Below are 53689 nucleotides of genomic sequence, written 5' to 3'. Positions count from 1 at the left end.
CCATGGGAATATTTAATGAAGAATGAACAAACCGAAACCTCTAATTATGGGCGCAACTAATTAGGGGAGGTTTACATTGGTGCCATGGAACATCAAAGGCTTAAAATCAGCTAAATAGTAAAGAAACGGAAGGCTAATCACCTTCCGTTTTTTTAATTATTTTGATTGAGATTTGAAAAGGTGTTACGGATACGTTTTAAGGAAGAGGTTGCACTGTCACCCATCAAGGCGGTGACTCTAAAGAACAAAATATCAAACAGCATCATTTGAGATAATTGAGGAGTGATCATGCCTAATTCGTGGTGGCGCTCTTGGTAAGCAAATGGCAGCACAAGATCCGCCATTTTGGTTGTTGGTGTTTTTCCATAACGAGTAATCGCAGACACCGTGCAACCTGATTGTTGAGCAATTTCGAGTGACTGAAGGACTTCTTTAGTTTGCCCTCGGGTGGTAAAAGCCAGAGCAAGATCTTTTTCCGTCAACATACTCGCGTAGGCACGTTGAACATGCGTGTCTGAGTTAAAAAGTACGTTTTTATTAATTCGAATGAGCTTTTGACAAGCATCAGATGCCACGACACCGGATGAGCCGACGCCAAATAGCGCAATTTTTTCAGCGTTGACGATAGCATTTGCAAGCTGTTCTAACACTTCAGGTTCAACAACTTTAATGGAGTTTTCAACATTCTTGCTAAATAGATATCCTGCTTTTTGGATCACCTCAGAAGGGGAGTCATCTAAGCGGACGTCGCTGTATAGAATTTCTCCTACATCGTGTTTTTGAATCGCTAAATATTCCAGCTTGAATTCGGAGTATCCTTTGTATCCAAGATGTTGTGCGAAGCGGATGACAGACGCATTACTCACACCACACTGTTTCCCTAGAGCGATGGCGCTAAGTGTAGAGATGTTGTTTTTTTTATCGTTCAGAAGAAATCCAGAAATTTTCTTTTCTGCTTCACTACCATGTACCGATAGTGTTTCCAACCTAGGAATAAGATCTGACATATAGACGCCTGAAATATATGTTGAAGTTTAAAGAATGTTGCTTAACATCATAATCAATATGCTTACACATATCACGCTTAACGTCGTTAAATACAACTTGGTTTCAGAGAGTTGTTTAAGCAACAACGTTGAAAGTGGAACACCAAGCAAAGACCCAACAACCAAGGTAAACGCAGTAGGGATATCACTTTGGCCTCCTTTCGCGTAAATGAAAGAGGTACTGGCCGATAAAGCCAATGCAATAACAATAGACGAGCCAACGGCTTTTTTTATCCCAATACCTAAGTAAGAATTAAGTACTGGAAGAAGCAATACGCCGCCACCAATGCCAGTCGTTCCTATGATAAGCCCACAAAAAGCCCCCAAACTTGAAGCGCGACGATAAGACCAATTTGATGTAGCGGATAACGCCATTGTTTGCTGCTGAGGGTGTTGGCTTTTCATATATTTGCGCATGAGTGAAAAAAGGGCATAAAACATCATCAACACAATGAGAACTTGTGTGATGGTGGAAATCAGTTGGTTATAGTCTTGATGTTGATGCAAATACACGACCGTTGAAGCACTTAACATTCCAATAGGAATCGCCCCAAGCAGAATGCCTTTAACACTGCGCCAGTCAACATTGGCGGCTTTGATATGGCAAAAACTCGCATTCACTTTTACTAATGATGCGATCAGGCTTGCGGTTCCGACCGCAAGCACTGGTTCCATATGAAATACGAACTGAAGAAGTGGGATGATAAGAATTCCACCGCCCACACCGGTTAACCCCATTGCTAGCCCAAGCACCAATCCCATCGCAAGCTGAAGTAATATGCTATAGCTGGTGGCGTTACTGAGTAAGAGTGAAATGAATTCCATGCGTCCAACCTCAGTCGTTAGATACCATCTTCTGATGAATTATCTTGGCGTGAGGCTTCTAGTGCGTCGGCTAATCGTGTCAGTCCGTTATGCCCACTGACTACTGCTGTCTTGGCAAATTCAATTAGATCTAAATCTTCTCGTTCTAACAACATCTCGACACACAGTTGTAAGTTGGTGCCTGAAATCACTTCGACATCATCTCTCTGCAGGGCGATTTGTGAGGCCACTCGGAATGGGCTGCCACCTAATAAGTCGGTGAAGAAAACTACGCCGTCTGTGGTGTCTAGTTTGTCGACTTCTTTCAGCATCAGGGTTTCGAGTTCAGGAACAGAAATGCCTTCAACAAAATCAATGGTTGAGAAATTAGGTTGGGCACCAATAATTTGGTGAATTGCTTGGCCTAAACCTGAGCCAAAATGACCGTGACCAACGAGAATTACAGCTATCATATTTCGTCCTATGAATGAATTAGGTTAAGAATGCGGGCAAAGCCCGCATTAGAGGCCACAAGAGCCGTTATAAAATGCCGATGTAATGACCACCGATACCGAACAAAATCATCAGGAATATGATCTTCGTTGGAGAGAGGCCTTTCATAAGTAGGCGGTAAGTCAGGAGTACGAACAGTACTGGTAGAATGTTCGGGACAATTTTATCCAGTAAGTCGGTTTGGATATTAAAGGTCGTGTCCGCATAACCAATGGTGGCTGTAGTCTTTAGTTTTACAAACTGGGCAGACATAGCACCAATTACCATAATACCGACGATGGTTGCAGAGCGAGCCATCGCAACGGTGTGGTCTTTCAGCTTGTCCAGTGCTTTCAAGCCGGACTCGTATCCATACTTGAACAACGGAATTTGTATGCTTAGTCGGGTGACGTTCAGTAGCAACAGATAGAAAATGGGCGCTAATGCCACATTATCCAGTGCTAAAGAAGCCGCAATGGCTGCACTAATTGGTTTTAGCGTAAGGTTAAACATTGCATCGCCAATTCCTGCAATGGGGCCCATTGCCGCCACTTTAAACGCACGAATGGTTTCTACTTTTTGTTTACTCTGCTCCATTGCAAGGACAAGGCCCAGAATAAACGTCACCAAATAAGTGTGTGAGTTAAAGAAGTCCATGTGAGCCCGCATTGACTCGCCTAAACGTTCTTTTTGCTTGTGGATATGCTTTAAACCCGGCGAAATCGCCCAGAGAAAGCCACACGCTTGCATCCGCTCGTAGTTAAATGAAGCCTGAATAAAGAGTTGTCGCCACAATATTTTCCTAACCACACTCTTGGGCAGTGCATTTGAGCTTGTCTTATTTTGTTCGGCAACAGATGCTTGTTGAGTTAGTTGTTCTGACATCTTAAATACCTCCGCCTTGGTTTTGGTTTGATGTAACAGCTGGCTTATTTTCTTCTATTCGTTGTCGCGTCATGTAGTCAATGACGGCGATACATGTAGCGAAAATAGCGATAGCAAGTACCGGAAGATTCAAATATGTCATGGCTGCAAACCCGGCAACAAAGTAGGGGATGAATGCCTTTTTAAACATGATCTTAAGTAGCATCGCAAAGCCAAGTGCTGGCATTAAACCCCCCGCTATTTTAAGACCAGTGATGATGCCTTCAGGAACGTAGGTAATAATGGTGTTAGCAACTTCTTCGCCAAAGTAAACAGGCAGTACAGCGGTGATAAAATAAAGACACCCTAAAGAGAGCATGCCTAAATGATTGATACGGGCGATCCCTTTATCATCACCTTGTTGTGCTAAGTCGTCAGCTTTGTGCATTAAGCCTGAGAACACGGTAAATTGAAGTACGATCAGTTGTTGCATCAAGATAGCGAACGGTAGTGCAATACCCACCACGACTTCTGGAGCAAAACCGCCTTGAATTGCGAATGCTGTACCTACCACAGCACCGATGGTGACATTGGGTGGCTGCGCACCAGCAATGGGCACTAAGCCAAGCCATGCAAGCTCAAGTGCCGCACCTACTGCAAGGCCCGTTTGGTAATCACCTAAGATCAAACCAACAACAGGGCCGGTTACGATAGGGCGTCCAAAATAAAACTGCCCGCTATAAAAGTCGACGCCTGCAAAGGCCGCCCACAGTCCGATTAATAGTATTTCAAACATATCTATCCCTTATATGCGTCGTAGAGTTCAAAAATATCCAGCTTGTCTTCTTCAGGCATACGCTGGATGGCAAAACGTACTCCGAGTTCTTTAAGGCGCTTGAACGCTTGCATGTCGTTGTCATCAACCGATACGGTGACATGAATCTGTTTTTTTCCCTCGGAGAAGTGCATGTTGCCAATGTTGATGTCATTGAGTGGCACCCCACCTTCAACTAAGCGAACCACGTCTTGAGGCGTTCTTACGATAAGAATAATATGCTGCTCTGGTGAGGCGTTGTGGATGACATCGATGGTTTTTTGAATGGAGAAAAATCGTACGCCCATGTTTCCTGCTGACATAGTCATCAGGTTTTGTTGTACTGAATCTTGTGCAACATCATCATTGGCGATGACGATCAGATTGGCACCGGAGTGATGGCTCCATGCCACTGCAACTTGACCGTGGAGCAAACGATTGTCAACTCGAGTTAGGTTGATACCCATAGTGTTCTCTCTTTCTAATGTTATTTTAGTTACTGGTGTGGCGCTGTTTAGCGGTAATAAGTTGTTCTTCTAGTGTTTGGAATTCGTTCTCAATGCACTTAAGTGCTTGCTCATAGGAGACTTTTCCTAGGCACATAAGCGCTGCAATTCGAGGTTTATATTGAGCCTTTTCGAGAAATTGTTTGGCTTTCTCCACTGGGATTTGGCAGATGGAGGCGACCATATTCTCTGCGCGATAAATCAGCTTTTCGTTGTTAGCAACAAGATCGATCATCTGGTTGTTATAAACTTTGCCTAAACGGGTCATAACGGTGGTACTGATCATGCCCAGCAGCATTTTTTGTGCAGTACCACTTTTCATTCTCGAAGAGCCGCTTAGCACTTCAGGGCCAACGTCAGGTGCGATTGCAATTTTAGCTTCTTGTTCCATTGGGGATGTGCCACGAGTACAAATGGCAATAGTTAAGCAACCCATTTCATTGGCGTATTTCAGCGCTGAAAGTGCAAACGGGGTTCGTCCACTGGCAGAAATACCGATGACCACGTCGACAGGCTTGAGGTTTCGATATTCTAATGCGCTGATCGATAAGGTATCGCTGTCTTCCACATCTTCGACAGCGGCTAGCATGGCATCTAACCCACCAGCGATGATCGACTGAACCAGTTCTGGACTGGTACCGAAGGTAGGGGGACATTCAGCACTATCCAGAACGGCCAGACGACCACTCGTTCCGGCGCCGACATAAAATATCCGACCACCGTTGAGTAGTTGCATGCAAATCGCATCCACGGCTTTTTCTACAGCAGGAAGTTGTTTTTCAATGGCGCTAGCTACCGTTTTATCGTGTGTATTGATGGTTTGTAGGATTTCAAACGTACTCATTTTTGAAAGCCCTAATGTTTTTGAATTCATTTCATTTTCAATCAATGCATCAATCTTGGTGTCTCGCATAAATTCAAATCCTTATTTATAAACTTATCTGGAGTTTCATTACCGTAGCTTCTTTTTAGTGTGTAATGAAAGTACATTTGTGATTTTATAAATAGATGTGTGAGTTATGTCATAAGAGTACAATTATTAAGTACACTTATGAATTAATGTTACATACTGATGCTGTTGATTATGGGAAAGGTTTTTTTGTAGTCAGCATTTAGATTCTCGCAGGTAACAGGTAGGGGGCTATTTAGGGTTCGTGTTCGAGAATAGTGTTCAAACATTTAATCCTTACTTGATAGAAGGAATTGGTGACAAACATGAAAAAAATGATAGTACTTAAACTAAGCGCTCTTACGGTGAGTTTGGGGCTTTTAGTGATGCCTATAGCAATCGCGACGCCTTTAAATACAACGTTTTCCGCTACTGCCTCAGTTCAGAATGACGCAGATATTCGCGATGGTGTAGCACAGCAAATGGCAGCGTATATCGATGCCACAAAGCCTAGTGTGACTGACGTAGGCAATTGGATTGTTCCGATATCGGAAGGCGGAGAGTTTAATCCAGAGACCGGTCAATGGTCGGATATTGACTATGTATCCTCAACCGCAGCAGCTTTTCCTGTGACCGAGCATTTAGATCGCTTGGTGGCTTTAGCGCGTTGTTACACCAACACTCAATGTAACGAAAGTACATCTCCAGTATTGCTTACAACCATTTCAGCGGGAATGAGACACTTTGCAGAAGCTCAATATACTCATACAGGCTGGTGGTTCAATTACATTGGTATTCCCCACAAGGTAGGTGAATTGGTGGTGTATGTCAGAGCGAATCAAATCCCGGTCAATGCGGTAGATTACCAAGCGTTAGTTGACGCGAAATACCTGAATGCTCGAAGCCACTGGAGTTATGGTCGAGGAGCCAATGCGATTGATATTGCCATAGCGAACATGTATAGCGGCGTGGTAAGAGACAACTCAGAAAGGTTGAGCTATTACAGTAATGAAGCACTGAATGAAGTTGGTCGTAATGATATTGGGATCAATGCAGATAAGAGTTTCTTTGCTCATGGTCCGATGCTTAATACTAACTCTTATGGGTGGGTTTTGGTCATGCGGACACTTCAGGTTGAAGCGTTTACGCGCGGTTATTACTCGATGAGCACCAATAGCCAAAACTCGTTAGAAGGTTTTATGGATCAAGGCATGTATCCCACATTCCGTGGTCGCTATCATGACTATCTAACGGGTGGACGAGGTGGTGTTTCAAGAGAAAACAACCTTGGTCGCGGGTTCTCTACGGATGCATTACAACGACTCAATCCTGATAGAGCTGAACACTTTGAACTGGTTAATAAAGTGACCAGTGGACAAGTATCTGCAGCTCAAATGCCGTACCGGGGCGTGAAAGGGTATTGGAATGGCGATTATTTGCTTAAAAATGAACAGGCTTATCAATATTCTGCACTCACTCATTCCAATCGAACCATGGCGATTGAACAGGGCAATGGTGAAAACTTACTAGGCGCTTTGATGTCTATGGGATCGCATTCCATCCGTTTGTCAGGAGATGAGTACTACAACATATTTCCTTTGTGGGACTGGTTGAAAATCCCCGGCGTGACTGGAAGAGAAGGCCAGTCGATGAACGTAGGCTGGAATAGCAAAGGTATTGCATTCTCTGGTGTTATGTCGGCTGCAAACAACGCCATCATGGTACATAGCCAAAATAAATTTGGGGTCAAGGTTAAGAAAGCGAACTTCGTTTTCTCCGACGCTATTGTTGCGATGGCCTCAGAGGTCACTTCCAGTCAAGCTGGTCTGGTTACTACATCCCTTGAGCAAAATTGGTTTCGCGATAATGTGACCATTGGGCTTAGCGATGGGAGTACAGACTCTTTAACTTTGGGTGAAAATAGCTATAGCGGCGAAGAGCTGGCCTACCTGCTGCATAATGGTACGGCTTATGTGCCGCTCGACAACAATACCTATAAGGTCAGTGTTGAAGAGCGTACCGGCAAGTGGACACGAGTAAATAGCTCGGAAAGTGACCGTGATATTACGGGTACGGTGTTTACTAGCTGGATTGATCATGGTGCTTACCCTACAAACACAACCTTCAGTTACGCTATCTACCCGGGAGTTACTGCTAATTCTGTAGCAAATTTAAATCCTCGTAACCGGTTTGTGACCTATCAAGAAGGGAGCAAATTGGCGGTATATGACAAGCGCGATGACGTTTTACAACTTGTACTGCGTGAAGCGGGCCAATGGAGTAATACAGAGCTGACGTTGGTGTCTGATCAAGCTGGCATGTTTGTGGTCACCGGTGTCAGTTCGCAGCAACCAACACTGTATTTTGCTGATCCGGATCAGGCGTATACCACTGCAACGGTGAGCTTATACAATACGCACGGTGGAGCATCATCCCAATTGAGTGCGCCGAATTACCAGCAAACCAATGTTTCATCGGACCCCTTGGCTATGGGTGACATTCAGCTCACTCCCGATCTCGTGTTGCAAGCCGCATCAGATACCTTTGTCCGTTACGGAGGCTACTCTGATGACAACTACGGTACCTCTGAAAAAATCGCGGTTAAAGCAGATTCTAATTCCGCATACCGACGTCATGCTTACCTTCAATTTCCAATTGATCAGGTAAATGCCTCTGCGTTAAATACCGCTAAGCTTGAGTTATCCGTTTTCAATGTCGGCGCAGCTCAGCCCGTTGTTGCCTATTTGGTGAATGATAACTCGTGGGGTGAGTCTGCAATAACTGCGAATACTGCACCTGCAACCGGCGTGCAAGTGGCTACGGCAACGAATAACAATGGTGTATTCCAATGGGATATCACGGATGCTGTACGTACTGGTGCCCAACAAGGCTTAAACGCGATTAGCCTTAAACTTGAAGTTGCCAATAATGGTTCAAATAACTGGGTGACGTTTAACAGTAAAGAAAATGCAGCTGCCGGCCCTGTGATTAACATCGATTATAACCCGATAGAAGAGCAGATTAATGCTGTTGAAGATGCATTTGTTCAAGGTGGCACTTCTGCTGATGGGAATTTTGGTCATGATTCACGCTTGATCGTAAAACTGGATCCCAATTCATCAAGTTTAACACGTGAAAGTGTGCTTAAGTTCCCGATTGGGTATTTAAGAGCGGATGCGTTAAATCGTGCTGAAGTTTTACTTGAGGTGAAATCAATTGGCCAAGCCATGACGTTCAATATTGCAGAAATTGACTCCAATTGGACTGAAAGTAATGTGACCTTTAATTCACTCTCGAGAGGGAATAGCACGCCGATTACGGTTACAGTAAATACTACGGATCAGACGGTAGCGATTGACGTGACTGGATTAGTGAAATCTGCATTAGAGCAGGGTAAACAACAGATCTCATTGCGATTGTACAGTGGTGATTCTGGAGGGCAAAAATACGCCACTTTTTATAGTAAAGACAGTGACTTTACGGCGCCTTCGTTAAGCACCTCAAGTTATTAATACACTTAATATGCCACTTTTACTCTTTCGCAGTAAAAAGTGTCATCTGCTAATAAAGTCTCTACTTAGGTAGAGACTTTTTACATACACGCCATAAAGAAGGTATACCTCAATGAAACTAGATCTGACAGGTTGCCCAAAATGAGCTCGCTGAATAACACTGTGGCTTTCATCATCACAATTTTGGCCGACCTTTGCTAATCCGAGCCTTATAAATTTCGGTGTAAGCTCAAACTAGCCCATAACCCAGATATAAGAGGCTATCGCTAACCTCTTATTCGGTAACGCGGGTGATTTTAGTTAAAGTAACTTGGTTACACTCGATTGATTAGTACTATCGTTAACTTCATATCCCAAAGCTCGAATTTGCTCTCGGATTGTATCTGCTTCAACATATCGCCCCTGTTGTTTCAAACATTGACGTTGTTCTACGAGCTGGTGAACTTGTTTGGGGATTGTAAACTCTTCCACCTTATCAAGGTTAAGGCCAAATACTTGATCAAAATAAAGTAGTGTCGCTTTTTTATTGGCAGGCTCTATGGAACTATCAGTGACCTCCCATAATAAGGCGAGTGCTTGCGGCATGTTCAAATCGCGGCTGATACGTGTAAGAAATTCAGCTTTGAACTGGTTGTCAACGTTACCACCGTTAGGCATATCAGTGATTTTCTTTCTTAATCTACGCAGTGCCTTTTGTGCGCCATTCAACCCTTCCCAAGTAAAACTGAGCTGGCTACGATAGTGACTGGTTAAGGTTAAATAACGATAAGCTAGAGGATCATAACCTTTGTCGATTAGGCTTTCTAAACGCAGTGTAGAACCTGACTTAGATATTTTCTCATTGTTAATATTTAAGAAGTAACCATGCAACCAAAAGTTTGCTTGTACATGTCCGTTTTTAGCTTGGCATTGTGCAATTTCATTGGTGTGGTGGACAGGAATGTGATCTTCACCACCGATATGTATATCGAAGGTCTCTCCCAAGTACTTCTCTGCCATTGCTGAACATTCAATATGCCACCCTGGGAAGCCATTTCCCCATGGACTTGTCCACTCCATTTGCCGTTTTTGTTCGCCAGTGAATTTCCAAAGTGCAAAATCTGTAGGATGCTTTTTCTCCGCCATATCAACGCGAATGCCAGCTTCCAAACCTTGCTTATCTAATCGCGCAAGCTTTCCGTAGTCGGGTAATTTCTCTGTATCAAAATAAATACCATCACTCGTTCGATAGGTATAGCCTTTAACTTCGAGTGACTGAATAAACGAAATCTGTTCTTGAATATGATCGGTTGCTCGGCAAGTGATAGAAGGTTTGAGAATGTTAAGCCTTTCAAGATCAGTAAAAAATGCGTTTTCAAAAAAAGTAGCAATATCCCAAGCTGATTTTTCTTGTTTGCGTGCACCTTTCTCCATCTTGTCTTCACCAGTGTCACCATCTGATACTAGATGTCCGACGTCGGTTATGTTCATGACATGATTAACTTGATACCCATTGATCTGTAGTACGCGTTTTAGAACGTCAACGAACAAATAGGTACGTAGATTACCGACATGTGCATAGTCATAAACGGTTGGGCCACATGCATAAAGGCCAACCTTACGGGGTTGAATCGTATAAAACGGACTCAGTGTTCTATTAAGGGTATTAAAGAGCTGGAGTATAGGTTGGGTCATAAATCATATCCTTATAAATACAAAAAGGCCGTGGATGAAAACATCAACGGCCTAGGTCACAGTGCGATAGGTTTGCTACGTAATAGCTACACGAAAACGGCCGTAAATAAGGTATTTACAGCAACAAAATAGAGTTTGAGTGGAAGTAGTTATCAGCATCATTTTTTTAAATTAAAATAGATGATTAACAAAAGCAATACATTTATTCGATGACTATTTTGAGAGTCATCGTTGGTAGTAATGGACGTCACCCGTACTATCAAAACGGGCGCATTAAACTTAGCTACTTCCCATACTATGAGTCTTCCATGAATTGCTAATTTAGAGAAAGCTGTAGATCATTTCTGTCCATACTAGTGTCAGGCCGCACTGTTCTGGCACATTTATGCCCCATTCCTTCTCAGCGTGAAAGTTGACTCACAATCTGTGATTGTACGTTTGCCTTACCTGTAGTTATCCGAGGGAGTCTCGAATTAAGCTTTTTAAATTATGCGTATTTTTGCAATCTAATACCCAATGCCTCTTATTAAACTATTGATTTTAAATTGAACTGTGATTGGAAAGGCTGCATGATAGGTGTATGAAAAGCGGCTAAAAGACGTATAAAAAGCGTTATACAAAATGAGGAAGTATGCAATACAAAAGTAAAGCGGTCACTGGCGACGCTGGCGAGTACTTTTTTGCCTATAAAGCCACTTCTATGTTTAAGTGGGCAGTTCGCTTACTCGATGTCGACCTAGGGGTGGATGCTGAAATAGAAGTAGTTGAAAATGGGAAAAGTGACTTACGGCTAATAAAAGTGCAAATCAAGTCGTCAGTGAATGTAACTGGTAATAGCCATTCAATTTATGTTACTCCCGAACACATAGAATACTGGAAAAATACAAACCTTCCGGTTCTGGTTTGCCTTGTGGACTTAAATAATGAAAAAGTTTACTGGAAGCACATTAGAAATGAGCTGAGTTATAAATCATCTGGTGAAAGTTCAAAGGTTACTTTCGACTTACGGTTTGATGAGCTTACAGAAAGGTCTAAATCAGAGTTACTTAAAATAGCGATACCTAATGAGTTTAAGCATTTTGACAAGTTGAAAACGGAACTAAATCAGTTGTTGTCAAAATTGCCACACCCAGTAGTACATCAGTATGTACCGCATACTGATAGTGAACTAAACGAACTGTTTAACAATATAGATAAGTCATTAGAGATCCTAAATAAAATGCGTGAGCTTATACTTATCCACCCCAATATTGGAAATAACGGTATCAATAGTCATATTTCAGGTGTGCACCAGTATCTAATGCAATGTAACCAGTTTGCGGAAATGTGCAACCGAGCGGAAAGAGGGTGGGATTAAATTTTGTATAACAAGCAATTTAAGAGGGATTCACAACGCTTGGCGATTTCAGCGCAATTTCAGTTCCGTGTTTATGGCACAATATTTAAGTTGGGTGGTATCGCGTTATCGCCCGTTAGTAAGGCGTTACTTTCCCATACGTCAGCTAATCCGTTATGTTCTAATTTAGTAATATAACTGGCACGGTTTTGTCCAACAATGAGCTAGCTTTCGTAGCTGGCTTTTTCCGCCCCTTTATTGGTTCCAGTAAAAACCAAATGGGTAAATAGTCGAATTTTCCTCAATTGTCGATTATGTGACCTTTTGTCTAGGGTTTGTCCGTTGAGTTTGTTGACAATAAATCAATTGCTTATTCTTGCGAGTACGTCGAACGTTTCTTCATGTTGGTAAGCACATGTCTAACAATGCCGTCACCGTTGGAACGCCAACTAGTTTCAATTGCCAAGCAGTTTGGTGATATGGGCGTTAAAGCGGATTTGGTTGAGAGCAAAGGCAAAACCTTTGTGGCGTTTAACGGCACAGATCAGAATGGAAGAGTGCTCAAATATGCGTTTGTGAATGGTACTCGTATCAACATGAACGGAAAAAAATACCCGCTCAACTCATTTAAAGCAATGCAAGCTGGCTTTAGCCCAAAATCAAGAGCCGAGAATTTTAAAGGGGCAGGAGTCTTAACGTTTGTCGTGTCGGCGAGTATTGCAACTAGTGATTTAGTTTTTACTGATGACTACCACCTAGTTAATTGGTTTGGTAATGTTGGTTCCGATATGTTTAAGGCGCTATTGCAGTACGGTGTTGGAGAGGCTGCTTTGTTCGCGGTTGTAACTATGACGGGCTCATTATTAGCTGGAGGGGTTATGTGTGCGTTCGCTTATTTAGCCATTGAATTTGTGTGGGGTAAGTACAATATTTCAAAGTCAATTGTAGCGGAGCTTGAAAATGCAGTCGAAAACTAGGGTGAGATTGTCTGTAATATTCATGTGGGTACTTGGATTCGGTACTTGGTACTTTATATCTAATGACGTACTTAATAACTATTTAGACTTGTTGAACCATGCACCAGTTGTTACGTTTTCTCCAATAGCTTTACTCCTTCCCATCGGTGGGTTTGGGATGGTTCTATATTTACTCTTTATGACGCCAAAAGCGTTTTACTATGGAAAGACTATCGTTCAAATAGAGTCACAACAAACACGAGCTAAATGGGACAAAATAATATTGTTCTTCATTTTGATTGGCGTGGCGTTTGCTGCTGGTTGGACATACCACACATTTGATCTAATGGATAAATATGGCTACGTATACAGTGATGATTTGAACAAGCATGCGGGGACAAGCATTTACCGCAAATGGGTACGGGTGCTACCGTCTATTTAGAAACAATAAAGGCTCTCTATAGGGTAGCGCATCATAAACCTCGCATTCTCATCGTCTAGCCCGAATAATAAGATCAAACCTCCAACCCAAAGGAGATTTGAAATAGCCAAACGACGCACTAACCAAGAATGGCGAACTCTGTTCGAACACGGGATCTATTAGAGCGCTGAATTGAATAGTTATTCAACGAACGAAGGCTCGAAAACAGTCGAACGATTTCGCCCAGACTCTTTGGATAAGTAGAGCGACTTGTCTGCATGCTCAAGCCAAGCAAGGTGACTTGATTGGAGCGGTGAAATCTCGCACACGCCAAGACTGATAGTATATTTGACATGGTGTTGATCACATTTGACTATCGAGCTCTCAATCCGTTTACGTAACCGTTCAGTGAAATAAAGCGCTTGATTGGCACATGTACCAGGCAGGATAACCGTGAACTCCTCACCGCCGTAGCGTCCACAAATGTCGGTACTGCGTGAGGCACGCTTTAAGGCTTCAGCGGCATGACGGATTACTTCGTCGCCTACAGTATGGCCATATGTGTCATTGACACGTTTAAAATGGTCAATATCAAAAATAACAAGTGATGAGACTTCACCCGTCACCTGACAGTGTTCGTACTCTTTCTGTAGATTCATTTCCCAATGTGCGCGATTGTAAAGCTTAGTGAGTCCGTCTGTTTGGCTCAAGCTGGACAGTTTTTGGTTTGAATCCAACAGATGAATCTTATTTTTAGCAATATCCGTCACGTCATTGATGATCAAACTCACGTGCGACACATCACCATTTACTGAGGTCAGTGGCGAAAACGTAATGTTTTGGCGCATCTCACTTAAGCTGTTGGAGATAGGGCTGAAGTTTTTAAATTTAAACAGGTAAGGGCGGTCTTCCCAGCAAGAAAAGCCTCTACTATTGAGACTAAATGCGGTATTGACCTTTTTTCGCAGCCAAGCTTCAGGTAGATCTCTAACAACACTAAACAGCACTTTTCCAAGGATTTGATCGGCACTGATTCCACTGTACGACTGCATGAATGTGTTCCATGCACATACCTTGTAATCGCGATCGACGACGATCAGCCCAGCATCAAGATCGCCGATAATTTGCATTGCCCAGTGAAGGTCTCCGATTTCACTCGCCGTCATATTAAGCTCTCCAGAATTTGTTGAATGGCATCAAGAGACTCGTTATCCATTAAGAAAATAATGTCACAAGCGACATCCAGATTTTCGGCTTTGTAGACAAATTCGATCGTGAAAATGTCTTGGTCATACTCCTCAAGGAAACCGCTAGAACTCAGCGATGCTTGCAGCGGTTCTTTTTCCAGCACAATCGGCTGGCGCAACGATATCGAGATGTCCAACTGTTTGCTAAAAGAGACCAGAAATGACGAAACCAGCAAGTTTGATATGTCGAGAATGACTTCGTTGGTGGAGTTAACCTGGTCATCCGATGCTACGTTTGTAAGCTGTTCAAACCCTTTGCCATGTAGGCACACCAAGGCTTCCCCATTGATGCCATTGCCGACAAAACGTTGTGAAACCGCGCGGGATTCAGAATTGTTGACGATGTCTTGCACCGTCATTTTTAATTCTGATTGATGCAATGAAGCGACGTTGGGTAATGGCATTTCAATGAACTTGCCCACTTGTTCGGCGATGATAGATGCACTGGCACCTAACGCTATATTGCTCATTTCGCGAATTGCGCCCATAAGATCAATCGCGTTTGGCGTTAGCTCTGGGTGCTGGGTTGTCGTTGCTTTTAGCGGAATCTCAAAACGATTAAAGAGTTCGACGAGATCAGCGGTAACAAAAGGCTTTTCAATAAACTCATTGGCACCAAGTTGAAGACATCGGTTTTTGGCCTGAATCTGAATATCACCAGACACGACGACGATGTGTGTTGGGTAGTAGCTTACAGGCAGAGACGCGAGGACTTCGAAACCGTCCATAACAGGCATAGTTAGATCAAGAAACAACAAGTCGATATTTTGGTTACTCATGATTTCTAACGCGGCTTTTCCGTTTTCTGATTGGAAAATTTGGATAGTATCTGAAGGGTCAATTCGACTAATGATGGATTTGCGAGCGATCAACGAGTCATCGCAAACTAATATGTTCATGACGGTAACTTATACACCTGTAGCAGAGTGCCATTTTTAAGCAGGCACGAATGGCTATGCGTCAGTATTGTGACGATTGTTCAAACATTTGACCATATAGATAACATTTTTGTAGCTCGCACTTCACGCATTTTTTAAATGTAAATCACAAAAGTTGGATGGTCGGCACATAATTATGTACGAATTTTGCACTGTAATGCGCGTGTAACATTAGATGCAGGCTGGATATTTAACGTTTGGCAGATGAATGCGCCGACCCTAGCAACGGCATTGAGATCAACACCGGTTTTAATCCCAAGTCCATGACATAGATAAAGTACGTCTTCTGTCGCGACATTTCCTGACGCCCCTTTCGCATAAGGGCAACCTCCTAAGCCAGCGACGCTTGAATCTATCGTATTGATGCCCATAAGGAGGGACTGATAAATATTGGCCAGTGCTTGTCCATAGGTGTTGTGGAAGTGAACCGCAATGGATGTCGCGGGCGTGTTGGTGAGAATGGCGTCAAGCAACTGCGCAGTTCGATTTGGCGTAGCAGTACCAATCGTATCGCCGAGAGAGACTTGATAGCAGCCCATATCGAGCAACGCTTGGGTCAGTTCAGCAACTTGTACTGGTTGGGTTGGGCCGTCATAAGGACAATCCGCGACACAAGATAAGTACCCTCTAACAGGAATGTTATGCGCATGCGCCAAATCTATCACGTCCTTAAACCGTTGAAGACTTTGAGAAATTGAACAATTAATATTGCGTTGGCAAAATCCTTCCGAAGCGGAGGTAAAGACGGCGACTTGTTGTACGTTATGTTTTAGCGCTTTTTCAAGCCCTTGAACATTAGGCGTTAACGCAGAATAAATCACCCCTTGGTGCCGTTTGATATTGGCAAATACCTGACCGGAGTTAGCCATCTGGGGCACCTTTTTCTCTGAAACAAAAGCCCCTGCTTCAATCTGTTTTAATCCGGTTGCGGACAATTGGTCAATCAAGGCTATTTTTACCTCGACAGGTAATGCCGCTTCATTTTGCAAGCCGTCCCTAGGCCCCACTTCAAAGATGTTGACCTGTTCGAGTTGTATGTCTGGGACGTTCACCTTGTTCGTTTGATTCATACCGCTAATGTTCCTTCTTCATCCAGTCAGGCGCTCTCTTTTGCAAGAATGCGGACAAGCCTTCCTGTCCTTGAGGTGACACTCGTATTTTGGCGATCAATTCACTGGTATAACGCATTAAAGCGTCATCAATCGGTGACTCGCTACAGTGGTGGCAAAGGCGCTTAACTTCAACCATTGCTTGTGGCCCATGATTCAGTATTGGCAGTAGCCATTGGTGCGCATCCTCGGTTATATCTAAGCAAGGAGAGATGTGGTGAATCAGGTTGAGTTCGAGTGCTGTGTGGGCATCGATTCGCTCCGCCGATAGCATATATCGCCTGGCGTTGCGTACGCCCATCGCTCTGATGACGTAAGGAGCGATTGTCGCAGGGATGAGCCCTAGCTTGACCTCACTCAAGCATAATTGACAGTTCTCACTGGCAAACACCATGTCGCAGCAACAAATGAGTCCCAACGCACCGCCAAAGGCGCAACCTTGGACAATTGCTACTGTCGGAAAAGGGAATCGATCAAGCTTATCAAGCAGAGTGGCTAACTGGTACGCATCGAGCTGATTTTCCTGCTCGCTCTTAGTCACCATGGATCGCATCCACTCGATATCTGCACCAGCTGAAAAATGCTTACCTTGGCTATTGAGGATCAGGGCTTTCACCATTGGGTCGGCGGAGAGGTTATCTAAAGCGGTGATCAGTTGAGCAATGACTTCAGCGTTGAAGGCATTGGCTTTTTCAGGGCGGCAAAGAGTGACGGTCGCAATACCATTGTTATCGATATGGTAGACAATGTTTTGGTGGAGATTTCGGTCGATTCTGGTGGCCATAATTTACATCCTGAAGATACCAAACTGGCTATCATTAATCGGGTGACGAAGGGCTAACTTGAGCGCGTGCGCCAGAACTTGTCGCGTATCTTTGGGGTCAATAATGCCGTCGTCCCATAGACGGGCGCTGGCGTAGTAGGGATGTCCTTGATGGTTGTATTGTTCAAGGATCTGTTGGCGAAATTGCTCGGCGTCCTCCTGAGTCCAACTTTCTCCCTGACGCTGCATGACTTGTTGTTTGACCTGAGTTAACACCCCCGCCGCTTGTTCTCCCCCCATCACGGAAATTCGCGCATTGGGCCACATCCACATCAGTGTAGGGTCATAGGCTCTGCCGCACATACCATAGTTGCCCGCACCATAAGATCCTCCAATGATAATGGTAAACTTGGGTACGTCAGCGCACGCGACGGCCATGACCAGTTTGGCGCCATTTTTGGCGATACCGCCTTCTTCAAACTTTTTCCCCACCATAAAGCCGGTGATATTTTGCAGGAACAAAAGCGGTACTTTTCGTTTTGCGCACAACTCAATGAAATGGGCTCCTTTTTGAGCTGATTCGGAAAACAGAATGCCATTGTTGGCGATAATGCCAAGCAAATGGCCTTCAATACGTGCAAAGCCGCAAACCAAAGTTGTACCAAATAAGGCTTTAAACTCGTCGAACTCCGAACCGTCAACGATTCGGGCGATGACTTCACGTACATCGAACGATAAGCGAAGATCCGCATTCACTATGCCATAAAGTTCTTCGATGTTGTAAAGGGGGGATGAGCTCTGTGTCTGATGAACGGATGGGGTAAGCTCACACGATAAGTTAGTGTTAGAGACAGCTTGTCTTGCCAACTGAAGTGCATGCAGTTCATCTTCCGCGTAATAGTCAGCGACGCCTGATTTTCGACAGTGTACATCGGCACCACCGAGCTCTTCTTCGGTCACAATCTCACCGGTTGCGGCTTTAACCAATGGGGGGCCGGCCAAGAATATCGTGCCTTGCTGTTTCACTATGATCGATACATCCGCCATCGCAGGGATATAAGCGCCTCCTGCGGTGCATAACCCGAGGACAACGGCGATTTGTGGGATCCCTTTCGCCGACATTCGGGCTTGGTTGAAAAAGATGCGACCAAAATGCTCGCGGTCAGGAAAGACATCGGCTTGGTGAGGCAAGTTGGCACCACCTGAATCTACCAGATAAATGCAGGGCAGCTGACAACGTTGGGCGATCTCTTGTGCTCGTAAGTGTTTCTTTACCGTCAGAGGGTAGTATGTTCCGCCCTTCACTGAAGGATCATTCGCAATCACCATACATGACTGACCGTTGATTTGTCCCACACCAGCGACAACACCGCCACAAGGAACAGGTTCGTCATACACATTCCACGCGGTGAACTGAGCTATTTCAAGAAATGGAGAGTTGGCATCGAGAAGATGCTCGATGCGTTCACGTACGGGTAGCTTGCCTTTTTTTCGCTGGTGGGCGATTGCTTTTTCGCCGCCTCCCAGTTTGATAGATGCGATGTCATCCTCTAACTGTTTAACCAGCGTGGACATTGCGGCAAGATTTTTCATGTAGAGTGGGGCGTCGGTGTGAATCTTCGACTTAATCACGGCCATAGTCAGCTCCCTTTAACGTGATTCTTCAAACAGTTCCCGACCAATTAGCATGCGTCGGATTTCTGAAGTACCTGCACCAATCTCATACAACTTGGCATCACGTAGTAATCGACCCGCAGGAAATTCGTTTATGTATCCATTACCGCCGAGCAACTGAATGGTATCCAGTGCCATCTGAGTCGCAAGTTCTGCACTGTAAAGGATCACACCCGCGGCATCTTTGCGGCTTGCATGTCCGTTATCACAAGCATTGGCAACCGCGTACACATAGGCTCGGGCTGCATTGGATCGTGTATACATGTCAGCAACTTTGGCTTGAACCAACTGAAACTCACCAATGGAACGTCCAAACTGTTTACGGTCGTGAACATAAGGGATCACCAAATCGAGACACGCTTGCATGATTCCAAGTGGACCTGCGGCGAGTACGACGCGTTCGTAGTCCAATCCACTCATCAATACTTTTACGCCTTGATTCACTTCTCCCAGCATATTTTCAACGGGGACAGGGCAATTATTAAAGACCAGCTCACAGGTGTTGGACCCCCGCATACCAAGCTTGTCCAGTTTTTGAGCATGTTGGAAAGGAGAGACCGCTTTTTCAACGATGAATGCGCTGATACCGTGCGCACCCTGAGTCGCATCCGTTTTCGCGTAGACAACCACCACATCGGCATCTGGGCCGTTGGTAATCCACATCTTGGACCCATTGAGTAGGTAGTGGTCGCCGTTAAGTTCCGCTTTTAATTGCATGCTAACAACGTCTGAACCTGCGTTAGGCTCACTCATCGCAAGCGCTCCTACATGGCTACCATCGATCAGCTTGGGCAGGAATTGTTGCCTTTGCGCTTGGGTCCCATTGCGAAATATTTGATTGACGCAGAGGTTGGAGTGAGCCCCATAGCTGAGCGCTACGGACGCTGAGGCGCGGCTAATCTCTTCCATCGCCACAACATGGGCAAGATAGCCCATCTCAGCTCCGCCATATTGTTCAGAAACGGTCACGCCGAGTAGCCCCATTTCACCGAACAATGGCCATAAATGGTTAGGAAATGAGTTGGAGCGGTCTATATCGCTGGCAAGCGGTGAGATCTGTTGTTGCGCAAACCCGTTGACGTGTTCACGCAACAAATTGATCGATTCATCTTGCCCAAAATTGAGCGGTGTATATTGGCTTATCATGACGCCTCCGACTATCGGCTTATAACGTAGTATTCGAAGACGTTTGAGGACGATAAGTTATTGAGGGTCCACAACTAATGCTTGCTGGCAACGTTCACGCGCTACGTTGAGATCTTCAAGCATATGGTTAATGTCTTCGAGCTGGCGCAGTAGCACCGCTTCCTTTTCATCAATGATCTTCAGCATTTCTGTTAGCTGAGTTTCACCTTGGTGTGTATCGTACAGCTCAAATAATTCGCGGATTTCTGCTAAAGAAAACCCAAGACGCTTCCCACGTAAAATAAGCTTGAGCCGGGTTCTATCACGACGATTGTAGATACGCATACTGCCTTTTCGCTCTGGATGAATCAGTCCTTCATCCTCGTAAAAGCGGATACTGCGCGTCGTCACATCAAATTCTTTAGCGAGTTCGCTGATCTTATATTTTTCCACTGAGCTAAATTTCCTATGTGTTCTTATTTGGGCTATTAGACGGTTGGCACCTATGTTGGCGAGTCAACCTAAACAGATAAAATGTAATTGATTCGTTTCTTTACGTTTACGTAAATGTTAGTGCTATGCTTACGTAAACGTCAAGAAATAATGTCAGCATAAAAGGGGCATCAAATGGAGCAGAAAGAGATATGGATCGTATCAGCGAAACGAACTCCAATGGGCCGTTTTCAAGGTGCGCTGGCTGGTCTTTCTACCCCACAGTTAGGTGGGATCGCCATTCGTGCTGCAATAGAACAGTCAGGCTTATCTGAGCAAATTGTTGAACAAGTTTACATGGGATGTGTACTGCCCGCAGGATGCGGTCAAGCGCCAGCAAGACAAGCGGCACGGGTAGCGAAGTTGCCTCTGCATACTGCTTGTACCACGATCAATAAGGTGTGTGGTTCAGGAATGAAGTCCGTGATGCTGGCGAACGATCTGATTCGCGCAGGTTCGATTCAATGCGCGGTTGCTGGTGGTATGGAGAGCATGAGTAATGCCCCTTATCTGCTGAGAGATGCGCGTAGTGGCATGAGAATCGGGCACAAAACCACTTATGATCATATGTTCCTTGATGGCCTGCAAGACGCTTATGAAGGTGAACTTATGGGCGTCTACGGTCAAAGAACGGCGGATAAATACCATTTCACCCGTGAGCAAATGGACCAATGGGCAACCTTGTCTGTAGAGCGAGCATTAGCTGCGCAAAGCCAAGCCATGTTCGACCAAGAGATGGTTCCAGTCGCAGCTCAAAACGGAGAGCTGCTGAGTTGTGATGAACTTCCACCATCAATCGATTTGTCAAAAATATCACGCCTCAAAGCGGCTTTTTCTGAGGATGGAACGATCACTGCGGCCAATTCGAGTGCCATTTCTGATGGAGCCGCTGCGTTAGTCGTCATTGATAGCGAAACCGCAAAATCTCATGGCGCGAAACCCTTGGCGGTTATCAAAGCGCACGCGAGCCATGCCAGAGAACCCGCTGAATTTACCATTGCCCCCGTGTACGCGATTAAACAGCTACTTTCGCAGCTTGATTGGGAGGTGAGTGACGTTGATCTTTGGGAGATCAATGAAGCCTTTGCGGTTGTGACACAAATTGCTGTTCGCGAACTTAGACTCGACCAAGACAAGGTAAATGTTAAAGGGGGAGCTTGTGCCTTGGGCCACCCAATAGGTGCGAGTGGGGCGAGAATATTAACTACGCTGATCTACAGCCTAAGACAGCTACAGGCAATGGGAGTGGACGGCGATGTTAGCCAGAGAAAAGTCATGAGAGGGGTTGCCGCAATCTGCATTGGTGGAGGAGAGGCTACCGCGATCGGTATCGAGATCCCGCTCTAAACCAACTTCACGATGGAAAAGGAAATCACAATGACACAGTCAGTCAGTTTATTTATTGGTGGCGAGTTTTGTCAGTCCAAAACGAGTGATTGGATAGAAGTGACCAACCCCGCGACGAATGAGATCATCGCAACATTGCCCTGTACGACGGATGCTGAAATCGAACAGGCGATAGAGAGCGCGCTAGAGCAATTCCACGTTTGGAAAGAAGTCGCCGTTTCAGACAGAGCGCGTCTTATGCTCAGATATCAGCATTTGCTCAAAGAGCATCACGACGAGCTGGCACGCTTGCTGTCAAAAGAGACAGGTAAAACCACCGTCGATGCCAAAGGTGACGTGTGGCGAGGTATTGAAGTGGTTGAGCAGGCGGCAAATATCGCCAGCAATATGATGGGCGAAACGGTTGAAAACGTCGCGACAGATATTGATACCTATTCGCTGATTCAACCTCTTGGCGTTTGCTGTGGTATTACTCCCTTTAACTTTCCTGCCATGATACCGCTATGGATGTTTCCGCTTGCCATTGCAGCTGGTAATACCTTTGTCCTCAAGCCTTCAGAGCAAGTCCCTTTAACGGCGATGCGCTTGGCGGAACTGTTCGCCCAAGCAGGAGCCCCAAAAGGAGTGCTGCAAATTGTTCATGGCGGCAAGGATCAAGTGGACTATCTGTTGTCTCACCCCGTGATCAAGGCGGTGTCGTTTGTTGGTTCTGTTGGCGTGGCGAAATACATTTACCAGACGGGAACGGCGCACAATAAGCGAGTGCAGGCCTTTGCGGGAGCAAAAAATCACATGGTAGTGATGCCTGACGCTAACAAAGCTCAAGTGATTAGTAACTTGGTTGGAGCGTCAGTGGGTGCCGCAGGGCAGCGTTGTATGGCGATTTCTGCCGCTGTGTTTGTCGGAGAGTCTAAGCAGTGGATCAGCGATCTGGCGACCGAGATGGCGAAAGTAACACCGGGAGCATGGAATGACGATCAAGCGGGTTACGGACCTCTGATCAGTGAACAGGCGAAAGCCAGGGTCATTGGTTTGATTGAGGAAGGAAAAGCACAGGGGGCGACTTGTGTGCTTGATGGTAGCCAGTGCTGCGTCGATGGATACCCGAACGGCAATTGGCTTGCTCCGACCTTGTTTAGTGGCGTGACTACGGATATGTCCATTTATCAGCAAGAGATATTCGGCCCCGTTTTAGTCTGTCTAGAAGTGGATACCTTAGAGCAAGCGATAGCGTTGATTAACAACAATCCTTATGGCAATGGAACATCCATATTCACCGCCAGTGGCGCTGCAGCGAGAAAGTACCAGCACCAAATTCAGGTAGGACAGGTCGGTATTAATGTGCCAATCCCTGTTCCGCTTCCTTTCTTCTCATTTACCGGTTGGCGAGCAAGTTTCTACGGTGATTTGCATGCTTATGGTAAGCAGGCTGTGCGCTTTTACACGGAAACCAAAACAGTGACAGCGCGCTGGTTTGAAGATGACATTCCCAGTGGGCCAAACATGACCATTCAGTTGCGTTAAGGAGTCACTATGGATTTTGAACTCAACCAAGATCAGAAAGCGTTCGTCGATATGGCGAATCAGTTTGCGAGAGAAAAGCTGATGCCAATGGCGTCGCAGTGGGATGAACAACAGATTTTTCCTAAGGCGATACTGCGCGAAGCGGGTGAATTAGGTTTTCTAAGCTTGTACACACCAGAACAGGCGGGAGGCTTGGGATTATCGCGTCTTGATGCCTCGTTGATATTCGAACAATTAGCGATGGGGTGTACGTCGACCACTGCCTTTATGACCATTCACAATATGGTTACTTGGATGGTTGGCTCCTTTGGCACACAACAGGCGATTGACACTTATTGCCCTAAACTCACCAGCGGTGAGTGGCTGGGTTCCTACTGTTTGACGGAACCCAACGCTGGTTCTGATGCCGCAGCGTTAATTACGTCTGCTACGAAAACGGACAATGGCTACCTTCTCAACGGGGCAAAGGTATTCATCTCAGGTGCAGGGGAGACGGACGTACTGGTTGTGATGGCGAGAACCGGTGAGAAAGGAGCCAAGGGAGTCTCGGCTTTTGTTGTGCCCGCTGATCGAGCAGGGATCAGTTATGGCCGTAAAGAGCCAAAAATGGGTTGGAACAGTCAACCAACGCGCAGCATCAGTTTTGATAACGTGTTCGTTGAAGCAGAAAATCGACTTGGCGAAGAGGGGCAAGGATTTACCTTTGCGATGAAAGGGCTAGATGGAGGACGGATCAACATCGCGACGTGTTCGATAGGAACGGCGCAACAAGCCCTCAATCAATCAACCCAATATCTCAAGGAGCGCAAGCAGTTCGGTCAGTCCTTGGCACAATTTCAGGCGCTTCAATTCAAACTCGCAGACATGGCAACGGAATTGGTTGCCGCTAGGCAGTTAGTAAGACTTGCAGCGAGCAAGCTCGACAACCATCACTCAGAGGCGACTGCCTATTGCGCGATGGCAAAACGTTACGCAACCGACATAGGTTTTGCGGTTTGCGATCAGGCGCTACAGCTTTATGGCGGCTATGGTTATATCAAAGAGTATCCGATGGAACGCTATTTCAGGGATGTACGCGTGCATCAAATCCTTGAAGGCACAAACGAGATTATGCGTGTCATTATCGCAAGACGTTTGCTTCAGGAAGAAGCGCAACTACTTTAGGGGGCAAGTATGCAGCACAATGAAGATGGCGCGATTCAATACCAGATTACTGATCACGTCGCCGTTATCACCATCAGCAATCCACCAGCAAATACTTGGACGCGAGACAGCCTTGTCGCGCTCAAACAGTTGGTGTTGTCGCTTAACGCTATGCCAGACGTGTACGCATTAGTCATCACTGGGCAAGGAGAGAAGTTCTTTTCAGCGGGAGCGGATCTGAATCTTTTTGCATCGGGTGACAAAAGTGTCGCCATCGATATGGCAAGGGTGTTTGGGGAAGCATTTGAGACACTCTCTGCATTTCGAGGTGTATCCATTGCCGCGATCAATGGCTACGCCATGGGGGGTGGACTAGAAGTAGCGCTTGCCTGTGATATACGGATTGCCGAGCAGCAGGCACGAATGGCACTACCTGAAGCGAAAGTCGGACTTCTCCCTTGTGCGGGAGGAACGCAGAACCTCACTGCATTGGTGGGAGAAGGGTGGGCCAAACGGATTATTTTGTGTGGAGAGCAAGTCGATGCAAGCCAAGCAGTAACAATAGGATTGATTGAAGAAGTGGTTCCACAAGGTGAAGCGTTAAGTCGCGCAGTTGCACTTGCGAACAACGTCGCCAATCAGTCACCAACCTCAGTGTCGGCTTGTAAACAGTTAATTCAGAATGCGCGTACAAGCCCGATATCTCATGGTTTGGTCATGGAGAGGGAGCTATTTATTGGCTTATTTAACAGCGAAGATCAGAAAGAAGGCGTCAATGCGTTCTTGAAAAAACGCCCACCACAATGGAAAAACAGATAGGAGGAATCAGCATGAAGGACACAGTTCACTTCACTGAATTAACCTGTAGCGATAACAACCACAAGGTAGGCGTAGCGACATTAGATAACGCATCATCACTCAATGCGCTCACCTATGAGATGTTGGTTGTACTTAAAGAGCAGTTAGAGCGTTGGCACGAAGATGATCAGGTCGTGTGCGTATTGCTAGACGGCAGTGGAGAAAAAGCATTTTGTGCAGGGGGTGATGTTCGTACCATGCATGAGGTTATGCGTGACAAAACGCCACAGCAAGTTCAAGAGTTTTGCAGCCAATTTTTCAGCGTTGAATATCAATGTGACTATCTGATCCATACCTATTGCAAACCGATTATTGCTTGGGGTCAGGGTATTGTCATGGGGGGCGGTATGGGCTTGTATATGGGCTCTAGCCACAAGGTCGTTACCCCAGAATCTCGCTTGGCGATGCCGGAGGTCACGATAGGTCTCTACCCTGATGTAGGAGGAACTTGGTTCCTGAATCGACTGGATCGAGGTATCGGGATGTTTCTTGGTATGACAGGCATCATGGTCAACTCAGCGGATGCGTTGGAGCTTCATCTGGCCGATCATATCGCACTTTCTCAGCATAAATCAGTGCTACTCGAACAACTGCAAGTCGCCGACTGGGAGTGTGTGGATGATGCTTATGAGGTCGTAACCGAAATACTTGAAAGTTTCGAGGCAGAAAGCAGCACTTATAAACCTGACTTACAGATCATGCCTTATTTTCATCAGATACAACAGGCGTGCGATGGCGACAGTGCACTGCAAGTTACCGACAATATTCTTGCCTTAAAGGGCAATCATGCATGGTTAGAGACAGCGAAAGCCAATCTGGTTTCTGGCAGCCCGATTACTGTCCATCTCTGTTATCGACAGATGACCGAGTTTGACCAACTCTCACTAGCGGATTGCTTTCGTCTGGAATTGATTCTCTCGGTACGAAGTGCGTTGATGGGGGAATTTCAGGAAGGGGTACGAGCGCGACTCGTCGATAAGGATGGTCAACCTAAGTGGCGATTCCCCAACGTGGCCGCTGTCGATACCGCTGCAATTGATCAAATGTTTACTTCATTATGGAGTGAAGAGGCACACCCATTGGCACAATTGGGTCATTACTAAAGGAGAAAACCATGGCAAGGATAGCGTTTATTGGACTTGGTAACATGGGTGCGCCAATGGCTCAAAACCTGATCAACGCAGGTTGTCATCTTCAGGTGTTTGATTTGGTGGAAGCGTTGACGCGTCCACTGGTTGAGGCGGGGGCGACACTGTGTCATTCACTAAAAGATGTGGTTACCAATGTAGATGTGGTGATCACTATGCTGCCAGCAGGTGAGCATGTTAGGGCAGTGTATCTCGGTGCGGAAAACAATGAAGGTTTATTGGCTCATGTTACTTCGGGCACTTTACTGATTGATTCGTCGACCATTGATCCGGAGTCGGCGCGCCTTGTTGGCCTAGCTGCACAGAAGCAAGGGATCGAATTCGTTGATGCCCCAGTGTCGGGGGGTGTTGCTGGCGCAGCAGCAGGGACTTTGACTTTTATTGTTGGCGGAAGTGATGTGGCATTCGAACATGCTGAGAAAGTGCTGAAACACATGGGTAAAAACATCTTTCATGCTGGCTCTGTGGGTAGCGGTCAAATGGGCAAAATCTGCAATAACCTGATGCTGGGTATTTTGATGTCAGGAACGTGCGAAGCGCTGACCTTAGGGATGGATAACGGCTTAGATCCAAAGGTGTTATCCAATATCATGCTACAAAGCTCAGGACGCAATTGGGCGTTGGAGCTCTACAACCCATGTCCCGATGTTATGGCAACGTCACCCGCTTCAAAAGGTTATCAGCCTGGTTTTATGAGTAAACTTATGCTCAAAGATCTTGGCCTCGGCATCGAGGCGGCTGCAAAAAGCCAATCTTCGGTGCCTATGGGAGCTTTAGCGCGGAACCTTTATGCTCTTCATAATGCAAAGGGTAATGAGCTACTCGATTTTTCTAGCTTGTTTGAATTCTATCAATCGAAATCCTAACCACGATACGAAGGACTAAGCCATGGAGTTAAGAGAGAGTGTCATTGCAATTACCGGAGCAGGACAGGGGCTAGGTCAGATGATGGCGATTACGCTCGCCCACGCTGGCGCTGAACTGGCTCTGATAGATGTTAATCCACAGGCGTTGAAAAGTACCCAAGACCAGTGCCATATGTTGGGCGTAAAAGCACTGACTTACCGTGTTGATGTAACCGATGAAGCGCAAGTTGAACACGTTTTTAGTGACATTGTCACTGATTTTGGGCAATTGAATGGCTTAATTAATAACGCAGGCATTCTGCGAGATGGATTGCTGGTCAAAGTGAAAGACGGCGTGGTAAGTAAAATGTCGTTGGAGCAATTTAATGCTGTCATTGATGTTAACCTCACGGGAACGTTTTTGTGTGGACGGGAAGCGGCACTCCGCATGATAGAAACGGATAGTCAGGGCGTGATCATCAATATATCGAGTGTCGCTCGGGCAGGAAATATCGGACAAACCAACTATGCCGCGTCTAAGGCTGCCGTCGCGACACTCGCGACAACGTGGGGTAAAGAGTTAGCGCGTTATGGGATACGCGCCGTTGCGATAGCGCCAGGCGTTATTGAAACCCCAATGGCTGCGCAGATGAAGCCCGAGGCAATAGCGCGGCTTGAAGCGATGATTCCTGCTGGACGCATGGGCAAAACATCAGAGATTGCTCATACGGTGAAGTTCATCTTCGAAAACGATTATGTCAACGCAAGAGTCATTGAAGTGGATGGGGGGATTCGGATGTAAGGCCGACCCTTTGTGAGTGCCTGTGTCTTTCATTCTCTCACTCCATATTATAAAGTGTTCCGAAATCAAAGGAGTACACACTGATATGGAACTTAATTCTTTTCTAGACAAACTTGCTCAGGCACCTGAAAGCGTTCAGTTTGAAGAGACGATGGCCGTTATTGATGCGAACTACAGCTTTACCCCAACGGCATTCACTAACGGCAATACCCACAATCAAGCCGATCAAAACAATGGGTCTTGTAAGATCTTTGCATTTGCTCAGTTGAATCAACTGCAACCTGCGGCAACGCTTGCTTGCTTTGGTCGATATTACCGTGATGATGTTTTGGGTAATCCTCAAGGTGAAGATCACGCCAACATTCGTAATTTTATTCAATACGGATGGCAAGGGATTGAATTTTCAGGCAATGCATTAGTCGCTAAGTCTTAGCCAAATAAGGAGCGTCAGGCTCCTTTTTTGTTTTTGGGAGTAATACGATGAACAATACTCAACTTGTCCAGTTTCTAGATGGATTCGTCGGTGCAGAAGCGGACTATCCATTCGGCCCTCAGGCGCTTGTGTACAAAGTTAAAGGTAAGATGTTTGCCATATTGGCGGAAAGGGAAGGAAGGGAGTATGTGACAGTCAAAGTGGTGCCTGAAGATGGTGAGGTGTTGACGAGCCAGTTCAGTGACATCACACCTGGTTATCATACCAACAAACGTCATTGGGTTACGGTTTATTATCCGGGAGATGTGGAAGACGGTATGATTGAAGACTTGTGTGAGCGTTCTTATCAGCTCGTCGTGAAAAAGTTGCCTAAGTTGCAACAGCTTTCACTCGGTAGCTAGCGATTGTGTAAGTACAATCAGTGAACGTATAGATCAAACAAGCGCCATATTGCTTCAAAACTCAGCAATCAAAATAAAATGTGATATTTTTATTTGACTCTCATCGCTCAATCCGTAAAGTATGCAGCGAACGCCGCGGTGGGTAACCTAAAGCGTTGAAAAAAAAGGCGCGTTGGCAGAGTGGCTATGCAGCGGATTGCAAATCCGTGGACCTCGGTTCGACTCCGGGACGCGCCTCCATTTGCGACACTAGCTCAGTTGGTAGAGCGCAACCTTGCCAAGGTTGAGGTCACGAGTTCGAACCTCGTGTGTCGCTCCAGATTATTTTGGTAGCGATTTTTATATCGATATCCTAGATGGTGTCTCCATCACAAGTTTAGATTTGTGTGCCCTGGTGGTGGAATTGGTAGACACAAGGGATTTAAAATCCCTCGACGTTCGCGTTGTGCCGGTTCAAGTCCGGCCCGGGGCACCATCTACAAAATTTGAGGCGCGTTGGCAGAGTGGCTATGCAGCGGATTGCAAATCCGTGGACCTCGGTTCGACTCCGGGACGCGCCTCCATTCGAATAAAAAAAACCAGCTTGTTGCTGGTTTTTTTGTATCTGCTGTTTTTACACTTCTGCCAATGGTTTATTTGAGTCGTCTAACTCAACCAGTGCGAAACCATTTTTGCCGTTTTTCTTAATCTCATACATGGCCTGATCAGCGCGTTGATAGATATCAGCGAATTGATGGTGACTTCCTGCATATAGGCAAGCTCCTATACTTAAACCAATCTCGGCTCTGTTGTTGGTATTGATCGATGGCATCACATTGACCAACAGTGAATCACAAAGGTGTGTGATCTGGTCGCGGGTGGAGTTACCGCAAAGAATGACAAATTCATCGCCACCAAGACGGCCGATTTTAGCGTTTTTAGGCATGTGACGGGTCACACCTTCAGCAATTTCAATCAATAACCTGTCGCCCGCTTGGTGGCCGGATTGGTCATTAACGTTTTTAAAGTTATCGATATCGATAAAGATCAGTGCGCTGGTTTTATGTTGATTGAACGTGAGTTGGTGATCAAAAGCATCCTCAATGGCGATACGATTCAACACACCAGTCAAAGGGTCGCTATTGGCGAGTTTGGCGAGCTGAATTTCATAGCGTTTTTCTTGGGTGATATCGATATGAGTGCCCATCATACGCAGCGGCGAACCATCTTCTGCGTACTCAACAATTCTGCCACGATCGGAAACCCAACTGTCGGTGCCATCTTTATGGGTCATACGATGAATGACCTGATAAAGGTCGGTTTTACCTGCAATATGGTCTTCAAAAGCGCCAACAGCCAAATCATAATCGTCTGGGTGCAGCTTACTTTTCCATGTCTCTACCGTGGCGGTGAGTTCATTGGGTTGGTAGCCGAGCATCTTTCCCCATTCCATGTTAAAAATGGTCAACCTTCCTGATGGTACATGCTGTTCCCATAGGCAAAGCCCGTTGCCATCGAGTGCAACGTTGAGCTTTTCTTGCAAACGCTGGTTGGCACGTTTTAACGCTTCATTCTCATGCTTGAGCTGTTCAATTTGTTGTTTATAGTCGTCCATCACCTTCCCTGCTATAGCGACTAATCAGCCTTGAGCCACTATAACTCATCTGTCTGGTGAATATCTATGGTGGGATAAGCGAAGGTGAAAATCAGACAACAGCGCCAAGTGTTGCTTCGCTTCGCACCGAATCGAACGTTGTTGCACACATCTAGTGCGATAATTCTGTTGGTGTTGGTTTAAGTTGTTGAATTTGCAAGGTGAAAGTGTCTGGCACTCTATTTGCTCTACAATATTAGCCTCCGTAAACGGCGGCCAAAATAGAGATAACAACGTCACAGGCAGCGAAGCCTCTCTCCGTTAGTGAGAGAGGCTTTCGCCGTTTTAAGGAGAGTGTGATGGAAGTGGTTGAAGCGACCAAAGTATGTGACTTGTCACAGTTGCTCCCGTCTCGTTACGGGGCATACAAGTTTTGCTAATGTCACAGGCAAAGATACGCTGGTCAATATCGAGAACGTCATCTTTAAGGACAGAGCCATAACCATCGTCCCTTAGACGGCCAAAATTATTTTATGAAAAATTAACACTTGCATACTGCGTCGATGAATTGTTGAACGTACTGCTGGACAGGGAACTGTCTGATTCTTAGCTGTTTGTGTTGTTTTGTAACCGCTAAGCTGAATTTTTCGGCATTCAAACTCAATTAAGTCTTAATTATATTGACCTTGGCGAACAATCGATTAAAGTACACCTCGTTCGAATGACATGCTCGTTCGGATGATGGTGTACCATCGCAAATTGCGTTGCCCTGGTGGTGAAATTGGTAGACACAAGGGATTTAAAATCCCTCGGCGTTCGCGCTGTGCCGGTTCAAGTCCGGCCCGGGGCACCATCTGAAAATTTGAGGCGCGTTGGCAGAGTGGCTATGCAGCGGATTGCAAATCCGTGGACCTCGGTTCGACTCCGGGACGCGCCTCCATTTCATATATTAACCAGCCAAGGGCTGGTTTTTTTGTATCCACTTAAAACACCCATTCAAAACCATCTTACCATTGCGAGAAAACAGAACTCACGGCACTATAAGCCTCATCGAGTATTTGTTTGGTTAAGGAGGAACTTTGAACACTGGACTCACAATCAGCTTGGTGCAAATCCCAGTCACGAAAGGTGACTTGCCAGCCAATCTTTCACGGCATTTGGAGATGATCGCAATCTCTGCACAAAAGGGCGCCGATGTCGTTGTCTTTCCAGAGTTGTCGCTGATCGGTTACGAGCTCGAAATGGCTGAAGAGCTTGCAATGACGACTCAATCTGACGTGTTTAGCCGTTTGTCAGATTCTGCCGTTGCGCAGAACGCCGCTGTTATTGCTGGCTTTCCTTTAAAAACATCTGCGACGATAAAACCCACGATCGCTGCGGTGATCTGTCTTCCTAACGGAAAGGTGGAATTATATTCGAAACAATATTTGCACCAAGGTGAGGAAATATATTGTTCAGCTGGAAACAAGGATTATCTACTTGAAATCGCCGGTCATAGGATTTCACTAGCAATATGTGCAGATTTTTCAGCACCAGAGCACTCACAAGCCGCGCATCAGCTGAACGCAACCCTTTATTTGGTTAGCGCACTTATTTCTCAGCAAGGCTTTGAAGCCGATGCAAATCTTCTCGCTGACATCGCGACTAAATGCCGTTTCCCAGTACTGCTAAGTAATCACATATCGACAACGGGTGGCTGGAAAGCATGTGGTAAAAATTCGCTATGGAACGCCAAAGGTGAGCAGGTGTTTTGTTCAGAATCGGCACAGAGCGGCATAGTCCTTTGCACTTTTAAAGGCTGCGATATTGACGCTCGTTACGTGCCGATAGATATCAACTAAGCGGAACACGGGCTCACTTTAGTCGCCATTTCACGCTGCCGCATTGGCATCAGGTCGATAATGTGTTTGACGAGTTCCCAGTCCGTTTTTTTGTCCCAGCGACGTTTCTCTCCACCGTCTTTGCCGAGCAATATTATGGTATGTGAATCAGGCTTAACCTTGTAAGCGTCAAATAACGCTGGCAGGTCAAACTCCTCTTTCATCCATGCTGGAGAGGTAAAGCCATCCGCGGTAACGACAAGCGTGACCAAGTCTCGCTCTTCTAGCTCACATTCGTTGATTAAGCTTTCCAGAACAAATTGTTTGACGTGAGAGTCGTTAGTCGGAGCAAAATAGATCAGACTACGGTGAGGCATTGGGTGGCTATAAGCAGGATAGGCCCAAGCCATGGGACCGAACAGCAGGGCAGCGAGTAGAAGGAAAATACGCATCAGTTCTCATCTCCCGTGAATACCTAACAACAATCGACATTGATAGATGTTTTACGTAACTTGGCGATGTTAAGCTCACACCTAAGTAAAATTATAGGAAACAAAATTTATGCATTCACTGATCACTGAGCGACTAAGGTTGAGAATGGTTGAACAAAGCGATGCTCATTTTATTGAGCAGTTGTACAACACACCTGATTTCCTTCAATTTATTGGTGATAAGCAGATACGCTCGCAAGCAGATGCAGTGAAGTATATCGAAGAGAAGATTCTAGCCATGCATCAACAGCATGGTGTTTGTCTTTTGCTGGTAGAGCGACTCGATAGTCACGAGAAGCTTGGCGTATGCGGTTTAATCAAAAGGCCTGAATTGAGTGCATATGACATTGGCTATGGTTTCTTGCCTTCAACGTATGGGCAAGGATTTGGCTATGAAGCAGGTCAGGCAGTGATTAATTACGCCAAACAGAGGTCAAACATAGATGAGCTGGTGGCGATCACAACGAGCGACAACGTTGGAAGCCGAGCTTTATTAACTAAACTAGGTTTTACCTATGTCAAAGTTCAAGAGCCAATAAGTGATACAGTAGATTTACTTTTGTATCAAATGAACCTGACCAGAGCATAAACATGGCCATATCGAGCATTTTACAGGGCGAGTTGCTTACCGAGTTCAAAACAGTTTGTGCCATGATCGTCATTTACTGTCGTGATCATCACAAGACAAACGGGGTACTCTGTGTGGAGTGTCAGGCACTGCGTGATTACGCCGAAACTAAGTTAGATCGTTGCCCGTATGGTAAGGCGAAACCTACTTGTAATCGATGTCCGATTCATTGCTACAAACCTGAACCGAAGCAACAGATGAAACTTGTGATGCGATATGCAGGGCCAAGAATGTTATTGCCACATCCATTGCTATCAATTCGTCACCTACTTCACGAACGCAAAGCGGTACCTGACAAGCCTGAGCCTAATGCTTCCAATCGATTTCAGAGACTCAATAGATAAAGAAAAGGACACAAATCGTGTCCTTATTTGTGGTGGTTATTCGCCAGCGACTGCTTGACGTTTCGTACGGATACTAGCAATCAACATATACAAACACGTTGCCAATAGAGTCGCGAATAAGTAGCCCATTAAGCCTTGTGTACCCGCCATAAACCAGTCAGCGGCAACAGGGCCAGCAACAGAGCCGATGCTATAGCTAAAGAGCATAACTTGAGTGGCAGACACTATGTAGTTCGCCTCTAACTTGTCGCATCCTAAGTTGATTGCGACAGGGTAGAGTGCGAATGTCGCCATACCTAATAAAAACAAGCCAGCGCCTAAAGCTTGCAGGCCATCAACCATGGTTGTGAATGTAATTGCTGCTACACCTAACATGCAAAACAGCGCCATCAACAATGTGCGGCCTAAGAATTTAGATAACCATGGCACGATAGGTTGAACCGCCATTCCGCCAAGGATAATAATCGCCATCAGACCACCAATATCACTATTTTGAATACCGCGAGTCTGCAATTCGATAGGCATAAGACCATAGATGGCACCAAGGGTCAGTCCGGATACCGCACAACCAATCATCGCAGCGTGATTCAGTTTTCCAATCTGTTTTAGAGATAACGGAATACTGTGCGCGCTTTCTGGCTGGTCACTTTCACCGAATAGCAATACCACTACGGCGACAATGAGCAATGTCACTATGGTGATAAAAGGGACACCGCCGGAAATGCCAATGACGCCAATGCCAAGTTGTCCTAGCGCACTACCGCCATACAATGATGCCATGTACAACCCAAGACGCTTAGCACGGGCTTTTTCATCACCATGTAGCAGCCACGACTCGACGATGACAAATACGCCCGCAACGGCCATACCAGCGACAAAACGGGCGATGATCCACGCGGTGGCGTTGGGTAACAAAGGCAGCATCATGATGGTGATGATAAATGCCACTAAGCACCAAACGAACGCTGAGCGATGACCGACTTTCTTGACTAAAGGTTCAACACCAATAGCCCCGATCAGTAGGCCAGCGTAGAACACGCTTGCCAACCAACTTGCTAGAGAACCTTCGAGTCCATATTCAGGCAACATTAAAGGAATTAGGCTCATTAAATAGCCTGAAGCGACTGCATATAGAGCAAGCGCAATGACAGGCACTGAAATGCGAGCTTTAGGAGCAGGGGCTAGGGTATTTTCCAATGTCGTGGCCTCAAAGTACGGATTAAATATGAACAGGATTTGGCGCGACTATCGGACTAAAGTTGGTGAAGGTAAAGCGAAAGGTTTTAATCTTGACGATAAAAAACCATTATCAATAATGGGGCTGAATAATTGCAAAGAAAAGCGGCCAAAATATGCATTTTTAACCGCTGTAATTGAGGGTTTTGATGGTTGGTTATTTTAAAATGGCTTGGCTAAGCCATTGATTAAACTGACTCTTGGGTAAGGCGCCATTCACCATGTCGACTCTTTTGCCGTTTTTAAACACCATTACGGTTGGAATGCTTCTAATTTGATACATTGCTGCGAGGTTTGGCTGGCTTTCAGTATCGACTTTTACAAATCGAACATTATTTGCTCGCTCACTGGCTTCGTCTGCAAATACGGGAGCAAATCCGACACATGGGTTACACCATGGTGCCCAAAAATCGACCACCACGGGTACGCCACTGTTTAAAATTGCAGTGAAGTTTAAATCGGTTCCTTCAATAGGTGCCCCAACGAGTAGGGGTGTTTGGCATTTCCCACAAACTGGAGATTCGGCAATACGTTCGGTCGGCACCCGATTGATACCTGAGCAAGATGGGCATCGAGTATTAAAGGTAGACATAGTTTTTCTCTCGTTATTTTTTCTATAAGATGACAGTCAATGTCATCGATAGTTATACTCTGAAACAATCGAGTGATACAAATAACAAATTCAAAGGCCCTGAATGAAAAATTTCTATGCAGAAATTACTGGTTGGGGGAAATGCCTACCACCAGCTACGCTCTCTAATGCGGATTTAAGCACTTTTCTTGATACATCAGATGAATGGATTAGAACCAGAACTGGTATTGAAAACCGCCGTATTAGTCACGTCAACACCTCTGACATGGCCACCGTTGCCGCAAAGCATGCGTTGGCTTGCGCGGGAAAAAGTGCTGATGAGATTGACCTCATCATTATTGCCACCTGTTCACCAGACTCACTCATTCCGAATATTGCCTCTAAAGTCGCTCAGAATCTTGGCATTAAAGCCGCAACTGCGTTTGATCTTAATGCTGCGTGTACGGGATTTGTCTATGGTTTAGAAACAGCAACACGTCTGATGCAGGCGGGTAATTATCAAAATGCGATAGTGGTTGGTGCTGAACGTTTGTCATTCTTTATTGACTGGACAATGCGTGATACTGCTGTGCTGTTTGGCGATGGCGCGGGCGCAGTTGTGTTAACTCGTACAGAAGAGCAAGTGGGCTTGCAGCAGGCACAACTAGGCTGTGACTCTGCTGGACGTGACATTCTTTCTGTTCCTAAATTTGGCACATCAATGGATCGCTTTGCTGCCGACAATGGCTATTGGGATTTCAACTTTGTAGGTAAAGAGATCTTTAAACGAGCTGTAAAAGGTATGGGTGCCGCAGCGCAAAACGTATTGGCGCGTAGTGGTTTATCCACTGACGACATTGATGTGGTCATCCCGCATCAGGCAAACATTCGCATTATCCAAACCTTATGTGATCTCTCTTCAATCAGCCAAGATAAAGCGTTCGTTAATATTCACAACTATGGCAATACGTCAGCGGCGACGGTACCAATCGCGTTATGTGAATCCCTAGAACAAGGATTCGTTAAGCCAGGAGATAACCTACTATTGGCTGCATTCGGTGCTGGCCTCACTTGGGGCGCTTGCCATATTCGGTGGGGTGACCGAGTAACCCCTGTAGGAGAAAGTAACGCGGCTCTACCTGAATGTAATCAGAGCGCACTTGAGCTGCTGAGCAATGCTATCGAGCATTGTAAAAAGCGCGCTTAACTCCCTTATATACCAGCAAAAGTCGCACTTAAGGTGCGACTTTCACTAGCATTAATATTATTATATTGGCCTAACGATAAGAACAACGCTGGGCTTGTATGAAATTCCTCCACACCTCTGATTGGCATCTTGGCCGCCAGTTTCACAACGTCTCACTTTTAGACGATCAAAAAGTCGTACTTCAGCAAATTATTGAGTATATCGAGACTCATTCTGTTGATGCCTTGGTCATCGCGGGAGATATTTACGATCGTTCCGTACCACCGACAGCAGCCATAGAAGTGCTCAATCAATTTGTGACAAAAGTGTGTGGAGAATTGCAGCTTCCTATCATTATGATCTCGGGAAACCATGATGGCGCAGAGCGACTAGGATTTGGCGCTGAACAGATGAAAAGCTCGGGTTTACACATTCTGTCGAGCTTTCAGGATATGTTGCAACCTGTTGAATTAGAGACTGACATTGGTCGTGTGTCATTTTATGGTATGCCTTACAGTGATCCTGAACAGGTTCGTCACCATTTAGGTCAAGCGGTATCGACTTACGATCAGGCGCACGCACTACTTTGTGAGCAGATTAAGCAGCGCGTCGAGCCAAGTTCTAAGAACATTCTAATCAGTCACTGTTTTGTTGATGGTGCCATTGAGTCTGAGTCAGAACGCCCACTATCTATCGGTGGTTCTGATCGGGTCAGCCATCAGCATTTTGTCGATTTTGACTATGTGGCACTAGGCCATCTCCATCAGCCTCAGTACAAGGGCGAAGAGTTTATCCGCTATTCCGGCTCTTTAATGAAGTACAGCTTCTCTGAGCAACATCAGAAAAAAGGCATGACATTGGTGGAGTTCGATCTCAATGGTTTCAAGTCAGCAACCCATATTGATCTTGTTGCGCCTCATCAAATGAGAATCATCGAAGGCGAGCTTGATGCCATCATATCTGGAGCGAAAACCGATCCGCAGTCTAACGACTATCTGCTGGTTCGTTTAATGGACAAGCACGCTATTCTCAACCCTATGGAAAAATTAAGAGCCGTGTATCCCAACGTGCTGCATTTAGAGAAACCGGGGATGTTGATCGGTGTTGAGCAGCAAATGGCCGCAGCCAAACTTGCTCGAAGCGAGGTGGATATGTTTCGAGATTTCTTCATTGAAGCTCAGGATAGCGAACTGACACCAGAGCAAGATCAAGCGATCACAGATATCGTCAAACAGCTAAACCAGCACTAAGGGTATACGATGAAACCGACTCAACTTACCATGCAAGCATTCGGGCCTTTTGCTGAGCGCGAAATTGTCGATTTTACTAAGTTAGGAAGTAACCCTCTGTTTCTTATCAATGGTCCTACGGGCTCGGGTAAGACATCGATTCTCGACGCTATCTGTTTCGCTTTGTATGGAGAAACAACGGGTAACGAGCGTCAGGGTATCCAGATGCGTTGTGACCAAGCCAAAGAGGAACTGCCGACGGAAATTACGTTGGAGTTTACACTAAATGATCGTCATTACCGCGTTACTCGCTCGCCAGAGCAAGAAGCACCTAAAGCGCGCGGAGAAGGAACGACAACCCGCAAACATACCGCGTCGCTTTATGAGATCACCCATGGTGAGCAACTGATTACCAGTAAGACGGTACAAGTAAAAGCAGAGATAACAAGCTTACTCGGGCTAAATGAAACTCAGTTTCGTCAAGTGATGGTGTTACCTCAGGGTAAGTTTCGTGAATTGCTGCTCGCCAGTTCGAAAGATCGTGAGGCAATCTTTGGGCAACTGTTTCAAACAGATGTCTATAAGAAGATTGAATTTGCCCTTAAAGACAAAGCGAGTGCTATTAGTAAAGCGAAAGATGAATTTGATAACCAAATTCGCGGCGCTTTACAGGTCGCCGAAGTCACTACCGAGCAAGAGTTGGCAGCACGTGAGCTAGCCTTGAGGGCTGAGCTAGAATCTGCGAAAGCCCTAGAACATAGCGCGCATGAAAAGCTTAACCTCGTCAAAAGCGAACTCCTTCGAGCTCAGGCGATTCATGATCAATTCATCAAGCTGGAAGTTAGTCGTAACGCGTTGGCGAATCACCGTGCCAATAGTCATCAGATAGCAGAGATTAACACTAAGCTTCACGCAGCACACATTGCCACTAAGCTTGAGGTGCCATATGCAAATCTTGCGTCCATTAAGAAACAGATCGACGATTTCGCGAGCAGTATTGCCACGTTAAACGGACAGATAGAAGATGCCCGACTGGCTCATAGCAAAAGCCAAATGGAGCTAGAGCTAGCACAAACAAACGCCGATCAAATTACCAAACTGAATGAATGCCAATTTCAGCTTGAACAAGCAAAGATAAAACTTGCAGAAAAGCAGCTGTTAGAGCAGCAAGTGAGTTCACTCATCGCAATGCGTGACGAGTTAGCAAGAAAGCAGGTCCAGTACCTCGGACTGAAAGATAAGTTGGTTAAAGAATCCGATATCGCTGCTAATTCTTTGCAACAGGCTCGTCAGGACATCAGTGAGAAGGCAACGCTAGAAAACAAGATGTTGAGCCACCAGCATCTGTTAACAGACTTGAAGAAATACCATGCGATCAAGATTGAACTCGATCGTCTACTCGGTTTGTCAGGTGAGCACGAACAATCACTGGCGGCAGCAAAAACTACTTTTGAGGAAAGGCGGAACTATGCCGACCAATTGGAGCTTGGGTGGCACAACGCACAGGCATCGATTCTTGCGCAGAAACTGGAACAGGATCAGCCTTGCCCAGTCTGTGGTAGTTGCCAGCATCCTCAACCCGCCAAATTAAGCAGCGAAAGCGTCACCAAGGAACAAGTTCAGAGTGCGCGACAGCAAGAGCGCCATGCGTTAGAGCAGTTCAACCTTGTCAATAACGCGTACAGCCAGCATAACAATACGCTAGAACTGCAACAACGACAGTTAAATGAAGCGGCGAGTCAGTTACAAGATAATGTCACAGCAGATGTTGTTCAGTTTGAGGATCAATTAGTTCAGATCAGGCAGAGAGTCGAGGCGTTATCGACCATTGATTTAGCGAAGATGGAACAGGATGTGGTTGAACTCAATCAGCGTTGTGCCAACGGTGATGAGAAAATCAACCAACTCAAAGCGGAAATCGCGGCAAACGAATCAGCCCTCAAGGTACAACAACAGCAGCTTGACAAAGTTGCATCGGCGATCGATGCCAATTACCCCTCTGTAGAGGCAGTGGAACAGCAGTATGCAAGTAATCAAGCGACTATCGAACAGCTTAAGCAGGCGTTAGAAAGAGCCAAACAGACGAACGAGCAGCTCACTTTACAAGTGACAAACCTACAAAGCCAGTTGGCAACCAATAACCAGCTATGTCATGAAGCGCAGCAAAAACGCGATCAGTGCGAACAGATATGGAATTCAGAGCTAGAGCGTTCGGGCTTCGAATCTGAACACATCTTTTTGCAAAGTCGAGCAGAAGAACCTCAAATCGTATTGTGGCAAAAGACGGCGAATGAGTATCAAGAAACAACGGTTAAGTTGCAACAAACCGTCGCTGACTTAGAACAACACCTGACGAACGGTGAGAAGCCTGATTTAGATAGCAAAAAGTCTCAATTATCACAGGTTGAGCAAGAGTATCAGCAGGTGAGAGCAGCGTTAGACGCCGTGCGTTCTTTGTTTCAAAGGGTCGAAAAAGTACAGCAAGACATTGCGATTCTGCATGAAAAAAATAGACAACTGGAAGCTGAATACCGAGTTTACGGAACACTTTACGATGTCGCCAGCGGTAAAACAGGCAGCCGAGTTAGCTTACACCGCTTTGTGCTAGGTGTATTGCTTGATGATGTGTTGATTCAAGCGTCACAACGATTAAGCATCATGAGTAAAGGTCGTTACCACCTAGTGCGAAAGATGGATGGCTTTAAAGGTTCGGCAGGGCGAGGACTCGATTTGAGTGTAGAGGATGGCTATACCGGAAAAAGCCGTGATGTGGCGACTTTATCGGGTGGTGAATCTTTTATGGCAGCGTTGGCGTTGGCTCTTGGGCTATCAGATGTCGTTCAGTCATACAGTGGTGGTATTCGTCTTGATACGTTGTTTATCGATGAAGGTTTTGGCAGCCTAGATCCAGAGTCATTGGATCTGGCTATTCAGACTCTGGTTGATTTACAGCAAGCAGGGCGGATGATCGGTCTAATCTCTCACGTCAGTGAGCTAAAAGAGCAGATAGCGCAAAGAATTGATGTGCATGCAAGTCGTGTCGGCAGCACAATCAGACTCGTGGTCACATAACGCCAGATCTGTTGTGGCGTTAATTGGTTAGCTGTCGTTATGTGTGCTAAGAATTAGTTAGGTAGAACAATTCTAAACTTTTGTCTTATTGTGTGGTTAGGTGACGTTAAGGCTAACAATGGTCTCGATATCGGAATCGGTTCGTAAAGTTTACCAATATGCAGAACCCAATCTAACGTTAGTTGGTTGGATGGGCTTGCTTGGCTTTCCGACATACTATTATGTATGGAGCTACTTGTTCCCACAGCCGTACGAATCATTGTCAATGCGATTGGCGTGTTCAGCATTGTTTGCAGTTTTAGCGCTACGCAATTATGTCCCTAAGCACCTTGAACGCTATCTACCGCATTACTATTTTTTTGCCATAGGGATATGTTTGCCCTACTTTTTTAGCTACATGATGTTCATGAATCATTGGTCGACAGTTTGGGCAATGTCATTCATGGCGTCTATTTTCCTTCACGTGCTGCTTGTTCACCAGACGAGCTTGATGCTGGTACAGGCGACAGTGGCTATCGTGCTTGCCTATCTTACCGCGTACGGCTTTGATACCGAATACGTACAGCAAGAAGTCGTATGGGCATATATGCCAATATTCCTTTTTACCTATGTGTTCGGAAACCTGTTTTATTTCAGGAATCAGGTGGAACATGAAAGTAAAGTGTCACTGGCGAAGTCTTTCGGTGCAGGAATGGCTCATGAGATGCGTAATCCGCTTAGTGCACTGAAAGCCTCTCTTGATGTACTTAATTCCCTGCTGCCCAATGAGAGCACAAGCCGTCAGTCAGGTTACAAGTTGTCTTCACAGGAGTTGGCGCTAGCACGCGATGTGATTAGCGATGCCGACGAAGTGATTAGAACCGGGAATGAGACCATCGACTTGTTGCTTACCTCGATTGATGAGAATCGCGTTTCACGCACGACATTTAAAAAGCACTCGATAAGAGCAATCACTGAAAACGCGTTAGACAGCTTTGCCTACAAGAGCCTAAAAGATAAGAAAGCGGTAGTGTTAGCTGAAGGCATCGATTTTGAATTTTTTGGTAGCGATGCATTAATAAAATACGCATTGTACAACTTGTTGAAAAACGCGTTCTATTACCAAAACAACCACCAGTTTGAAATCGTTATCGAACTTAGAAGTTATGAATGGCACAACGAACTGACCTTTACCGATAACGGAGTGGGCATCGCTCCCCAAGTTATTGAGCATATTTTCAACGACTTCTATACCTTTGGTAAAACAGGCAGCTATGGATTAGGTCTACCATTTTGCCGCAAAGTGATGAAAGCGCTTGGTGGCAATGTGTCATGCCGCTCTAAACTCGGAGAGTGGACTGAATTCACCTTGATGTTCCCTAAGTACGATTCCTCGGAAGTTAAGCAAATCAAACAGGATCTGATGAAGTCAAAATCGGTGTTATATATTGGTCAGCAAAATGCATTGATGCGACAAATTAACCAAGAGGCGTTCTACAAAGATTTCCGGCTTAGAATACTGGACTTAGATGCTGCGAGTAAAAAAGAAGAGTACGAGTTCGAATTTGATTTGATCTTAATCGACTTGGACAGTGCCGTTGATAAACCACTCTCTTTGATAGAGTTGGAGAGTAAGCTGCATTTTACAGAAGGACGGATAGTCTTCTTATATGATCAAAATAGTCAGTATCATAATGATATTGAGCGTCACTTAGTCGTTTATCCAATTGAAAAACATAGGATGATGCTTAGTGCAAGTAACATTATTGATGAGCTATTCTTCGAGGACATAGAGCCGAACAGAAACGTCTTGCCACGAAAATCGTTTGATTGCGGCAAAACCATTGTTGTGGCCGATGACAACCAGTCGCTACGATTTTATACATCGGTATTACTCGAGCAGCAGGGCTTCACTGTTCTCCAAGCGAGTAATGGCCAGCAGGTACTTGATGAACTGCAGCAAAAAGATGTCGATTTAATCATCATGGATCTCGAAATGCCTCAATTGAATGGACTGGAAACGACCAGTGCTATCCGCGCTTCGCAGCAGCACTATGCTTCCATTCCTATATTGGCGCATACCGGTAATTCGAGTGAAAGCGTGATTGCTCAAATTCAAGAGGCGGGTATGAATGATTACATTATTAAACCGGCGGCAACAGATAAACTTCTCGATAAGATTGCCAATTGGATTTAATTCAGGCCCTATAAAGGGCCTGAAGATTAAAGAATATACATGTCTGATTGCTCAGCTGCTTTGGAGCATACGTAAATAATTTTATCGAGTTGCTTTTCGCTAAGAGAACTGTTTAGAGAGAATCTAATCAAGTTTTTATTTCTTGCTGTTGCCGGCCGACAAAATACGGCACCAAATAGACCATGATGTTCTAAAAAATTGCGTACTTTTTCTGTATTTCGTTCGTCACCAGTTTCAAGTGAAATAATTTGAGAATGGCTACGAATGGTAATGTTCTTTTTAACCAGTTCATGTTTTAAATAATGGCTGATCTCCTCTAATCGACGACGTCGCTCATCGCTCGCTTTTATAACTTGTAAGGTCATATCAAGCCGTTCAACTTCGTAGGGTAAAAGTGCAGAACTAAAAATAGCAGGGTAAGCAACGAATGGGATACACTGATTTGCCTGATTATTACACCATATAGCACCAGCACGATAAGCGAATGTTTTGGCGAGACTTGCGGTCATAAAATCAACCAAATGAGTAAGACCAAGTTGGTGAAGTAGACCGGCTCCTTGTGCGCCAAAAAGACCAAGCGAGTGAGACTCATCGACAACAATCGCACAGCCATATTCTTTAGCGATGGATATCATATCGCTGATTGGGGCAATGGTGCCGATAGTGCTGTATATCGAATCAATGACAACAACACCTGCGCCATGCCGTTTAAGTAGTTTTTCAAGATGACGGACGTTGTTGTGCATAAATGGGTGGACATCGCACCCAGCAATTCTTGCTCCCTCCCATAATGACATATGAGCAAAAAAGTCGACGTAAACCTTCGTGTGTTGGTGACAAATTGTTTGCAGTAGAGCGATGTTCGCTTCCCAACCAGATTGAGAAAGTAAACACGATTGAAACCCAGTGAAGCTCGCTAACTGATGCTCAAGACTCGGTTTACGCTCCTCACTCTGTAGGAATATTCCAGACATTAACGGGCTGGATTGGCAACTCGCTATCGCATTGATATGTTGTTTAACAATCAGATCATGATTAGCAAGGTCAAGATAATCATTGCTCTGAAGAACAATATCATCTTGTTTAGGTGTTAAACCGAGAACAAGATGCCGCGAATTATCATTTTGATTGATAAGATCTTCAATATGATGATTAAGCTTGTCGTGAATAAATTGTGGCAAGGTCGATTGGTTGTGTAATGTATTCATTTTTGAATATCCTTTTTATTACGAGACAACGCCAGCTGACAAAGGATATATGTATCAAATGATGAAGTTATGCGAGTGCGGTATTTAATATTTGTAGTGTTGGCTACAGAGATAAATATTGCCTATATTTATAGCTGCTCTTCCTATATAGGCTTTAGCCATCTTAGGGCGATAAAATAATACCGTCCATTGTGTGTTATTTTAAAAAATCTATCTATTGTCAGACAAGATTTCCGGCCAATACATTTTGAAATAACCCACCGTTACCCAGACCACCAATCCGGTGGCGACGGAAAGTTCAAATAGACCAAATCGATGTAACCAGTACCAGTGAGGATAGTTTTCACCAAAGAAAGAGGTGAGACGGTGCATAGCAATCGCACTAATCACGGAAGGGAAGGTGACTGCTGCGATGGAAGGCTGAAACTTGAGACGCATCAAGCGTATGTAACAGAGATAAATCAGTAGCGTCATAGTAATAGCGATTCCCGCCAGTGCACCTGTCAAAATCGGATCTGGATGAGGAAAGTTAACCAGGTAAGACGCTAATGTAAGGTTGATGGGGGCCGCCATTATGGCAAGTGTAGGTTTGGCACGCTTAGGCAACATTCCTTCAAAAACGAGACGATAGAGAACCAACGGCAGCATAAAGAAGTAAATGCCAATGCAAACCATAACCAGTGATTCAGAAAAAACGTTGTGACCAAATCGAGTGCCAGCTAACGAACTACTGATCAGGCCAACTGGATAGAGAAACCAGCTTGGTACGATGTTGGACATTTTGAAGTTCAACAACTGAAAAGTGAAGAACAAGGTCATCATTGTCAGATGCAATAGTAGGGCTACAAACCAAATTGGGTAAGCGATCACCGGCGAAATAAGGGCGAGATAATCACACAAAATCAACAGTGCCATGCTCATTGGAGCCATAAGACTGCCACTCAACGGGTGACGAATGTCATTAATAAAAGTGGAGTAACTGGTGAGATATTTTACCAAAACCGGAAAAAGCAATAGTGCCCCAAAACCTGCAAGGTAAGGGCGTATTAGCTCACCGATTTCTGGAATGTAGAGTGCCCAAGCATGACCAAGACCGATCATGCCCAGAGCCAAAGCGGCTTGAGACGGAGGGACACTCTGGAATTGAGTAAAACGTCGCCAGTTCAAAAAGATTCATCCTATATGCTGCTAAATCGGCGTGATAAGCAAAGCTATCTTTTGACTGAGACACTCCTTTGCCTTGCTTTAATCTGCGGCGATAATAGCAAGCCAAACGGTTGCGAGGCAAATCTCATTGCGCATTTGTCGGGAGATCTTTCTGTCTTAACTTCTCATTTTTAAGAGTTCGATGCAGCAGTTGGCTGTAGATCGGTTGTCCACCTAGCATTTGTGCAAAAATAACGGCCCCCAAGCTGGTGATGATTAATGGCAGGATTAGGTAGTAGTTGTTGGTCATTTCTATCACCAACAAAATGCCGGTGATAGGAGCCCGAACCGTCGCAGCAAATAGGGCTCCCATACCCGCGATTGCAAACATACCGGGTGTAATCGGTAACTCTGGAAATAGTCCTTGTGCAATGAGACCGAAGGCGTATCCAAACAGCGTCCCAAGTGCCAGCATTGGCGCAAAAATGCCACCTGGTGCCCCTGAACCAAAACAGATCATGGTTGTAGCGATACGTGCGACGAACATCAGCAATAGTATCGACGCGCTGTAGCCACCATTAGTAATATTGGGAATAAGGCTAATACCACCCCCCGTCACTTCAGGGAAGTAGAGCAGCATAATGCCAAAGCAACCACCAATAAGTGAGCCTGTGATCAAGTAACGTTTACGGTCGTTTCTATGCAGTTTAACGAACAGATCCTGTGACAAAGTCACCAACTGGTTAAACACAACCCCAAACATGCCAAACAGGGCACCAAGAAGGAGAAAGAGCCACAAGGTCTCGAGATCTGGCGCTTGATATTGGGGCATGGTGATGACTGCATCTTGGCCATTGATATAGCGGAACACAATGTTGGCGGAAATGGCGGAAATAATCACCGCTCGAATAGAGATTAGCGAGTAACGAAACTGCGGACGCATCTCTTCAACAACGAACATAATCCCCGCAAGAGGCGCGTTAAAAGCAGCCGCTAGGCCGCCGGCCGCACCTGATGCCAGCAAAGAGTGTTTGGTGTCGTCATTGTCGACTTTAAAAATGTCGGTCACCATACGGCCTATCGCTCCACCCATTTGCACCGTTGGGCCTTCGCGTCCCAGCACCATACCAGAGCCTAATGCACCCATGCCACCAAAGAACTTTACTGGGATCACTCGCCACCAGCGCACAGGACGAATTCCATCCATCGCGCCTTCGATTTCAGGGATACCAGAACCGGCAGCCTCTGGAGCGAATCGATGAACTAAAAAATAGCCAATGAAAGCGAGTGACGCGCTAATGATAAATGCCGCTAACCACAATGGAAGTAGGCTGCCAATCTCGCTTTTTAGCCACTCTGTACGGGTTTCTGATACAAAGTGAACTGCAATTTCGAAATAGGTGCCAACGAGCCCAGCTAGCACTCCAACTAGGAGTGAAAGAAACAACACGGAAATCGGAGTCTTGTCCTTGGAGAGAAATTGATTAATTGCATCCTTAGGAACTTTTGCAAGGAAGGAATGCTTCAACTTTTCTCTTTTGGTCATGGACGTGAGGGCTCCGTAATTTGAGGATAGATGAGGTATAGCGCGAATTATACGCCGGTCTTAGACTAACTATAGCGACAAGATTGAAATATTGAATTTCATAATTGATAAAAAGACAACAAGCGAACGGATGGAAAGTGAATAAATACTGAAGCGAGTTCACAATAGTGACGTATAAATGTCTTGCTGAAGCTTGCAAAACTGGGGATTTGAACCATAGTTTAAGTGTAAGGCAATCTGAACCGACCCGCATGGAGGAAATTGTCGCCTTACCTACAATTTGGATGGATTCAACGAAATATTTGAAAGCCTCGTCATTGATCAGGTCGCAACTTATGACTTCCTGATTCGCAAACTCACGATTGAGTAACGAGGGATAGGGCGCACTTATGGTGCGCCTTTTGTCGTTTAATGAGGCCTACTGCTCAAGGTTGGCAATTCTTTTCAAGACGGACTCTAGCTGGTCCCAAGGGAGTAGTTGGCTGTCGATCACCTCGATACGGCTCTCAAAGCCTTGTAGTGACATTTCATTAACGGACACAACGCCATTACTTACGTTGAATGCGTAGCAACCGTTCGTGGTATTTAATACCCCTTTCACGCGTTCCGCTGTGAGATCAGAAAGCATCGAGAATAATAAATCAAAATCAAAAACAACTTCCGCGCCAAATAGCCAGCCACAGCTGAAATAGCCCTGACCTTTGTTTTCCTTACGCACGTAGAGCTGATCGGGAGCCAACGCAAACTGAGGTTCTTGCTCTGCGTGTTCATGATGATGCTGCGCTAGCTCAGAAGATGGAGCATTGTTGCGGCGTTGACTATCAAGTAGCTCAATAGGAAAGCGTCCTTGTTTGACTAGCTGACTGTAGATTTTAGGTGGATTTTGATCGGTGACCCAGTCATTAAAGGTATCAATATCGCTCACATGGCACTGGTCAACTTTGTTACCGATGATAATGTCCGAAATGGCCAGTTGATCGGTAAAGTTGCTATTCTCGGTATATTTGGGGTTCGATAAGTTGCGCGGGTCTACTAAGCCTATTGTTGCACGCAGATCGATATAGTCAGCGAATTGAGCAGATGTTAACGTTGCCAGCACCTTGTGAGCATGGCCTAAACCCGTAGGCTCGACAATTAAACGATCGGGTTTCGTGCGCAGTAGCGCGGTTATCGCGACAGACATTGGTACCCCAGCAGCACAGCACATACATCCACCAGGAACTTCTTTAATTAACGCACCTTGATCTGTCATCATGGCACCATCGATACCTATTTCACCAAACTCGTTGACCAAAACGGCCCACTGCTCGTTTTGTGGCTTTTCTTTAAGCAGGGAGAGAATAGCTGTTGTTTTACCAGTGCCTAGAAAGCCTGTAATGATGTTGGTAGGAATTTTCATCAATCATGTTCCTGTGTGATTTTTGTTATAATATAACAGAAATCTCGGGTGGTGGAGTACAAAAAGGGCAGCGGAGAAGCTGCCCTATAACAATCGCTTAGCGCTTGTTTTTCAGATACCGTTTGCGACGTTCTTCTTTCTTCTTCGCTTTCATTTCTGCTTTATGTGCCGCTTCGATTTCAACTTCGATAAGCTCTTGTGTAATCATCTCAGGTAATTCTAAGGTGATTTGCCCTAACGTGCCGTTACGCAGTTCGTGAAGCAAGATTTCTGAACATTTATGTAGGTCAACTCGCCCGCCAGCACGTAATGCTCCTCGGCGGCGACCGATCTCTTCCATCAGTTCAATGTCACTGTCCGGAAGTTCTTCGATTTGGTAGCGTTCTTTAAGACGTTCAGGGTAGGCCTTAGCTAAGTATTCCACCGTATAGAAGGCAACTTCATCATATTCCATCGCCGTATCCTTAACTGCGCCGGTGGCGGCAAGGCGGAAACCACTATGTGGATTCTCAACTTTTGGCCATAGAATTCCCGGTGTATCAGAGAGAACGATGCCGTTTTGCAGATTGATCCTTTGTTGGCGGCGAGTCACGGCTGGCTGATTGCCTGTAACGGCAACTGCACGCCCCGCAAGCGTGTTAATGATGGTTGACTTACCCACATTCGGAATACCCATGATCATGGTACGAATGTTTTTGCCAATCTCTTCTCTATGAGGTGCGAGCTTACGACATAGCTCAAGGATCTTTGTGACTTCTTGAGTGTTGCTGGTGGTGATGGCCATCGCCTTAACGTTGTTTTCTTTCTCAAAATGGTCAATCCACAACTGAGTTAACTCAGGATCTGCCAAGTCACGTTTGTTGAGAACCTTAACGACAGGCTTGTCGCCACGGAGTTCGGAGATCATCGGGTTCTCGCTACTAAAAGGGATGCGAGCGTCCAACACTTCGATGATGACGTCAACTTGAGGAATTGCTTCTTCGATCTCTTTACGGGCTTTGTGCATGTGCCCAGGAAACCATTGGATAGACATAGGATTAACCTTGAAATTCAAACTTGCGACAATTGTAAGGAGAAATTGCCCATAGTAAAGCGCTAAACGGGAGATGTGTCATGTTTAGGCTCGATTCTATAATGGTTTCGTCCCGTTTCCTTGACCCGATACAGGGCGCGATCTGCGGCTTGAATCATCGCTGAAAGTTCGTCGTAATGATCAATATGGGCGGTTGTAGCACCAACACTGATGGTGATGAACTCTGCTGTTGACGAGGTATGGTGCGGTATGTTTAGTGCATTAACCGAAGCGACTAATTGACTTACATAGGGCTCAAGATCGATGGGCATGTCATTGGCCATGATGATGCAAAACTCTTCGCCACCGTAGCGGGCAACAAGATGTTGATAGGGTGTCTCGACCGCGCTCAGACACTTTGCCACTTCAACGAGGGCGCGATCGCCTTCGATATGACCATAGGTGTCATTGTAAAGCTTGAAGTGGTCTATATCGACAATAACGACAGCGATGTAATGATACTGTTCCAGCTCGATGTAGGTATTTGCGGTATCGTAAAGGTGCCTGCGATTGGCTATGCCGGTTAAGGAATCGATGGTCGATTGCATTTTAAGTAGAGCTCTACTCTCTTCGAGCTCCGAAATGACACTGTTCAGTTGGCGAGCAAAATCGCGAGCCTCTTTAGAAATAAAGGTGTCTTCATTTGGCAGACTGCCTCCTGAATGTTGGAACTGCTTTAAATATCGTTGGGCTTTGGTAAAAGGCTTGATGAAAAAATTCATAACTTGCAGATTAACCACAAACATAATCACGCTAAACAAAGACAAAGCGATCGCCCATTGCCAAGAGAAAAAGGGTGGAAGCTTCTCATTATTCTCCACTTCTATACGGATCGCGCCATTAGACAATATATCGTTTCGAATCAGGATATGTGTATTTTCCTTCACTACAGGGGGATGTTCTGCTGTGAGTATATGAATGCCAACTCCCGTTGCGAGTTCGATTTGCGCGATGAACTCATCTCGAATCTTGCGAATAAAAACCAAGTAACCATGTTTGCATTGAGTGGCATCACTCAAGCAAATTCGCGATGAGGCGATCATCGTTGCAGATTGACCAATTCGAGCATACTCAACAAAGGACTCTATCTCTTGCTCAGATGCCTGATGGGCAACTGACAAAATACTGTTCACTATCGTAGGGTCTGTGACGTCCACTAGGGTACGATCGGTGACATGTTCACCATCAAAGGTACCATTCCAAACAACTTCACCTTGAGGAGAAAAAATAATCACACTATCGATTAGAGCAGAGACAAAAGCATGCGGACCGATGCTGTCATTAATAAACTCCTGTGAAGGTGTTTGAACAAAATTCGCCATCGTCGTCCAAGCCGCATAATCTTCGAGTGACGTTTTGAGCTCTAACTCTTCCATTTGTAGTACTGTCTCGACACGTTCCACTTCAAACATTTGTCTGTTTAACGATTGCTGGATATCTAGATCATGTTTCCAAAAAATCTTGAATGAGAAATACAAGACCAGAAACAAAACGACAGTTATCGTGGAGCCTAGAATCGTTAGGTACCGTAAGCTGAGATGCTTTAAAGACTGAGTGAATTGTTGGATCAATATGATCACACCTTTTAGTGACTGAATGAACATTTAATCATGCTTTTGTATTAATTGTAGAACGATACGGAATGCTCACCAGCAAATTGTTTTTGTTTATCGATTGCACTCACCTGACTTAACACATGGGGTGCACAACTGCACTGGGCTTATAGCGCGAATCTTCACAATTGTCTGTAGGGGTTTTTGTATGGATGTGGGAAGTGAATTAGGTCAAAAAATCCTAAAACATTTCTATTAATATTTTGTCATAAAATAAATAGTTGTTTATATTCGGCAGCAAATTAATAATTCGAAAGTAGTATAAATGTCAGGTCAGTCTTCTTTACAACGTGAAACAGTATTGGAAAAAGATCAACAATTGGTGTCCACAACCGATTTGAAAGGGGTCATTACCTATAGTAATGAAGCTTTTGCGCAGGTTGCTGAGTTCACGGTTGATGAATTGTTAGGCCAGAACCACAATATCGTTCGCCACAGTGATATGCCAAAGGCCGCTTTTGCGGACATGTGGAGCAACCTTAAACAAGGCAAGGCTTGGCGTGGCATTGTAAAGAATCGAACTAAGTCCAATGGCTACTATTGGGTAGACGCCTATGTGACACCTATTTATGAAGAGAATCAGATTGTTGGCTATCAGTCCGTTCGAGTTAGACCAAAAGCCGAATGGGTAAAGATTGCCGACAAAGCCTATCGCGCACTACTCCAAGCAGAAAAATCAGGTCGACGTTGGTCTCTACAATTGGGTGATACGTTACGTTATGCAGTATTGCTTGGCGCGGTGTCGGCTCCACTTGTTACTCATTTAACTGAGTTAGGCAGTCACGCTGGTTTAGTCGCCAGCCTGCTTCCTATCTCAGTGCTTGGCTTACTGTTCCGCCAAGAGCTGATTGATACACCAGTGAAGCTTAAAAAGCTCCAGAGTGAATATGACAGTATCAGCCGACTGGTATTCTCCGGCGGCGATAAGTTTTCTGTAGCTGATTTCCATTTAAAACTGATGTCCGCTCGAATTCGTACCGTACTGGGTCGTATGAAAGATTCAGCTAAACCTTTACAGGATCTTTCAGATAACTTGAGTGCGACTTCTTATCAGGTGACTGAGGCATTAGAGCAGCAAACTAAGGATATTCTTCAGGTACGCCATGCAACTGAAGAAGTAGAGAGCTCAGCAAATGATGTGTCTTCAAAAGCACAGGAAGCACACCAGATAGTTGATGTCACCTTAAACACATGTGCTGACGCACAGCAGAGCATTCGACAAACGCACAGTAATCTTGAGAGCCTTAATGTTCAGGCAGAAAAGGCGACGAGTACGACTTACCAATTGAGTGAACAAGCACAAAAAGTAAGCCAGATGATGGAAGAAATTGGTGGTATTGCTGAGCAAACAAACTTACTAGCACTTAACGCCGCTATCGAAGCCGCTAGGGCAGGAGAGCAGGGTCGTGGCTTTGCCGTTGTGGCTGACGAGGTTCGTGCTTTATCGGGTCGAACATCAAAAGCAACGATACAAATCAAAGATAGCATCGAAACGATGCTCAATACGATCCAAGCGTGGCAGAAAGATATTATTGCTAACCAAGAACAAACCAATGCTTGTAGCCAAGTTGCTAAGGAGAGTTCTCTGCGTTTGTCAGAAGTTGAGTCGCTAATGAAGGCAATGAATGAACTGATGCAGGCTGTAGAAGACTCAGCAGGTCAACAGCGCCAACTATCTACGGATGTTAATATGCACATTCAGTCGATTGCTTCTACCGCAGAGCAGAACCTTGCTGCAACGCATTCCGTCAAGGAAAACGCACTTCAGCTTAAAGGGCAGGTCAGTGAGTTCTATCAACTAGCCAAACGATTTGAAGAGAAATAAAAAAGCCCTGCTCATTTGAGCAGGGCTTCCACTTAGAAGAGTGCGTTGATTACGCTAGCAATTCTTTTGCTGTGTTTACTACGTTTTCAGTAGTGAAACCAAACATCTTGAACAGTTGGTCAGCTGGCGCTGATTCACCAAATGTTGTCATGCCGATGATCTTGCCACCGAAACCAACATACTTGTACCAGAAGTCCGCAATACCCGCTTCGATAGCGATACGTGCTGTGACGTCTGATGGTAGTACTGCTTCGCGGTATGCTGCATCTTGCTTGTCGAAAGCATCGGTTGATGGCATAGAAACAACGCGAACTTTCTTACCTTCTGCTGTTAGCTGTGCTGCTGCTTCTACCGCTAGCTCTACTTCAGAACCTGTTGCGATAAGGATAAG

Annotated in this window: 47 protein-coding genes, 6 tRNA genes and 1 pseudogene; 28 read left to right on the top strand and 26 right to left on the bottom strand. The window is 45.4% G+C overall.

Annotated elements, in window-relative coordinates:
• Positions 1-152: 152 nt before the first annotated feature.
• From ACQEXT_RS17550 to murQ, 7 genes are all read right to left on the bottom strand, one after another.
• Positions 153-1007 (bottom strand): MurR/RpiR family transcriptional regulator, encoded by an 855-nt coding sequence (locus ACQEXT_RS17550; RefSeq protein ID WP_426953081.1) that lies wholly within the window; start codon positions 1005-1007, stop codon positions 153-155.
• Positions 1008-1034: 27 nt separating this feature from the next.
• A complete protein-coding gene (locus tag ACQEXT_RS17545) occupies positions 1035-1871 on the bottom strand; it encodes a sulfite exporter TauE/SafE family protein (RefSeq protein ID WP_426953080.1) in 837 nt (278 codons plus the stop codon).
• A 17-nt stretch (positions 1872-1888) separates the two neighbouring features.
• Positions 1889-2323: a PTS galactosamine/N-acetylgalactosamine transporter subunit IIA gene (gene agaF, locus ACQEXT_RS17540; protein WP_426953079.1), complete on the bottom strand. Its 435-nt coding sequence runs from the start codon at positions 2321-2323 to the stop codon at positions 1889-1891.
• A gap of 67 nt (positions 2324-2390) precedes the next feature.
• Entirely contained in the window at positions 2391-3227 is an 837-nt protein-coding gene (locus ACQEXT_RS17535) for a PTS system mannose/fructose/sorbose family transporter subunit IID (RefSeq protein WP_426953078.1), read from the bottom strand.
• Position 3228: 1 nt separating this feature from the next.
• Complete coding sequence (gene agaW / locus ACQEXT_RS17530; protein WP_426953077.1) at positions 3229-4002, bottom strand: PTS N-acetylgalactosamine transporter subunit IIC; 774 nt, start codon at positions 4000-4002, stop codon at positions 3229-3231.
• Between the two features lie 2 nt (positions 4003-4004).
• Entirely contained in the window at positions 4005-4487 is a 483-nt protein-coding gene (gene agaV / locus ACQEXT_RS17525) for a PTS N-acetylgalactosamine transporter subunit IIB (RefSeq protein ID WP_426953076.1), read from the bottom strand.
• Positions 4488-4512: 25 nt separating this feature from the next.
• A complete protein-coding gene (gene murQ, locus ACQEXT_RS17520) occupies positions 4513-5439 on the bottom strand; it encodes an N-acetylmuramic acid 6-phosphate etherase (RefSeq protein WP_426953075.1) in 927 nt (308 codons plus the stop codon).
• 302 nt (positions 5440-5741) lie between these two features.
• Here murQ and ACQEXT_RS17515 point away from each other — a divergent pair, with 302 nt between their 5' ends.
• On the top strand, positions 5742-8927 hold the full coding sequence (locus ACQEXT_RS17515; protein WP_426953074.1) for a DUF7594 domain-containing protein: 3186 nt from the start codon (positions 5742-5744) through the stop codon (positions 8925-8927).
• A 300-nt stretch (positions 8928-9227) separates the two neighbouring features.
• On the opposite strand, the gene cysS is transcribed toward ACQEXT_RS17515, so the two are convergent.
• Positions 9228-10601: a cysteine--tRNA ligase gene (cysS, locus tag ACQEXT_RS17510; RefSeq protein ID WP_426953073.1), complete on the bottom strand. Its 1374-nt coding sequence runs from the start codon at positions 10599-10601 to the stop codon at positions 9228-9230.
• Between the two features lie 631 nt (positions 10602-11232).
• On the opposite strand from cysS, the gene ACQEXT_RS17505 reads away from it, so the two are divergent.
• From ACQEXT_RS17505 to ACQEXT_RS17495, 3 genes and pseudogenes are all read left to right on the top strand, one after another.
• Complete coding sequence (locus ACQEXT_RS17505; RefSeq protein ID WP_130355271.1) at positions 11233-11958, top strand: DUF4365 domain-containing protein; 726 nt, start codon at positions 11233-11235, stop codon at positions 11956-11958.
• 434 nt (positions 11959-12392) lie between these two features.
• Positions 12393-12914, top strand: a pseudogene (locus ACQEXT_RS17500) (hypothetical protein); the annotation flags it as partial.
• Position 12915: 1 nt separating this feature from the next.
• A complete protein-coding gene (locus tag ACQEXT_RS17495; RefSeq protein WP_426953082.1) occupies positions 12916-13335 on the top strand; it encodes a hypothetical protein in 420 nt (139 codons plus the stop codon).
• A 179-nt stretch (positions 13336-13514) separates the two neighbouring features.
• On the opposite strand, the gene ACQEXT_RS17490 is transcribed toward ACQEXT_RS17495, so the two are convergent.
• The 7 genes from ACQEXT_RS17490 to ACQEXT_RS17460 form a co-directional block, all read right to left on the bottom strand.
• Positions 13515-14480 carry a diguanylate cyclase gene (locus ACQEXT_RS17490; protein ID WP_426953072.1) on the bottom strand — a complete coding sequence of 322 codons (966 nt, stop codon included), beginning with the start codon at positions 14478-14480 and terminating at the stop codon, positions 13515-13517.
• Positions 14477-15460: a response regulator gene (locus ACQEXT_RS17485; protein WP_331418481.1), complete on the bottom strand. Its 984-nt coding sequence runs from the start codon at positions 15458-15460 to the stop codon at positions 14477-14479. The genes ACQEXT_RS17490 and ACQEXT_RS17485 overlap by 4 nt, the downstream gene beginning before the upstream one ends.
• Positions 15461-15633: 173 nt before the next feature.
• Positions 15634-16569, bottom strand: coding sequence for a hydroxymethylglutaryl-CoA lyase (locus tag ACQEXT_RS17480; RefSeq protein ID WP_426953071.1), 936 nt, complete (start codon positions 16567-16569; stop codon positions 15634-15636).
• A gap of 4 nt (positions 16570-16573) precedes the next feature.
• Complete coding sequence (locus tag ACQEXT_RS17475; protein WP_426953070.1) at positions 16574-17392, bottom strand: enoyl-CoA hydratase-related protein; 819 nt, start codon at positions 17390-17392, stop codon at positions 16574-16576.
• 3 nt (positions 17393-17395) lie between these two features.
• Positions 17396-19009: a carboxyl transferase domain-containing protein gene (locus tag ACQEXT_RS17470; protein WP_426953069.1), complete on the bottom strand. Its 1614-nt coding sequence runs from the start codon at positions 19007-19009 to the stop codon at positions 17396-17398.
• A 12-nt stretch (positions 19010-19021) separates the two neighbouring features.
• On the bottom strand, positions 19022-20191 hold the full coding sequence (locus ACQEXT_RS17465) for an isovaleryl-CoA dehydrogenase (RefSeq protein ID WP_331418485.1): 1170 nt from the start codon (positions 20189-20191) through the stop codon (positions 19022-19024).
• Between the two features lie 57 nt (positions 20192-20248).
• Positions 20249-20623: a MerR family transcriptional regulator gene (locus tag ACQEXT_RS17460; RefSeq protein ID WP_138973529.1), complete on the bottom strand. Its 375-nt coding sequence runs from the start codon at positions 20621-20623 to the stop codon at positions 20249-20251.
• 174 nt (positions 20624-20797) lie between these two features.
• Here ACQEXT_RS17460 and ACQEXT_RS17455 point away from each other — a divergent pair, with 174 nt between their 5' ends.
• The 13 genes from ACQEXT_RS17455 (at position 20798) to ACQEXT_RS17395 (ending at position 29726) form a co-directional block, all read left to right on the top strand.
• Positions 20798-22009, top strand: coding sequence for a thiolase family protein (locus ACQEXT_RS17455; RefSeq protein WP_426953068.1), 1212 nt, complete (start codon positions 20798-20800; stop codon positions 22007-22009).
• 30 nt (positions 22010-22039) lie between these two features.
• Entirely contained in the window at positions 22040-23533 is a 1494-nt protein-coding gene (locus ACQEXT_RS17450; RefSeq protein ID WP_426953067.1) for a CoA-acylating methylmalonate-semialdehyde dehydrogenase, read from the top strand.
• A 9-nt stretch (positions 23534-23542) separates the two neighbouring features.
• Positions 23543-24697, top strand: a complete 1155-nt coding sequence (locus ACQEXT_RS17445; protein ID WP_426953066.1) for an acyl-CoA dehydrogenase family protein — start codon at positions 23543-23545, stop codon at positions 24695-24697.
• A gap of 9 nt (positions 24698-24706) precedes the next feature.
• A complete protein-coding gene (locus ACQEXT_RS17440) occupies positions 24707-25495 on the top strand; it encodes an enoyl-CoA hydratase (protein WP_426953065.1) in 789 nt (262 codons plus the stop codon).
• Positions 25496-25506: 11 nt separating this feature from the next.
• The gene (locus ACQEXT_RS17435) at positions 25507-26637 is read left to right on the top strand and encodes an enoyl-CoA hydratase/isomerase family protein (protein ID WP_426953064.1); all 1131 of its coding nucleotides are present in this window, start codon (positions 25507-25509) and stop codon (positions 26635-26637) included.
• Between the two features lie 11 nt (positions 26638-26648).
• Positions 26649-27548: a 3-hydroxyisobutyrate dehydrogenase gene (gene mmsB, locus ACQEXT_RS17430; RefSeq protein ID WP_426953063.1), complete on the top strand. Its 900-nt coding sequence runs from the start codon at positions 26649-26651 to the stop codon at positions 27546-27548.
• Positions 27549-27570: 22 nt separating this feature from the next.
• On the top strand, positions 27571-28329 hold the full coding sequence (locus tag ACQEXT_RS17425; protein WP_426953062.1) for an SDR family oxidoreductase: 759 nt from the start codon (positions 27571-27573) through the stop codon (positions 28327-28329).
• Positions 28330-28414: 85 nt separating this feature from the next.
• Positions 28415-28762 carry a HopJ type III effector protein gene (locus ACQEXT_RS17420; RefSeq protein ID WP_426953061.1) on the top strand — a complete coding sequence of 116 codons (348 nt, stop codon included), beginning with the start codon at positions 28415-28417 and terminating at the stop codon, positions 28760-28762.
• Positions 28763-28809: 47 nt separating this feature from the next.
• Positions 28810-29163: an MmcQ/YjbR family DNA-binding protein gene (locus ACQEXT_RS17415; RefSeq protein ID WP_426953060.1), complete on the top strand. Its 354-nt coding sequence runs from the start codon at positions 28810-28812 to the stop codon at positions 29161-29163.
• A gap of 166 nt (positions 29164-29329) precedes the next feature.
• Positions 29330-29403: transfer RNA gene (locus ACQEXT_RS17410), tRNA-Cys, on the top strand.
• 3 nt (positions 29404-29406) lie between these two features.
• Positions 29407-29482 (top strand) — tRNA-Gly (locus tag ACQEXT_RS17405).
• Between the two features lie 69 nt (positions 29483-29551).
• Positions 29552-29638, top strand: a tRNA-Leu gene (locus ACQEXT_RS17400).
• 14 nt (positions 29639-29652) lie between these two features.
• A tRNA-Cys gene (locus ACQEXT_RS17395) sits at positions 29653-29726 on the top strand.
• Between the two features lie 50 nt (positions 29727-29776).
• Here ACQEXT_RS17395 and ACQEXT_RS17390 read toward each other — a convergent pair.
• Positions 29777-30757 carry a diguanylate cyclase domain-containing protein gene (locus ACQEXT_RS17390; protein ID WP_426953059.1) on the bottom strand — a complete coding sequence of 327 codons (981 nt, stop codon included), beginning with the start codon at positions 30755-30757 and terminating at the stop codon, positions 29777-29779.
• A gap of 745 nt (positions 30758-31502) precedes the next feature.
• Here ACQEXT_RS17390 and ACQEXT_RS17385 point away from each other — a divergent pair.
• The 3 genes from ACQEXT_RS17385 (at position 31503) to ACQEXT_RS17375 (ending at position 32577) form a co-directional block, all read left to right on the top strand.
• Positions 31503-31589 (top strand) — tRNA-Leu (locus ACQEXT_RS17385).
• Between the two features lie 13 nt (positions 31590-31602).
• A tRNA-Cys gene (locus tag ACQEXT_RS17380) sits at positions 31603-31676 on the top strand.
• Positions 31677-31815: 139 nt separating this feature from the next.
• Entirely contained in the window at positions 31816-32577 is a 762-nt protein-coding gene (locus tag ACQEXT_RS17375) for a carbon-nitrogen hydrolase family protein (RefSeq protein WP_426953058.1), read from the top strand.
• Here the strand turns inward: ACQEXT_RS17375 and ACQEXT_RS17370 are convergent.
• A complete protein-coding gene (locus ACQEXT_RS17370; protein WP_426953057.1) occupies positions 32574-33008 on the bottom strand; it encodes a DUF4174 domain-containing protein in 435 nt (144 codons plus the stop codon). The two genes, ACQEXT_RS17375 and ACQEXT_RS17370, sit on opposite strands and share 4 nt — an antisense overlap.
• Positions 33009-33117: 109 nt before the next feature.
• Between ACQEXT_RS17370 and ACQEXT_RS17365 the strand changes: the two genes are divergently transcribed.
• Positions 33118-33636, top strand: coding sequence for a GNAT family N-acetyltransferase (locus tag ACQEXT_RS17365; protein WP_426953056.1), 519 nt, complete (start codon positions 33118-33120; stop codon positions 33634-33636).
• Between the two features lie 2 nt (positions 33637-33638).
• Complete coding sequence (locus ACQEXT_RS17360) at positions 33639-34019, top strand: nitrous oxide-stimulated promoter family protein (RefSeq protein ID WP_426953055.1); 381 nt, start codon at positions 33639-33641, stop codon at positions 34017-34019.
• A 36-nt stretch (positions 34020-34055) separates the two neighbouring features.
• On the opposite strand, the gene ACQEXT_RS17355 is transcribed toward ACQEXT_RS17360, so the two are convergent.
• Positions 34056-35216: an MFS transporter gene (locus ACQEXT_RS17355; RefSeq protein WP_426953054.1), complete on the bottom strand. Its 1161-nt coding sequence runs from the start codon at positions 35214-35216 to the stop codon at positions 34056-34058.
• Between ACQEXT_RS17355 and ACQEXT_RS17350 the strand changes: the two genes are divergently transcribed.
• The gene (locus ACQEXT_RS17350; RefSeq protein WP_426953083.1) at positions 35164-35421 is read left to right on the top strand and encodes a hypothetical protein; all 258 of its coding nucleotides are present in this window, start codon (positions 35164-35166) and stop codon (positions 35419-35421) included. The genes ACQEXT_RS17355 and ACQEXT_RS17350 overlap by 53 nt on opposite strands.
• Here the strand turns inward: ACQEXT_RS17350 and trxC are convergent.
• Positions 35413-35847 (bottom strand): thioredoxin TrxC, encoded by a 435-nt coding sequence (gene trxC / locus ACQEXT_RS17345; RefSeq protein ID WP_426953053.1) that lies wholly within the window; start codon positions 35845-35847, stop codon positions 35413-35415. The two genes, ACQEXT_RS17350 and trxC, sit on opposite strands and share 9 nt — an antisense overlap.
• 103 nt (positions 35848-35950) lie before the next feature.
• On the opposite strand from trxC, the gene ACQEXT_RS17340 reads away from it, so the two are divergent.
• The 4 genes from ACQEXT_RS17340 to ACQEXT_RS17325 all read left to right on the top strand — a co-directional run bounded on the left by ACQEXT_RS17340 (position 35951) and on the right by ACQEXT_RS17325 (position 43489).
• Positions 35951-37033 carry a ketoacyl-ACP synthase III gene (locus ACQEXT_RS17340; RefSeq protein ID WP_426953052.1) on the top strand — a complete coding sequence of 361 codons (1083 nt, stop codon included), beginning with the start codon at positions 35951-35953 and terminating at the stop codon, positions 37031-37033.
• Between the two features lie 98 nt (positions 37034-37131).
• Positions 37132-38262 (top strand): exonuclease SbcCD subunit D, encoded by a 1131-nt coding sequence (locus ACQEXT_RS17335; RefSeq protein WP_426953051.1) that lies wholly within the window; start codon positions 37132-37134, stop codon positions 38260-38262.
• A 9-nt stretch (positions 38263-38271) separates the two neighbouring features.
• Positions 38272-41313 (top strand): AAA family ATPase, encoded by a 3042-nt coding sequence (locus tag ACQEXT_RS17330; RefSeq protein ID WP_426953050.1) that lies wholly within the window; start codon positions 38272-38274, stop codon positions 41311-41313.
• Between the two features lie 118 nt (positions 41314-41431).
• Positions 41432-43489 carry a hybrid sensor histidine kinase/response regulator gene (locus tag ACQEXT_RS17325; RefSeq protein ID WP_426953049.1) on the top strand — a complete coding sequence of 686 codons (2058 nt, stop codon included), beginning with the start codon at positions 41432-41434 and terminating at the stop codon, positions 43487-43489.
• 26 nt (positions 43490-43515) lie between these two features.
• Here ACQEXT_RS17325 and cqsA read toward each other — a convergent pair whose 3' ends face one another.
• The 6 genes from cqsA to ACQEXT_RS17295 all read right to left on the bottom strand — a co-directional run bounded on the left by cqsA (position 43516) and on the right by ACQEXT_RS17295 (position 51272).
• Positions 43516-44697 (bottom strand): alpha-hydroxyketone-type quorum-sensing autoinducer synthase, encoded by a 1182-nt coding sequence (gene cqsA, locus ACQEXT_RS17320; protein ID WP_426953048.1) that lies wholly within the window; start codon positions 44695-44697, stop codon positions 43516-43518.
• 210 nt (positions 44698-44907) lie between these two features.
• Positions 44908-45864, bottom strand: a complete 957-nt coding sequence (locus tag ACQEXT_RS17315; RefSeq protein ID WP_426953047.1) for a TDT family transporter — start codon at positions 45862-45864, stop codon at positions 44908-44910.
• A 124-nt stretch (positions 45865-45988) separates the two neighbouring features.
• Positions 45989-47389, bottom strand: coding sequence for a H(+)/Cl(-) exchange transporter ClcA (gene clcA / locus ACQEXT_RS17310; RefSeq protein WP_426953046.1), 1401 nt, complete (start codon positions 47387-47389; stop codon positions 45989-45991).
• A 418-nt stretch (positions 47390-47807) separates the two neighbouring features.
• Positions 47808-48788 carry a CobW family GTP-binding protein gene (locus tag ACQEXT_RS17305; protein ID WP_426953045.1) on the bottom strand — a complete coding sequence of 327 codons (981 nt, stop codon included), beginning with the start codon at positions 48786-48788 and terminating at the stop codon, positions 47808-47810.
• Between the two features lie 97 nt (positions 48789-48885).
• A complete protein-coding gene (gene ylqF / locus ACQEXT_RS17300) occupies positions 48886-49821 on the bottom strand; it encodes a ribosome biogenesis GTPase YlqF (protein ID WP_138970686.1) in 936 nt (311 codons plus the stop codon).
• A 62-nt stretch (positions 49822-49883) separates the two neighbouring features.
• On the bottom strand, positions 49884-51272 hold the full coding sequence (locus ACQEXT_RS17295) for a diguanylate cyclase domain-containing protein (RefSeq protein ID WP_426953044.1): 1389 nt from the start codon (positions 51270-51272) through the stop codon (positions 49884-49886).
• 466 nt (positions 51273-51738) lie between these two features.
• Here ACQEXT_RS17295 and ACQEXT_RS17290 point away from each other — a divergent pair, with 466 nt between their 5' ends.
• A complete protein-coding gene (locus ACQEXT_RS17290; protein WP_426953043.1) occupies positions 51739-53298 on the top strand; it encodes a methyl-accepting chemotaxis protein in 1560 nt (519 codons plus the stop codon).
• Positions 53299-53347: 49 nt separating this feature from the next.
• Here ACQEXT_RS17290 and ACQEXT_RS17285 read toward each other — a convergent pair.
• The coding region (locus ACQEXT_RS17285; protein ID WP_426953042.1) for a transketolase-like TK C-terminal-containing protein at positions 53348-53689 on the bottom strand (342 nt) is incomplete at its 5' end.

Source organism: Vibrio sp. TRT 29B02 (genome assembly GCF_050113655.1).
In the GTDB taxonomy this organism is placed as follows: domain Bacteria; phylum Pseudomonadota; class Gammaproteobacteria; order Enterobacterales; family Vibrionaceae; genus Vibrio.
Note: the sequence above shows the minus strand (reverse complement) of the source record. Positions and strands in the feature narration are given on the sequence as shown.

Coding starts and splice junctions, on each gene's coding strand:
- ACQEXT_RS17550 (WP_426953081.1), bottom strand. CDS start 1,007: ATGTCAGATCTTATTCCTAGGTTGGAAACACTATCGGTACATGGTAGT.
- ACQEXT_RS17545 (WP_426953080.1), bottom strand. CDS start 1,871: ATGGAATTCATTTCACTCTTACTCAGTAACGCCACCAGCTATAGCATA.
- agaF (WP_426953079.1), bottom strand. CDS start 2,323: ATGATAGCTGTAATTCTCGTTGGTCACGGTCATTTTGGCTCAGGTTTA.
- ACQEXT_RS17535 (WP_426953078.1), bottom strand. CDS start 3,227: ATGTCAGAACAACTAACTCAACAAGCATCTGTTGCCGAACAAAATAAG.
- agaW (WP_426953077.1), bottom strand. CDS start 4,002: ATGTTTGAAATACTATTAATCGGACTGTGGGCGGCCTTTGCAGGCGTC.
- agaV (WP_426953076.1), bottom strand. CDS start 4,487: ATGGGTATCAACCTAACTCGAGTTGACAATCGTTTGCTCCACGGTCAA.
- murQ (WP_426953075.1), bottom strand. CDS start 5,439: ATGCGAGACACCAAGATTGATGCATTGATTGAAAATGAAATGAATTCA.
- ACQEXT_RS17515 (WP_426953074.1), top strand. CDS start 5,742: ATGAAAAAAATGATAGTACTTAAACTAAGCGCTCTTACGGTGAGTTTG.
- cysS (WP_426953073.1), bottom strand. CDS start 10,601: ATGACCCAACCTATACTCCAGCTCTTTAATACCCTTAATAGAACACTG.
- ACQEXT_RS17505 (WP_130355271.1), top strand. CDS start 11,233: ATGCAATACAAAAGTAAAGCGGTCACTGGCGACGCTGGCGAGTACTTT.
- ACQEXT_RS17490 (WP_426953072.1), bottom strand. CDS start 14,480: ATGACGGCGAGTGAAATCGGAGACCTTCACTGGGCAATGCAAATTATC.
- ACQEXT_RS17485 (WP_331418481.1), bottom strand. CDS start 15,460: ATGAACATATTAGTTTGCGATGACTCGTTGATCGCTCGCAAATCCATC.
- ACQEXT_RS17480 (WP_426953071.1), bottom strand. CDS start 16,569: ATGAATCAAACGAACAAGGTGAACGTCCCAGACATACAACTCGAACAG.
- ACQEXT_RS17475 (WP_426953070.1), bottom strand. CDS start 17,392: ATGGCCACCAGAATCGACCGAAATCTCCACCAAAACATTGTCTACCAT.
- ACQEXT_RS17470 (WP_426953069.1), bottom strand. CDS start 19,009: ATGGCCGTGATTAAGTCGAAGATTCACACCGACGCCCCACTCTACATG.
- ACQEXT_RS17465 (WP_331418485.1), bottom strand. CDS start 20,191: ATGATAAGCCAATATACACCGCTCAATTTTGGGCAAGATGAATCGATC.
- ACQEXT_RS17455 (WP_426953068.1), top strand. CDS start 20,798: ATGGAGCAGAAAGAGATATGGATCGTATCAGCGAAACGAACTCCAATG.
- ACQEXT_RS17450 (WP_426953067.1), top strand. CDS start 22,040: ATGACACAGTCAGTCAGTTTATTTATTGGTGGCGAGTTTTGTCAGTCC.
- ACQEXT_RS17445 (WP_426953066.1), top strand. CDS start 23,543: ATGGATTTTGAACTCAACCAAGATCAGAAAGCGTTCGTCGATATGGCG.
- ACQEXT_RS17440 (WP_426953065.1), top strand. CDS start 24,707: ATGCAGCACAATGAAGATGGCGCGATTCAATACCAGATTACTGATCAC.
- ACQEXT_RS17435 (WP_426953064.1), top strand. CDS start 25,507: ATGAAGGACACAGTTCACTTCACTGAATTAACCTGTAGCGATAACAAC.
- mmsB (WP_426953063.1), top strand. CDS start 26,649: ATGGCAAGGATAGCGTTTATTGGACTTGGTAACATGGGTGCGCCAATG.
- ACQEXT_RS17425 (WP_426953062.1), top strand. CDS start 27,571: ATGGAGTTAAGAGAGAGTGTCATTGCAATTACCGGAGCAGGACAGGGG.
- ACQEXT_RS17420 (WP_426953061.1), top strand. CDS start 28,415: ATGGAACTTAATTCTTTTCTAGACAAACTTGCTCAGGCACCTGAAAGC.
- ACQEXT_RS17415 (WP_426953060.1), top strand. CDS start 28,810: ATGAACAATACTCAACTTGTCCAGTTTCTAGATGGATTCGTCGGTGCA.
- ACQEXT_RS17390 (WP_426953059.1), bottom strand. CDS start 30,757: ATGGACGACTATAAACAACAAATTGAACAGCTCAAGCATGAGAATGAA.
- ACQEXT_RS17370 (WP_426953057.1), bottom strand. CDS start 33,008: ATGCGTATTTTCCTTCTACTCGCTGCCCTGCTGTTCGGTCCCATGGCT.
- ACQEXT_RS17365 (WP_426953056.1), top strand. CDS start 33,118: ATGCATTCACTGATCACTGAGCGACTAAGGTTGAGAATGGTTGAACAA.
- ACQEXT_RS17360 (WP_426953055.1), top strand. CDS start 33,639: ATGGCCATATCGAGCATTTTACAGGGCGAGTTGCTTACCGAGTTCAAA.
- ACQEXT_RS17350 (WP_426953083.1), top strand. CDS start 35,164: ATGACAGGCACTGAAATGCGAGCTTTAGGAGCAGGGGCTAGGGTATTT.
- trxC (WP_426953053.1), bottom strand. CDS start 35,847: ATGTCTACCTTTAATACTCGATGCCCATCTTGCTCAGGTATCAATCGG.
- ACQEXT_RS17340 (WP_426953052.1), top strand. CDS start 35,951: ATGAAAAATTTCTATGCAGAAATTACTGGTTGGGGGAAATGCCTACCA.
- ACQEXT_RS17335 (WP_426953051.1), top strand. CDS start 37,132: ATGAAATTCCTCCACACCTCTGATTGGCATCTTGGCCGCCAGTTTCAC.
- ACQEXT_RS17330 (WP_426953050.1), top strand. CDS start 38,272: ATGAAACCGACTCAACTTACCATGCAAGCATTCGGGCCTTTTGCTGAG.
- ACQEXT_RS17325 (WP_426953049.1), top strand. CDS start 41,432: ATGGTCTCGATATCGGAATCGGTTCGTAAAGTTTACCAATATGCAGAA.
- cqsA (WP_426953048.1), bottom strand. CDS start 44,697: ATGAATACATTACACAACCAATCGACCTTGCCACAATTTATTCACGAC.
- clcA (WP_426953046.1), bottom strand. CDS start 47,389: ATGACCAAAAGAGAAAAGTTGAAGCATTCCTTCCTTGCAAAAGTTCCT.
- ACQEXT_RS17305 (WP_426953045.1), bottom strand. CDS start 48,788: ATGAAAATTCCTACCAACATCATTACAGGCTTTCTAGGCACTGGTAAA.
- ylqF (WP_138970686.1), bottom strand. CDS start 49,821: ATGTCTATCCAATGGTTTCCTGGGCACATGCACAAAGCCCGTAAAGAG.
- ACQEXT_RS17295 (WP_426953044.1), bottom strand. CDS start 51,272: ATGTTTGAAGTGGAACGTGTCGAGACAGTACTACAAATGGAAGAGTTA.
- ACQEXT_RS17290 (WP_426953043.1), top strand. CDS start 51,739: ATGTCAGGTCAGTCTTCTTTACAACGTGAAACAGTATTGGAAAAAGAT.